Source organism: Stenotrophomonas sp. RG-453 (assembly GCF_033843685.1).
Lineage (GTDB): Bacteria > Pseudomonadota > Gammaproteobacteria > Xanthomonadales > Xanthomonadaceae > Stenotrophomonas > Stenotrophomonas bentonitica_A.
The window spans coordinates 110,266-167,936 of sequence record NZ_JAMYED010000010.1; the positions used below are offsets into that span (position 1 = coordinate 110,266).

Annotated in this window: 47 protein-coding genes (2 of these 47 only partly in view); 36 read left to right on the forward strand and 11 right to left on the reverse strand. The window is 67.8% G+C overall.

Annotation, left to right across the window (positions count from 1 at the left end; translation table 11 throughout):
• A protein-coding gene (locus NJD74_RS17995) for a M1 family metallopeptidase (protein WP_019186050.1) crosses the window boundary here: on the forward strand, nt 1-1,809 show its 3' portion. The gene continues 132 nt to the left of window position 1, outside the view; only the last 1,809 of its 1,941 coding nucleotides appear in the window; its start codon lies beyond the left edge, outside the window; it ends in the stop codon at nt 1,807-1,809.
• A 71-nt stretch (nt 1,810-1,880) separates the two neighbouring features.
• On the opposite strand, the gene NJD74_RS18000 is transcribed toward NJD74_RS17995, so the two are convergent.
• The gene (locus NJD74_RS18000) at nt 1,881-2,501 is read right to left on the reverse strand and encodes a TetR/AcrR family transcriptional regulator (protein WP_319624708.1); all 621 of its coding nucleotides are present in this window, start codon (nt 2,499-2,501) and stop codon (nt 1,881-1,883) included.
• A gap of 131 nt (nt 2,502-2,632) precedes the next feature.
• Between NJD74_RS18000 and NJD74_RS18005 the strand changes: the two genes are divergently transcribed.
• The 3 genes from NJD74_RS18005 (at nt 2,633) to NJD74_RS18015 (ending at nt 5,113) form a co-directional block, all read left to right on the forward strand.
• The gene (locus tag NJD74_RS18005; RefSeq protein WP_319624709.1) at nt 2,633-3,679 is read left to right on the forward strand and encodes an MBL fold metallo-hydrolase; all 1,047 of its coding nucleotides are present in this window, start codon (nt 2,633-2,635) and stop codon (nt 3,677-3,679) included.
• Between the two features lie 94 nt (nt 3,680-3,773).
• Complete coding sequence (locus NJD74_RS18010) at nt 3,774-4,505, forward strand: hypothetical protein (protein WP_070471939.1); 732 nt, start codon at nt 3,774-3,776, stop codon at nt 4,503-4,505.
• A gap of 35 nt (nt 4,506-4,540) precedes the next feature.
• Nucleotides 4,541-5,113, forward strand: coding sequence for an HAD-IA family hydrolase (locus tag NJD74_RS18015; RefSeq protein WP_083298764.1), 573 nt, complete (start codon nt 4,541-4,543; stop codon nt 5,111-5,113).
• Nucleotides 5,114-5,195: 82 nt separating this feature from the next.
• Here the strand turns inward: NJD74_RS18015 and NJD74_RS18020 are convergent, their stop codons facing one another.
• Nucleotides 5,196-6,134, reverse strand: coding sequence for a carbohydrate kinase family protein (locus tag NJD74_RS18020; protein ID WP_019186045.1), 939 nt, complete (start codon nt 6,132-6,134; stop codon nt 5,196-5,198).
• Between the two features lie 275 nt (nt 6,135-6,409).
• Between NJD74_RS18020 and NJD74_RS18025 the strand changes: the two genes are divergently transcribed.
• The 9 genes from NJD74_RS18025 (at nt 6,410) to NJD74_RS18065 (ending at nt 18,037) form a co-directional block, all read left to right on the forward strand.
• Entirely contained in the window at nt 6,410-7,456 is a 1,047-nt protein-coding gene (locus tag NJD74_RS18025) for a rod shape-determining protein (RefSeq protein ID WP_019186044.1), read from the forward strand.
• 153 nt (nt 7,457-7,609) lie between these two features.
• Nucleotides 7,610-8,737: a rod shape-determining protein MreC gene (mreC, locus tag NJD74_RS18030; RefSeq protein WP_019186043.1), complete on the forward strand. Its 1,128-nt coding sequence runs from the start codon at nt 7,610-7,612 to the stop codon at nt 8,735-8,737.
• Nucleotides 8,734-9,219 carry a rod shape-determining protein MreD gene (mreD, locus tag NJD74_RS18035; protein WP_019186042.1) on the forward strand — a complete coding sequence of 162 codons (486 nt, stop codon included), beginning with the start codon at nt 8,734-8,736 and terminating at the stop codon, nt 9,217-9,219. The genes mreC and mreD overlap by 4 nt, the downstream gene beginning before the upstream one ends.
• A gap of 1 nt (nt 9,220) precedes the next feature.
• Nucleotides 9,221-11,281 (forward strand): penicillin-binding protein 2, encoded by a 2,061-nt coding sequence (gene mrdA / locus NJD74_RS18040; RefSeq protein ID WP_070471943.1) that lies wholly within the window; start codon nt 9,221-9,223, stop codon nt 11,279-11,281.
• A complete protein-coding gene (gene rodA / locus NJD74_RS18045; protein WP_319624710.1) occupies nt 11,278-12,390 on the forward strand; it encodes a rod shape-determining protein RodA in 1,113 nt (370 codons plus the stop codon). Before mrdA ends, rodA (NJD74_RS18045) begins: the two co-directional genes overlap by 4 nt.
• Nucleotides 12,391-12,556: 166 nt before the next feature.
• On the forward strand, nt 12,557-13,657 hold the full coding sequence (gene rodA / locus NJD74_RS18050; RefSeq protein ID WP_319624711.1) for a rod shape-determining protein RodA: 1,101 nt from the start codon (nt 12,557-12,559) through the stop codon (nt 13,655-13,657).
• A gap of 597 nt (nt 13,658-14,254) precedes the next feature.
• On the forward strand, nt 14,255-15,400 hold the full coding sequence (gene mltB / locus NJD74_RS18055) for a lytic murein transglycosylase B (protein WP_261997309.1): 1,146 nt from the start codon (nt 14,255-14,257) through the stop codon (nt 15,398-15,400).
• Nucleotides 15,397-16,713 carry a septal ring lytic transglycosylase RlpA family protein gene (locus NJD74_RS18060; RefSeq protein WP_019186037.1) on the forward strand — a complete coding sequence of 439 codons (1,317 nt, stop codon included), beginning with the start codon at nt 15,397-15,399 and terminating at the stop codon, nt 16,711-16,713. Before mltB ends, NJD74_RS18060 begins: the two co-directional genes overlap by 4 nt.
• Nucleotides 16,714-16,819: 106 nt before the next feature.
• Nucleotides 16,820-18,037, forward strand: a complete 1,218-nt coding sequence (locus tag NJD74_RS18065) for a D-alanyl-D-alanine carboxypeptidase family protein (RefSeq protein ID WP_070471949.1) — start codon at nt 16,820-16,822, stop codon at nt 18,035-18,037.
• A 109-nt stretch (nt 18,038-18,146) separates the two neighbouring features.
• Here NJD74_RS18065 and NJD74_RS18070 read toward each other — a convergent pair whose 3' ends face one another.
• On the reverse strand, nt 18,147-19,211 hold the full coding sequence (locus NJD74_RS18070) for a lipid A deacylase LpxR family protein (protein ID WP_019186035.1): 1,065 nt from the start codon (nt 19,209-19,211) through the stop codon (nt 18,147-18,149).
• A gap of 193 nt (nt 19,212-19,404) precedes the next feature.
• Here NJD74_RS18070 and NJD74_RS18075 point away from each other — a divergent pair, with 193 nt between their 5' ends.
• From NJD74_RS18075 to gnd, 7 genes are all read left to right on the forward strand, one after another.
• Nucleotides 19,405-19,683 (forward strand): DUF493 family protein, encoded by a 279-nt coding sequence (locus NJD74_RS18075; protein ID WP_019186034.1) that lies wholly within the window; start codon nt 19,405-19,407, stop codon nt 19,681-19,683.
• Nucleotides 19,671-20,378, forward strand: a complete 708-nt coding sequence (gene lipB, locus NJD74_RS18080) for a lipoyl(octanoyl) transferase LipB (RefSeq protein WP_046274256.1) — start codon at nt 19,671-19,673, stop codon at nt 20,376-20,378. The genes NJD74_RS18075 and lipB overlap by 13 nt, the downstream gene beginning before the upstream one ends.
• A gap of 18 nt (nt 20,379-20,396) precedes the next feature.
• Nucleotides 20,397-21,410, forward strand: coding sequence for a lipoyl synthase (gene lipA, locus NJD74_RS18085; protein WP_070471954.1), 1,014 nt, complete (start codon nt 20,397-20,399; stop codon nt 21,408-21,410).
• Nucleotides 21,411-21,648: 238 nt separating this feature from the next.
• On the forward strand, nt 21,649-23,826 hold the full coding sequence (locus NJD74_RS18090; protein WP_019186031.1) for a carboxy terminal-processing peptidase: 2,178 nt from the start codon (nt 21,649-21,651) through the stop codon (nt 23,824-23,826).
• A gap of 128 nt (nt 23,827-23,954) precedes the next feature.
• Nucleotides 23,955-24,581: a DUF2242 domain-containing protein gene (locus NJD74_RS18095; protein ID WP_070425951.1), complete on the forward strand. Its 627-nt coding sequence runs from the start codon at nt 23,955-23,957 to the stop codon at nt 24,579-24,581.
• 22 nt (nt 24,582-24,603) lie between these two features.
• Nucleotides 24,604-25,887: a hypothetical protein gene (locus NJD74_RS18100; protein ID WP_319624712.1), complete on the forward strand. Its 1,284-nt coding sequence runs from the start codon at nt 24,604-24,606 to the stop codon at nt 25,885-25,887.
• A 3-nt stretch (nt 25,888-25,890) separates the two neighbouring features.
• Nucleotides 25,891-26,793, forward strand: a complete 903-nt coding sequence (gnd, locus tag NJD74_RS18105; RefSeq protein ID WP_319624713.1) for a phosphogluconate dehydrogenase (NAD(+)-dependent, decarboxylating) — start codon at nt 25,891-25,893, stop codon at nt 26,791-26,793.
• A gap of 93 nt (nt 26,794-26,886) precedes the next feature.
• Here gnd and NJD74_RS18110 read toward each other — a convergent pair whose 3' ends face one another.
• Nucleotides 26,887-27,927, reverse strand: coding sequence for an oxidoreductase (locus NJD74_RS18110; protein WP_319624714.1), 1,041 nt, complete (start codon nt 27,925-27,927; stop codon nt 26,887-26,889).
• Nucleotides 27,928-28,097: 170 nt separating this feature from the next.
• Between NJD74_RS18110 and NJD74_RS18115 the strand changes: the two genes are divergently transcribed.
• The 4 genes from NJD74_RS18115 (at nt 28,098) to NJD74_RS18130 (ending at nt 32,459) form a co-directional block, all read left to right on the forward strand.
• Nucleotides 28,098-28,475, forward strand: coding sequence for a BON domain-containing protein (locus tag NJD74_RS18115; RefSeq protein WP_019186026.1), 378 nt, complete (start codon nt 28,098-28,100; stop codon nt 28,473-28,475).
• Between the two features lie 207 nt (nt 28,476-28,682).
• Entirely contained in the window at nt 28,683-30,503 is a 1,821-nt protein-coding gene (locus tag NJD74_RS18120; protein ID WP_319624715.1) for an ATP-binding protein, read from the forward strand.
• Entirely contained in the window at nt 30,500-30,940 is a 441-nt protein-coding gene (locus tag NJD74_RS18125; RefSeq protein WP_019186024.1) for a response regulator, read from the forward strand. Before NJD74_RS18120 ends, NJD74_RS18125 begins: the two co-directional genes overlap by 4 nt.
• A 4-nt stretch (nt 30,941-30,944) precedes the next feature.
• A complete protein-coding gene (locus NJD74_RS18130) occupies nt 30,945-32,459 on the forward strand; it encodes an ATP-binding protein (RefSeq protein ID WP_019186023.1) in 1,515 nt (504 codons plus the stop codon).
• Here NJD74_RS18130 and NJD74_RS18135 read toward each other — a convergent pair whose 3' ends face one another.
• Nucleotides 32,460-33,194: a 20S proteasome subunits A/B gene (locus tag NJD74_RS18135; RefSeq protein ID WP_046274261.1), complete on the reverse strand. Its 735-nt coding sequence runs from the start codon at nt 33,192-33,194 to the stop codon at nt 32,460-32,462.
• An 84-nt stretch (nt 33,195-33,278) separates the two neighbouring features.
• On the opposite strand from NJD74_RS18135, the gene folK reads away from it, so the two are divergent.
• A complete protein-coding gene (gene folK, locus NJD74_RS18140; RefSeq protein ID WP_046274262.1) occupies nt 33,279-33,770 on the forward strand; it encodes a 2-amino-4-hydroxy-6-hydroxymethyldihydropteridine diphosphokinase in 492 nt (163 codons plus the stop codon).
• Between the two features lie 146 nt (nt 33,771-33,916).
• Here folK and NJD74_RS18145 read toward each other — a convergent pair whose 3' ends face one another.
• Entirely contained in the window at nt 33,917-34,654 is a 738-nt protein-coding gene (locus NJD74_RS18145) for a pteridine reductase (RefSeq protein WP_070471968.1), read from the reverse strand.
• A gap of 56 nt (nt 34,655-34,710) precedes the next feature.
• On the opposite strand from NJD74_RS18145, the gene NJD74_RS18150 reads away from it, so the two are divergent.
• Together NJD74_RS18150 and NJD74_RS18155 are read left to right on the forward strand one after the other, a co-directional pair.
• Nucleotides 34,711-35,895: a class I SAM-dependent methyltransferase gene (locus NJD74_RS18150; RefSeq protein ID WP_102789430.1), complete on the forward strand. Its 1,185-nt coding sequence runs from the start codon at nt 34,711-34,713 to the stop codon at nt 35,893-35,895.
• 1 nt (nt 35,896) lies between these two features.
• Nucleotides 35,897-36,286, forward strand: a complete 390-nt coding sequence (locus tag NJD74_RS18155; protein WP_102789397.1) for a hypothetical protein — start codon at nt 35,897-35,899, stop codon at nt 36,284-36,286.
• 126 nt (nt 36,287-36,412) lie between these two features.
• Here NJD74_RS18155 and NJD74_RS18160 read toward each other — a convergent pair whose 3' ends face one another.
• The 3 genes from NJD74_RS18160 to NJD74_RS18170 form a co-directional block, all read right to left on the reverse strand.
• Nucleotides 36,413-38,749 carry a family 20 glycosylhydrolase gene (locus NJD74_RS18160; protein WP_319624716.1) on the reverse strand — a complete coding sequence of 779 codons (2,337 nt, stop codon included), beginning with the start codon at nt 38,747-38,749 and terminating at the stop codon, nt 36,413-36,415.
• A 93-nt stretch (nt 38,750-38,842) separates the two neighbouring features.
• Nucleotides 38,843-41,548, reverse strand: coding sequence for a TonB-dependent receptor (locus NJD74_RS18165; RefSeq protein WP_019186016.1), 2,706 nt, complete (start codon nt 41,546-41,548; stop codon nt 38,843-38,845).
• 155 nt (nt 41,549-41,703) lie between these two features.
• On the reverse strand, nt 41,704-42,723 hold the full coding sequence (locus tag NJD74_RS18170; protein WP_319624717.1) for a glucokinase family protein: 1,020 nt from the start codon (nt 42,721-42,723) through the stop codon (nt 41,704-41,706).
• A 366-nt stretch (nt 42,724-43,089) separates the two neighbouring features.
• On the opposite strand from NJD74_RS18170, the gene NJD74_RS18175 reads away from it, so the two are divergent.
• From NJD74_RS18175 to NJD74_RS18215, 9 genes are all read left to right on the forward strand, one after another.
• Nucleotides 43,090-44,382: a sugar MFS transporter gene (locus NJD74_RS18175; protein ID WP_319624718.1), complete on the forward strand. Its 1,293-nt coding sequence runs from the start codon at nt 43,090-43,092 to the stop codon at nt 44,380-44,382.
• Between the two features lie 42 nt (nt 44,383-44,424).
• Nucleotides 44,425-45,492, forward strand: coding sequence for a LacI family DNA-binding transcriptional regulator (locus NJD74_RS18180; protein ID WP_313211617.1), 1,068 nt, complete (start codon nt 44,425-44,427; stop codon nt 45,490-45,492).
• A gap of 6 nt (nt 45,493-45,498) precedes the next feature.
• Nucleotides 45,499-46,527: an SIS domain-containing protein gene (locus NJD74_RS18185; RefSeq protein ID WP_137190371.1), complete on the forward strand. Its 1,029-nt coding sequence runs from the start codon at nt 45,499-45,501 to the stop codon at nt 46,525-46,527.
• Nucleotides 46,527-47,675 carry an N-acetylglucosamine-6-phosphate deacetylase gene (nagA, locus tag NJD74_RS18190; protein ID WP_313219582.1) on the forward strand — a complete coding sequence of 383 codons (1,149 nt, stop codon included), beginning with the start codon at nt 46,527-46,529 and terminating at the stop codon, nt 47,673-47,675. The genes NJD74_RS18185 and nagA overlap by 1 nt, the downstream gene beginning before the upstream one ends.
• Entirely contained in the window at nt 47,672-48,739 is a 1,068-nt protein-coding gene (locus NJD74_RS18195) for a heparan-alpha-glucosaminide N-acetyltransferase domain-containing protein (RefSeq protein WP_102789402.1), read from the forward strand. Before nagA ends, NJD74_RS18195 begins: the two co-directional genes overlap by 4 nt.
• A gap of 118 nt (nt 48,740-48,857) precedes the next feature.
• Nucleotides 48,858-51,851: an autotransporter domain-containing protein gene (locus NJD74_RS18200; protein WP_319624719.1), complete on the forward strand. Its 2,994-nt coding sequence runs from the start codon at nt 48,858-48,860 to the stop codon at nt 51,849-51,851.
• Between the two features lie 159 nt (nt 51,852-52,010).
• Nucleotides 52,011-53,033, forward strand: a complete 1,023-nt coding sequence (locus NJD74_RS18205; RefSeq protein WP_102789403.1) for a S41 family peptidase — start codon at nt 52,011-52,013, stop codon at nt 53,031-53,033.
• Between the two features lie 70 nt (nt 53,034-53,103).
• Nucleotides 53,104-53,823 carry a helix-turn-helix domain-containing protein gene (locus NJD74_RS18210; RefSeq protein WP_319624720.1) on the forward strand — a complete coding sequence of 240 codons (720 nt, stop codon included), beginning with the start codon at nt 53,104-53,106 and terminating at the stop codon, nt 53,821-53,823.
• Nucleotides 53,824-53,919: 96 nt separating this feature from the next.
• Nucleotides 53,920-55,242, forward strand: a complete 1,323-nt coding sequence (locus NJD74_RS18215; RefSeq protein ID WP_102789405.1) for an MFS transporter — start codon at nt 53,920-53,922, stop codon at nt 55,240-55,242.
• Nucleotides 55,243-55,814: 572 nt separating this feature from the next.
• Here NJD74_RS18215 and NJD74_RS18220 read toward each other — a convergent pair.
• Both NJD74_RS18220 and NJD74_RS18225 read right to left on the reverse strand, forming a co-directional pair.
• The gene (locus NJD74_RS18220) at nt 55,815-56,984 is read right to left on the reverse strand and encodes a mandelate racemase/muconate lactonizing enzyme family protein (protein ID WP_102789406.1); all 1,170 of its coding nucleotides are present in this window, start codon (nt 56,982-56,984) and stop codon (nt 55,815-55,817) included.
• On the reverse strand, nt 56,981-57,671 hold the 3' portion of the coding sequence (locus NJD74_RS18225; RefSeq protein WP_102789407.1) for a dihydrodipicolinate synthase family protein. 242 nt of this gene lie beyond the right edge of the window; the window shows 691 of its 933 coding nt (coding positions 243-933); its start codon lies off the right edge, out of view; the stop codon is at nt 56,981-56,983. Before NJD74_RS18225 ends, NJD74_RS18220 begins: the two co-directional genes overlap by 4 nt.

Consider the following 57,671-nt stretch of genomic DNA (forward strand, 5'->3'; position numbering starts at 1 on the left):
AGCCACGATGAAAGCTCCTACGCCGAGCCGGACAAGGTCGTCGTCAAGGACATCGCGCTGGACCTGAAGCTGGACTTCGACAGCAAGCAGATCGGCGGCACCGCGACCTACACGCTGGAGTGGAAGGACAAGGCGGCCAAGCAGCTGGTGCTGGACACCCGCGAGCTGACCGTGGAGAAGGTCGAGGCGATCGCCGCCGATGGCAAGACCGCGCCGCTGCCGTTCGTGCTGGCGCCGGCCGACAAGGTGTTCGGCAGCAAGCTGAGCATCGAGACGCCGGACCAGCCGGCCAAGGTCGTGATCACGTATCACACCGCGCCGACCGCCTCGGGCCTGCAGTGGCTGGAGCCGTCGATGACCGAGGGCAAGAAGCTGCCCTTCATGTTCAGCCAGTCGCAGGCGATCCACGCCCGTTCCTGGGTGCCGCTGCAGGACACCCCGAGCGTGCGCTTCACCTACAGCGCGCACGTGGCCTCGCGTCCGGACGTGATGGTGCTGATGAGCGCCGACAACGATCCCAAGGCTGCGCGTGACGGTGATTACACCTTCAAGATGCCGCAGCCTATCCCGTCCTACCTGCTGGCCATCGCCGCCGGCGACCTGGTGTTCGAGCCGATCTCCGGCCGCTCCGGCGTGTGGGCCGAACCGACCATGGTCGGCAAGGCCGCCAAGGAGTTCGAAGACACCGAGAAGATGATCGGCGCCGCCGAGAAGCTCTACGGTGAGTACCGCTGGGGCCGGTACGACATGCTGGTGCTGCCGCCGTCGTTCCCGTTCGGTGGCATGGAAAACCCGCGCCTGACCTTCGCCACCCCGACCGTGATCGTCGGCGACAAGTCGCTGGTTTCGCTGGTCGCCCATGAACTGGCACACAGCTGGTCGGGCAACCTGGTGACCAACGCCAGCTGGAAGGACATCTGGCTCAACGAAGGCTTCACCACCTACGTGCAGGGCCGCATCACCGAGGCGCTGTATGGCCAGGAGATGGCCGAGATGGAGCGCGAGATCGACCAGAACGATCTGCTCGCCGAAGTGAAGGACATGAGCCCGGCCGACCAGGCCCTGGCGCTGCCGCCGCTGAGCGAGCGTGACCCGGACGAGGCGTTGAGCCAGGTCGCCTACGTCAAGGGTGCGTGGTTCCTGCAGTTCCTGGAACAGCGCTTCGGCCGCGAGACCTTCGACCCGTTCCTGCGTGGCTGGTTCGATGACCACGCCTTCCAGAGCGCGAACACCGACCAGTTCATCGAATACCTGAAGAAAAACCTGCTGTCCAAGAAGCCCGGCGCCGTCACCGATGCCGAGCTGAAGGCGTGGCTGGACGAGCCGGGCATTCCGTCGTTCGCGACCAAGGCCCGCTCGCGCAACTTCTCCATCGTCGATACCGCCCGCATCGCCTGGCAGGGCAGCAACACGCTGCCGAACGCGCAGATCACCGGCGAGTGGGGCACCCAGGAATGGGTGCACTTCATCGACGGCCTGGGCAAGACCCTGCCGGTGGAGAAGCTCGCCGCGCTGGACAAGGCGTACCACTTCACCGGCACCGCCAACGGTGAAATCGCGATGCGCTGGTACCCGCTGACGATCCGCAGTGGCTACAGCGAGGCGAATGAAGCCGCCGGTGCGTTCATCGAGCGCGTCGGTCGCCGCAAGCTGATCATGCCGATCTACGCCGAACTGGTGAAGACGCCGGAAGGCCTGGCCTTCGCCAAGGCGGCCTTCGCCAAGGCCAAGCCTGGCTACCACCCGATCACCACCGGTTCGGTCCAGGACATGCTGGACAAGGCCGAGGCGGGCGCGGCCAAGCCGTAGTCGCCACACGTATCGGTTGAACGAAAAACGGCGGGGAAACCCGCCGTTTTTTCATGCCTGGGCGGCAGTGCTCACAGCGCGCGCACCGCCAGGAACATGTCCACACAGTCGTGCATCACCTGCTGCTGCTGCGCCGGTGAGAGCGGTGGCTGGCCGAAGGTGATCTGCGGCCAGAAGGCAAAAGCCTTGAGCATCGCCTGCAACTGTTGCGCGGCCTCGGCTGGTGGCATCCCCTCGCGCAGCCGGCCATCGGCCTGCGCGGCGCGGATCCAGCCGGTCAGGCCTTCTTCCTTCTCGGCCAGCTTGTCCATCATCGCGCGGGCCCGTTCGGGCGTGTGCACCAGTTCGGCCATCGCCACCCGGGACAGATCGATGAAGCCGGGGTCGTCGAGCAGGCGCATCTTCCGGGCCGCGAAGACCAGCAACTGATCGCGCAGCGGCCGTGCCGGATCGTAGGGCACGATATCCAGCGCCTGGCTGGCCTCGAACAGCTGCCACAGGATCGCGGTGAACAGCTCGTCCTTGCTGGCGAAGTGGTTGTAGACGGTGCGCTTGGAGACCTCGGCCGTGGCCGCGATGCGGTCCATGCTGGTGCCGGCGAAACCGAACGCGCGGAACTCGGCCACCGCTGCCTCCAGGATGGCCGCACGCTTGCGGTCGGTCAGGCGGGTGGGGCGGTCGGAGGGGCTCATGCGGCCATTTTACACCGTTCAGTTTACTTTTCGAAAAAGGCAAGTAAACTCGCCGGTGTACTTTTCTGGGCACGCCCCGCATGAAACGTCGCCTGCCTCGCATCCTCCTCCTTCTGACGGTGTTGATCGCCATGTCCATTGGCCTGTTGACCTGCGGTGCCCGCCCGGCGGCCGCCTATGACCAGTCGCCCCAGTTCGGCGACGGGCGCTTCCACAACCCCACCGGCAAGACCGATCTCGGCTTCTTCCGCACGGCCGGGGTGATGTGGCGCTTCCTGTTCAACAAGCCGGCCGACGCCAGCCCGTTGGCGCCGATCCCGGTGCAGGCCCTGACCCGCCAGGCCCTGCTCGATGCGCCGGACGACAGCCTGTGGCGGCTGGGGCATTCGACGATGCTGATGAAGCTGGACGGCCACTTCTGGCTGACCGACCCGGTATTTTCCGAGCGTGCCTCGCCGATGTCGTTCATGGGCCCCAAGCGCTTCCATGCGCCGCCGCTCACGATCGACGAACTGCCGCCGATCACCGGCGTGATCATCTCGCATGACCATTACGACCATCTCGACCACGACGCGATCCAGGCGCTGGCACCCAAGGTGCAGCACTTCGTCACGGCGCTGGGCGTGGGCGACCGCCTGATCGCATGGGGCGTGCCGGCGGCGAAGGTCGTGCAGCTGGACTGGTGGCAGGACACCCGCGTGGAAGGCCTGAAGATCGTCGCGACGCCGGCCCAGCACTTCTCCGGACGCACCCTGGCCGACGGCAACCGCACGCTGTGGGCCTCGTGGGTGATCGATACGGGGCAGACCCGGATCTTCTTCAGCGGCGACACCGGCTACTTCGATGGCTTTGCCCGGATCGGCGAACGTTACGGCCCGTTCGACCTGACCATGATTGAAACCGGTGCCTACGGCGCGGATTGGCCGGACGTGCACATGCAGCCCGAACAGAGCCTGCAGGCGCATCTGGATGTGCGTGGCAAGGTGCTGATGCCGATCCACAACGGCACCTTCGACCTCGCGCTGCACCCGTGGACCGAACCCTTCGAGCGCATCACCGCGCTGGCGCAGGCGCAGGGCGTGCCGCTGACCGCGCCACACATGGGAGAACGCCTGGATATCCGCGCACCGGCACCGTCCACCCATTGGTGGCGCGAAGGACAGCCGACCGCAAAGTAAGGCAGGCCGCCATCGCGGCGACGCCGGCATGCACCGCTTGGCGATAAAGTAGGCGCAGGCGCCTTGTGCGCCATCGACCAACACGGAGCACGCGATGAAACGACTGATCCTGGTAGCAGCCTGCGCCTTCGCGCTGGCCGCCTGCAGCAACCCCGAAGCCGAACGCCAGGCGCAGCAGGCCGCCGCGGCCGCCGCCAAGGCGCAGCAGGAAGAAAAGGCCGAAGGCGTGGCCAAGCAGTACGACATGGCCGTCGCCGCGCAGGATTGGGAGCGTGCCCGCATCCACGGTGGCTCGTTGCTGGACCAGTACAAGGACACCGATGTCGCCGCGCGGATCGAACCGGGCTACGCCGAGGTCAAGGCCAAGGCCGAGGCCGCGCGCGAAACGCGCCGCCTGCAGGCCCTGTGGCAGTACAACCAGATCCCGGTCGGTACCAAGGGCATCCAGTCCTCTGCGCAGATCTACAGCAAGGAACGCGTGGACGTGGATGGCAGCGGCGCCAAGCCGGTGCAGCTGGTATTCCGCGATCATCCCGAGTGGAAGCGGCATGCCTACCTGGTGCTGCAGGCCGGCGATTTCCGCTGCCCGAAATGCCAGGTCAAGGTGACCGTCGATGACGGCAAGCCGGTCTCGATGGCCGCCTGGCGCCCGGACACCGATGAGGCGATCGCGATGTTCATCACCGACCAGAAAGCGCTGTGGAACCTGGCGCGCAAGGCCAAGGTGATCAGCATCGAGTTCCCGGTCAAGGCCGGTGGCACGCGCACGGCCGTGTTCGAAACCGGTGGCTTGGATACGAGCAGGATGCCGCAGTGGTGGAAGTGAGCGGGCTTGCGGCGATCCGTCACTGGGTGTTCGACATGGACGGCACGCTGACCATCGCGGTGCATGATTTCCAGCGCATCAAACGCGAGCTCGCGATTCCAGCGGACGACGACATCCTGACCCACCTCGCCGCGTTGCCGCCGCAGGAGGCTGCGGCCAAGCATGCCTGGCTGCTCGCACACGAACGCGCGCTGGCCGGGCAGGCGCAGGCCGCCCCCGGCGCCGTCGCGCTGGTCCGCGCGCTGCACGCTGCGGGCTGCCGGCTGGGCATCCTCACCCGCAACGCGCGCGAACTCGCCGACGTGACCCTGCAGGCGATCGGTATCGGCGACGTCTTTGCCCGCGAGGACATCATCGGCCGCGACGAAGCCGAGCCCAAGCCGTCGCCGGTCGGGCTGCAGTACTTCGTTGAGCGCTGGCAGGCCGTTCCATCCCAGGTGGTGATGGTCGGCGACCATCGCTTCGACCTGGAATGCGGCCGCGCCGCCGGCACCCGCACCTTGCTGGTCAACACCCCGGACAACCCCTGGCCGGGCATGGCCTGCTGGCAGCTGGCCGACTGCGGGCAGGTGCTGGCGGCGTGGGAAGGAAAGCGGGTTTCGGTCTGATCGCGCCGGACAAGTGCCTGCCGCATGATCGGCAGGCGGTGGACCTCTAGAGCAGCCAGGCATGGCCTGGCTCTACCCTTGATCAAACGTTCAACGCGTAGCCGAACTGCTGTTTGAACTGCTCATTGAACTCATCGAAGGTGAAGCGCTGGTTCTGGGTGCCCGGGTGCTCGACCTTCAGCGCGCCCATCAGGTTGCCCATGCGGCCGATGGTCAGCCAGTCATAGCCCTTCTCGATGCCGTAGATCAGCCCGGCGCGGAACGCATCGCCACAGCCGGTCGGGTCCACCACGCGGCGCTCGTGCGCCGGCGGGATGTCATAGGTCTTTTCCGGGGTGTGGATGACCGCGCCCTTCGGCCCGCGGGTGGTGATGTAGGCCTTGACCCGGCTCACGATCTCCTTTTCATCCCAGCCGGTGCGCTCCTGCAGCAGGTTGGACTCGTAGTCGTTGACCACGACATAGTCGGCCTGCTCGATGAAGGTGCGCAGCTCCGGGCCGTTGAACAGCGGCATGGCCTGGCCCGGGTCGAAGATGAACGGCACGCCGCCGTCGAAGAACTCCTGCGAATTCTGGATCATGCCCTCGCGCCCGTCCGGGCCGACCAGGCCCAGGGTCACGCCCGGCACATCCTTCACGTGGTTCTCGTAGGAGCGCATCATCGCGCCCGGGTGGAAGGCGGTGATCTGGTTGTTGTCGTGGTCGGTGGTGATGAACGCCTGCGGGGTGAACAGCTCATCGATCACCTTGACCCGGCTCAGGTCGATGCCCAGGCCCTGGAAGTACTCGCGGTACGGGCCGAAGTCCGAGCCCACGGTGCCCATCGGGATCGGTTCGCCGCCCAGCAGGTACAGGTTGTAGGCGATGTTGCCGGCGCAACCGCCGAATTCACGACGCATGCGCGGCACCAGGAACGACACATTCAGGATGTGCACCTTGTCCGGCAGGATGTGATTCTTGAACTGGTCCGGAAACACCATGATGGTGTCGAAGGCAAGAGAACCACAGATCAAAGCGGACATCGAGTAAGGCCTATGCGGAAGGGGGTTTGAGGCCCGTCGGGCGGGCAACGAAACGGCGCCCTGCGGCGCCCTGCGGCGCAAAGGTTAACGGGTGAGGCGGCTTTGGGCCAGAACCCGGGCTGTCCGGATTGGCCTGAATGGCCGTGAAGGCTGGCTTTCGGCCAGATTTGTCCTTGCTCGCGCACAGGGGGATTGCTAGGCTTGTCGGCCTCGAATTCTGCCCATTTTTTCGCCATCCCGCGTTGGGCGCGACACCCCTCAGGATCAACTCCCAGATGTTCAAGAAACTGCGTGGCATGTTCTCCAATGACCTGTCCATCGACCTGGGCACGGCCAACACCCTCATCTACGTGCGTGGGCAGGGGATCGTGCTGAACGAGCCGTCGGTCGTGGCCGTGCGCCAGGACCGGGCCATCGGTGGTACCCGTTCCGTGGCTGCCGTAGGCGCCGAAGCCAAGCAGATGCTCGGCCGTACCCCGGGCCATATCACCACCATCCGCCCGATGAAGGACGGCGTCATCGCCGACTTCACCTACACCGAGGCGATGCTCAAGCACTTCATCAAGAAGGTCCACAAGTCGCGCTTCCTGCGCCCGAGCCCGCGCGTGCTGGTCTGCGTGCCGGCCGGCTCGACCCAGGTCGAGCGCCGCGCCATCAAGGAATCGGCCGAGGAGGCCGGTGCGCGTGATGTGTTCCTGATCGAAGAGCCCATGGCTGCCGCGATCGGCGCCGGCATGCCGGTCACCGAGGCGCGTGGCTCGATGGTCATCGACATCGGCGGCGGCACCACCGAAGTGGCGGTCATCTCGCTCAACGGCATCGTCTACTCGGCCTCCGTGCGCATCGGTGGCGACCGGTTCGATGAGTCGATCACCAACTACGTGCGCCGCAACCACGGCATGCTGATCGGTGAAGCCACCGCCGAACGGATCAAGGTCGAGCTGGGCTGCGCCTACCCGCAGGCGGAAGTGATCGAGATGGAAATCTCCGGCCGCAACCTCGCCGAGGGCGTGCCGAAGATGATCAAGATCAACTCCAACGAGGTGCTGGAAGCCCTGCACGAGCCGCTGTCGGGCATCGTCAGCGCAGTCAAGCTGGCGCTGGAGCAGACCCCGCCGGAACTGTGTGCCGACGTCGCCGAGCGCGGCATCGTGCTGACCGGTGGTGGCGCCCTGCTGCGCGACATGGACCGCCTGATCTCCGAAGAGACCGGCCTGCACGTGCAGGTGGCCGATGACCCGCTCACCTGCGTGGCCCGCGGTGGCGGTCGTGCGCTGGAGCTGGTGGACATGCACGGCAACGAGTTCTTTGCGCCGGAGTAAGCCGTACCGGCCGTGTATCGTGGACGCGCCTCTGCGGCGTGATGCCGGTGAGCCCCGCTCACCGGGCATCGCCTCGCCGGGGCGTTCTCGCATGCTGTTCCCGCTGCGCTGTGCTGCAACGCGCTTCACCCACACTTTTCCCAGTCGACGCCTGTGCCGCCTTACGCCGGTCCTCCCGTAGCCTCCCGCCAGGGCGATGCCGCCAGTCCGCTGCGCCTGCTCGCTTACCTGGCCCTGGCCATCACCCTGATCGTGCTCGATGACCAGGCCGGCTGGCTGTCGCGCCTGCGCGCGCAGGCCAACGTGCTGGTGCAGCCGGTGTGGGCGCTGGCCGGCCTGCCGGGCCGGCTCGGTACCCAGGTCAAGGACAATGCGGCCAGCCACGGCCAGCTGGTCAGCGAGAACCGCGAGCTGCGCAACCAGCTGCTCATCGCCAACGCGCGCCTGACCCGGCTGCAGACCGCCGCGCTGGACAACGCCCAGCTGCGCGAACTGCTCAACGTGGCCGAGCGCAGTGGCCTGGATGTGCAGCTCGCGCCGATCCTGGATATCGACCTGGACCCGGTGCGCCAGCGCCTGGTGTTGGCGGCCGGCACCCGCGATGGCGTGCATGTCGGCCAGGCGGTGATCGACGCCGGCGGCCTGATGGGCCAGGTGATCGCCACCACCGGCAACAGCGCGACCGTGCTGCTGCTCACCGACCCCGACCATGCCGTGCCGGTGACCGTGGCCCGCAACGGCGTGCGGCTGATCGTCTACGGCCGCGGCGACAAGCTGGAACTGCGTGACATCCCGCTCAGTGCCGGGGTGGAAGTCGGCGATGAGATCGTCACCTCCGGGCTGGGCGGTCGTTTCCCGGCCGGCTTCCCGGTCGGCAGCATCACCGCCCTGCGTCCGGACGACACCCATGCCTTCCTGGTCGGCGAACTGAAGCCGGCCGCCCAGCTCGACCGTGGCCGCGACGTGCTGCTGCTGCGCCCGGGTGAAGCAATCCACCTGCCGCCGAACCTGCGCCGCGATGCCGGGGAAGCCGGTGGCCCGGCCGCCGCGCCGTTGCAGGAGGGCACGCCGGCCGGCACCGCCGCGCCGGCCAGTACCACCCCGGCGGGTTCATCCCCGGCCACGACGGCACCTGCGGCGGCGCCCGCCAATGCACCACAGGCCAACCGGCCCGGTCCGGCCGCACCGGTACCGGTGACCGTTCCGCGCCGTGCCGCAGCCGAATCCACGGTAGTGCCGAGCCATGCTCGGCAGGCCGAACCCGTGGAGAACCGGCCATGAGCCGCCTGCGCGATAAACCCTGGGTGCTGCCGGTCAGTCTGGTGGTGGCGCTGCTGCTCGGCCTGCTGCCGTTGCCGGCCCTGCTGCAGCCGCTGCGGCCGTACTGGCTGGCGCTGGTGCTGGCCTACTGGGTGATTGAAACGCCGGACCGGGTCGGGCTGGGCATCGCCTTCGCCAGCGGCGTGATCGCCGATCTGCTGTATGGCGGCGTGCTGGGCGAGCAGGCGCTGCGGCTGGTGATCCTGACCTTCATCCTGCAGCGCTTCCGCGCGCGGATCCGCTTCTTCCCGATGTCCCAGCAGATCCTGGCGATCGGCGGGCTGCTGTTCAACGACCGCATCGTCAGCGCGGTGGTGCACATCGTGGTGGGCGAGCCGACCCTGCCGTGGTCGTACTGGTGGGCGCCGCTGCTGGGCATGGCGCTGTGGCCGCTGGTGTTCGTGCTGCTGGACGCGCTGCGCTTCGGGCGACGCGGGCGCTGACATGTACATGCGCCGCCAGGCCAAGAATCCGCATGCCGAGGCAGAACAGTTCCGGCGCCGCGCCGCGCTGGGCTTCCTCGGCGTACTGGTATGCCTGATCGGGCTGGGCGGCTGGTACTTCAAGCTGCAGGTGATGGACCACGACATCTACGCCACGCGCTCGGAGGCCAACCGGATCAAGCCGCGGCCGGTGGTGCCCGGGCGCGGGATGATCTACGACCGCAACGGTCGGCTGCTGGCCGAGAACGTGCCGGCGTTCCGCCTGGACATCACCCCGGACAAGGTCAAGGACATGGACGCCACCCTGGCCGGCCTGTCCAGGATCCTCGCGCTCAGCCCGGAAGACATCGAGACCTTCAACAAGTCGCGCAAGGCGCGCCGTAGTTTCCTGCCGGTCACGCTCAAGCTGCGTGTCACCGATGAGGAGATGGCGCGCTTTGCGGTGGACCGCTGGCGCTTCCCCGGCGTGGAGCTGGAGCCGTACCTGACCCGCCGCTATCCCTATGGCGATCTGTTCGCGCACATCATCGGCTACGTCGGCCGGGTGGATGACAAAGACCTGGAGATGCTGGGCGAGGGCAATGCCGCGCTGACCCACATCGGCAAGTCCGGGCTGGAGCGCTATTACGAGCAGCAGCTGCGCGGCAAGGTCGGTTACGAGCAGGTCGAGACCAACGTGCAGGGCCGCGCGATCCGCACCATCGGCCGGGTCGCGGCGCAGTCCGGCAGCGATCTGCGGCTGTCCATCGACGCCGATCTGCAGCGCGCGATGGTCGCCGCCTTCGGCGAGTTCGAAGGCGCAGCGGTGGCGATGGACCCGCGCACCGGCGAGGTGCTGGCGATGGTCAGCCTGCCCTCGTACGACCCCAACCTGTTCGTCAACGGCATCTCGCACGCCGATTTCAAGGCGCTCAACGACAACCCGTCGCGGCCGCAGTTCAACCGCCTGGTGCTGGGCGGCGTCGCGCCGGGCTCCACGATCAAGCCGTTGATCGGCCTGGCCGGGCTGGACAGTGGCGTGCGCCGGCCGGAGGACAAGATCCTCTCCACCGGCATGTTCTATCTGCCGGGCACCTCGCGCGGCTGGGGCGATGCCAACCGTGGCGGGCATGGCTGGACCGATCTGCGCAAGTCGATCACCCAGTCGGTCAACACGTACTACTACAAGCTCGCGCTGGATCTGGGCATCGAACGCTTTGACCACTACATGGGTTATTACGGGTTCGGTGCGCCGACCGGCATCGACCTGACCGGCGAGATCGGCGGCATCCTGCCTTCGCCGGCGGCCAAGTACAAATCGAGAAAAGAACGCTGGTATCCCGGCGACACGGTCAACGTCAGCATCGGCCAGGGCGACTGGAAGGTCACTCCGCTGCAGCTGGTGCATGGCGTGGCCGGGATCGCCGATGGCCACCTGCGCCAGCCGCACCTGGTGATGCAGCAGCGGGCCGGCTTCGACGCGGACTGGACCGCAACGCCGCCGGGTGAAAGCAAGCCGATCAGCCCCACGCCGAGCAATCTGCAGGCGGTGCGCGAGGGCATGATGGGCACCATGCAGCCGGGCGGCAGTGGCGCGCGTGCGGCTGCGGGCGCGCCGTACGTGATGGCCGGCAAGACCGGTACCGCGCAGGTGATCAGCCGCCGTGGCACGGCCGCGGTCAACCCGCGCAGCCTGCCGCTGCACCTGCGCCACCGCGCACTGTTCGTGGGCTTCGCGCCGGCCGACAACCCGGTCATCGCGGTGGCGATCGCGGTCGAGGGCGGTGGTTACGGCGGCTCGGCGGCGGCACCGATCGCACGCAAGATTTTCGATGCCTGGCTGCTCGGCAAGATGCCCGACGGCCTGGAACCGCTGGACAGCGAGCGCGGCACGACCGCGATCGGCATCACCGCCTTCGATGGTGGTGATGGCGCGGCCCGCGAGGCCGGCGATGCCGCCGTCGCTGCGCTGGAGCTGCTGCCGGTCGTGGTGGGCGTGCCGGCGCCTGCGCCTGTGCCGGAACCCGGCGCGCCCGTGCCCAGTGCCACCGCGCCCCCGACCGCACCGGAGCGGCCACGATGAAGGTCTTCCTGCGCTGGGCGGTCGATATGGCCGTCCGTTTCAGCAGCTCGCTGGACTGGGTGCTTTGCCTGGCATTGGGCGCGCTGATGCTGATCGGCCTGGCGGTGCTCAAGAGCGCCGGTGGCGACGGCTTGGTGTTCGCGCAGGGCGCGCGTTTCGCGGTCGGCCTGGCCGCGATGTGGGCGATTTCGCGGGTCTCGATCCTGCGCATCCGCTCGGCCACGCCCCTGATCTACGCGGTATCGATGATTCCGCTGCTGGCCGTGTTCGTGCTGGGCACCGGCAAGTACGGCCGGCAGTGGCTGGATCTGAAGCTGTTCTACCTGCAGCCGGCCGAGCTGCTCAAGGTCAGCCTGCCGATGATGGTGGCCTGGTACCTGCATCGCATGCCACTGCCGCCACGTTTCCCCACGGTGCTGACCAGTGCGGTGATCATCGGCGTGCCGACCGGGCTGGTGATGCTGCAGCCGGATTTCGGCACCGGCGTGCTGATCGCCGCCAGTGGCGCGTTCGTGCTGCTGCTGGCCGGGCTGCCGTGGTGGTGGGTGGGCGTGGCGGTCGGCGGGGTCGCCGCGGCCGCGCCGGTGGCCTGGTTCTGGCTGCTGCGCCCGTACCAGAAGGACCGCATCATGATGTTCATGGACCCGGAGAGCGATGCGCTCGGTGCGGGCTGGAACATCATCCAGTCCAAGATCGCGATCGGCTCGGGCGGCTTCGATGGCAAGGGCTGGGGCCAGGGCTCGCAGTCGCACCTGAACTTCATTCCCGAACAGACCACCGACTTCGCCTTCTCCGTGCTCAGTGAAGAGTTCGGCTGGATCGGCGTGGCCATCGTGCTCGCCCTGTACCTGGTGGTGATCGGGCGCTGCCTGTGGATCGCCTCGCAATCGCGCGATACCTATTCACGGCTGCTGGCCGGCGCGACCGGGCTGGCGTTCTTCGTCTATGTGCTGGTCAACGGCGGCATGATTTCCGGTTTGTTGCCGGTGGTGGGCGTGCCGATGCCCTTGATCAGTTACGGCGGCACCTCGGCGGTATCGCTGCTGGCCGGCTTCGGCCTGGTGATGGCCGTGCGTCGCCACAATCCGGTGCACGGCGGCTACGGCTGAGTGCGCGCGATGCGTACGCCGCGCACCGGCGGTACGTGTCGGCTAAGGATTGGGGTGCCCACGCGTGTTACGGTCCTGCGCTCGCGCCGGCCCGCATCGCGGGTCCGCTTTCTGTTCGCCGTGTCGCCTCCTGCTGTGCGTCGCGTCATCCACAGGAGTCGTCCGCATGGTCGAACTACTGCAGCGCGCACGCGCCGTGTTCCATTTCTTCTTCCGCACGCTGGATCTGCCGCTGCTGGGCGCCTTGTGCCTGCTGATGGTGGCCGGCCTGGCCGTGCTGCACAGCGTGGACGGGCCCGTGCATGCGCAGGCGATGCGCTACGGCGCCGGGCTTGCCGCCCTGTGGGGGCTGTCGCGGCTGCCGGTGGTGGAACTACGCGCGTGGTCGCCGTGGATCTACACCCTGTCCCTGCTGCCGCTGCTGGCGGTGTATGTGGTGGGCACCGGCAAATACGGCCAGCGCTGGTTGAACCTGGGCGTGTTCTATCTGCAGCCCTCCGAGCTGCTCAAGCTGAGCCTGCCGATGATGATGGCCTGGTACCTGCACAAGCAGCCGTTGCCGCCGCGGCCGCGTGCGGTACTCACCGCCGCGATGCTGATCGGTGGCCCCGCCGTGCTGATCCTGCTGCAGCCCAACCTCGGCACCGCCACGCTGGTGACCGCCAGCGGGGTGTTCGCGCTGCTGTTGGCGGGCCTGCGCTGGTGGTGGATGGCCGTGGCCCTGGGCGGGCTGTCGGTCGCTGCGCCGCTGGCCTGGTTCGGGCTGCTGCGCCAGTACCAGAAGGATCGCGTGCTGACCTTCCTGTACCCGGAGAACGATCCGCTGGGCACCGGCTGGAACATCATCCAGTCCAAGATCGCGATCGGCTCGGGCGGCATGCACGGCAAAGGCTGGGGGCAGGGGACCCAGGCCACGCTGGATTTCCTGCCCGAGTACACCACCGACTTCGCCTTCTCGGTGCTGGCCGAGGAGTTCGGCTGGGTCGGCGTGGTAGTGGTGCTCAGCCTGTTCCTGTTCGTTACCGCGCGCTGCCTGTGGATCGCCAGCCAATCGCGCTGTGGCTACTCGCGCCTGTTGGTGGGCACCACCGGCCTGGTGTTCTTCGTCTATGTGCTGGTCAACGGCGGCATGATCTCCGGCCTGCTGCCGGTGGTGGGCGTGCCGATGCCGCTGATCAGCTATGGCGGCACCTCGGCGGTCTCGCTGCTGGCCAGTTTCGGGCTGGTCATGGCCGCACGACAGCACCAGCCGGTGCATGCCACATGAGCGACGTTTGCGCAGCTGCTGCGCGGGCACCCATGGGGAAACGGTTTCAGGTGCACACGTTGTCAACGCGCGCGGGCAAAAGTGAGAAGTGGCGCACAGATATGAAGTGACTTGATCTCGATCAATGGACTTGTCGTAAACGGCCTGCACAATGGCGGCCCGCCAACAACGACGCGCTGAGCCAAGCATCGCGGAGGGGGAGTCTGGCGGGGAGTAGTTGACCTCACAGGCAGAGGGGCGAAGCGCGCGCTGGGGAGATGCGCGCCGCGCCGCTGCCGATCAGGTCCGGTTTGGCCGGTTGCGTCTGCGGGGATGGGGACGCAACCGGCGAACCTCTTGTGCCGTCCCTACCAACTTCCAAAAGTGAGACGTGCATTGCGTGGCCGCCCTTGCTGGGCTGCCCCGGCCGCTTGGTGGCGGGCCGTGCCGCACACCGGTACCGCCGCGATCATGGCGCCCCTGCAGCAATACATGAATGGGCGCCGGTCATGCGCCTGTCTACACACGGCCTTAACGGCAGTGGAGAAACTCGGGCAATCCGTTGAGATTCATGGTCTTAGGGGTTTTAATTCATCCATGACCTGCTAACCTGCCGCGATGATTCGACGCTCCCTGGCCTGCATGCTCACGCTCGGTTTGGTCGCTTGTGCGACCCAGCCGCAGACTCCTTCACCGACGCCGCAGGCCTCGGGTGTTCCCGTCACGCCGGCCCCCGGCAGCAAGGGTCCGGCCGAAGCTGCCCCGGAGGCAGCTGGGGCCAACGCCGCCCCGGTGGATCTGACCCCGGTGCCCTTCGAGGTGGCCCGCGCCAACTTCGTGCGCGATACCGCCGCCCGTTACGGCATTCCGGCCGCGCAGATCGAGGCGACACTTGCCCAGGCGCAGATCCGTGATCCGATCATCGCCGCGATGTCGCGCCCGGCCGAGCGGGTCAAACCGTGGAACGAGTACCGGCCGATGTTCATCAGCCAGGCGCGGATCGAGGGCGGAAAGAAATTCCTCGCCCAGCACCGCGATGAGTTGATGCGCGTGCAGCAGCGCACCGGCGTCCCGGCCGAGGTGATCGTGGCGATCATCGGCGTGGAAACCAGCTACGGCGGCAATACCGGCAACTACCGCGTGCTCGATGCGCTGTACACACTGGCCTTCAAGTACCCGCGCAGCGGCGACCCGGCCAAGCTTGAACGTGAAGTGCGCCGCGAGCTGTTCTTCCGCGACGAGCTGTCGCGCCTGTTCGCGCTGACCCGCGATGAAAAGCTGGACATCACCGCGATCAAGGGCAGCTACGCCGGCGCGATGGGCATGGGCCAGTTCATGCCCTCCAGCTATCTGGACTATGCGGTGGACGGCAACGGCGATGGCCGCCGCGATCTGTTCAACAGCTACGACGACGTGTTCTCGTCGATCGCCAATTACTTCGTCAAGAAGGGCGGTTGGGTCCGGGGTGGCCCGGTGGCCGTGCCGGCCACGCTGCAGGCCGGTCGCGAGGAATTCAATCCGACCGAATGGGCGCCGACCTGGACGCTGTCGCAGCTGGCCCAGCGCGGGTACCAGCCCAGCGTGCCGGTCGCCGCGGGCCTGACCGCCACCCCGATCACCCTGGAAGGCAGCACCGGCAAGCAGTACTGGCTGGGCTTCCAGAACTACTACGCCATTACCCGCTACAACCTCTCGAAAATGTATGCGATGGCCGTGTACCAGCTGTCCCAGGCCATTGCTGGACAGGAGTTGCCGCCGGCATGAACACGATCGCACGCTCCAGATGGCTGATCCCGGGTCTGTTGATACTGGCACTGGCCGCCTGCAGCAGTGCGCCGAAGAAACCCGGTGCCAGCAGCGCCGGCAGCAGCAAGCCGTCCGCCGCGGTGGTGCAGGGCAAGGGCGGGCGTCCGGCGCATTGTCCGGAAGGCTCTCCCTACAAGGCGGCTGCTGAAGATCCCAGCACGCGCGGCGATTACCGCGCCGGCGGTCTGTACAAGCCGGGCGTGAATGACAGCACCCCCACCTACATCCCGAACGTGGCCTGCATCCCCGAGCCGGAAGTGGTCGATCTGCCGCGCTCGCCGATCGGCAACAAATCGCCGTACGTCGTGCTGGGCAAGCAGTACCAGGTGATGGACAAGACCCGCGGCTATGCCGAGAAGGGCACTGCTTCCTACTATGGCGCCAAGTTCCACGGCCGCCTGACTTCCAACCGCGAGGTGTACGACATGTACGCCTTCACCGCCGCGCACAAGACCCTGCCGCTGCCGAGCTTTGCCCGGGTGACCAACCTGGACAACGGCGAATCGGTGATCGTGCGCGTCAACGATCGCGGCCCGTTCCACGATGGGCGCGTGGTCGATCTCAGTTATGCCGCCGCCGTGCGCCTGGGCATCACCCAGCGCGGCACCGGCAACGTGGAGGTGCGTGCGCTGGCACCGGGGGATGACAACCTGATGGTCGACAAGCCCAGCCGCCGCGAGCGCCGCGAGGTCGCCGCCGCTGCGGCTGCCGCCGCCTCCGCGCCCGCCGCTGCCGTGCGCAGTGCCAGCGAGATGGATGCGCTGGTCGGCAAGCTGCCGGCCGCCACGGCGACCGCTGCCGCCAAACCGGCCGGCGAGAAGTACCGCTACCGCGTGGCCGATTCGGCCAAGCCGGGCAACGCCGACAACTTCGATCACTGGATGCGCGACAACGGTGTGCGCGTTGCCACCGGCAAGCCCGCCACCACCCAGGCTGCCAGCGTCAACAGTGCGCCGGTGGCGGTGGCCGCATTGCCCGCCGCCGCACCCGCGGCACGTCCGGCACCGGCCCCCGGTGCAACGCTTTCCCAGCAGGTGCTCGGCAGCGTGCTGCTGCAGGTCGCCAGCTTCGCCAGCCGTGACAACGCCACCCGCGCGCTCGGCCAGCTGTCCTCGGCGGGCATCGCCGGGGCCAGCATCAGCGACATCGTCAGTGGCGGGCGCACCCTGTGGCGCCTGCGCGTGCCGGCCCCCGACCATGCCAGCGCCTCGGAACTTGCCGGCCGGATTGCCGGTCTGGGCTTCGGGGCGCCGCAGATCGTGAAGGACTGAGCCTTCCACTGCCCGCGGCACGCCAGCGCGTGCCGCCGCTCCTTGGGCCTACAATGCCCGTTATCCCTCATCCACCCCTTGGCGCCCTCCAGGAGCTTGCTGTCCGATGAAATTCCGCTTTGCCGCCGCTGCCATGGCCACGACCCTGTTCGTGGGCATGGTTTCCGCCCAGACCCCTGCGCCGACCCCGGCACCGGCGCCTGCTCCCGCCGCCGCCGCTCCGGCCACCGTGGCGACCCCGCCGGCCCCCAAGCCCAGCGTCTCCAAGGCCTGGATCCTGATGGATTACGCCACCGGGCAGGTCCTGGCCGGTGAAAACGTGCACGAACAACTGGCCCCGGCCAGCATCACCAAGGTGATGACGTCGTATGTCGTGGCCGCCGAGGTCAAGAACGGCAAGGTCCGCACCGATGACCAGGTGATGATGAGCGAGCGCGCCTGGCGCGAGGGCGGCGCCGGCACCGACGGCAGCTACAGCGGCTTCCCGGTCAACCAGACCGCACGCCTGGAAGACATGGAAAAGGGCATGGCGATCCAGTCCGGCAACGATGCCGCGATCGCCCTGGCCGAACACGTGGCCGGCAGCGAAGAGGCCTTCGCCTCGCTGATGAACAGCTACGCGGCCAAGATCGGCATGAAGGATTCCCACTTCGTCAACGCCCATGGCCTGAGCGCCCCGGGCCACCACACCACCGCGTACGACCTGGCCCTGCTGGGCCGCGCGATGGTGCGTGACTATCCGGAAACCTACGCCTACAACAAGGTGAAGGAATTCACCGTCGGCAACATCACCCAGCCCAACCGCAACCTGCTGCTGTGGCGCGACCAGAGCGTGGACGGCATCAAGACCGGCCATACTTCCGAAGCCGGCTACTGCCTGATGAGCTCGGCCCAGCGGGGTGACCAGCGCCTGGTCGCCGTGGTGCTCGGTGGCGGCTCGGAAAAGCAGCGCGCCGATGACAGCCTGGCGCTGCTCAACTGGGGCTTCCGCTTCTTCGAAACCCACCGCATGTACGAGCCGGGCAAGGTCGTGGCCGAGCACAAGGTGTGGAAGGGCAAGACCGACAAGCTGCAGCTGGGCGTGGCCCAGCCGATGCTGGTCAGCGTCCCGCGCGGCCGCTACAACGATCTCAAGCCGAGCATCGATGTGCCCAAGACCCTCGAAGCGCCGTTCACCGCCGGCCAGCAGGTCGGCACCCTGAAGGTGATGCTGGACAACCAGGTCGTCGCCCAGGCCCCGCTGGTGGCCGTGGCCGCCGTGGAAGAAGCCGGCTTCTTCAAGCGCCTGTGGGACAGCTTCTGGATGTGGTGGGAATCGGAGTAATCCGGTTCGACCGCACTGAAAAAAGACCGGCGAAAGCCGGTCTTTTTTTGGGGTGGGCGATGAGCCGACCAACGGTCGGCAGCTACCCGCTTCACCATCAGTCGCTCGCTTACAGCGACCGGCTGATCGTGAAGCTGCCGAACACCGGCGCCTCACGCTGCCCATCGAACTCGCGCGTGCTGTGGTAACGGGCCAGCGCGAACTTCCAGCGACCGCGCATCACCGCCAGCCCGTAACCGGCCGTCCCCACCACGTGGCGCTTGTCCACGCTGTGGCTGTTGCGGAAGGTATTGCCGTCCAGCGTGATATCGCGGATCACCCACGCCGCATCCGTGGTGGCGAACAGATGCCACGACCAGCCGCTCGGCTTGCCGCCGCGCGTCGGCGCAGTGTTCTCACCGGCCGGGCGCAGCGGCGTGCTGCCGAAATCATCCGGCAACTTCCAACCAAAGCGCACCTCGCCACCGGCATTGAGGTGCGTGGCCAGATTGCCTACCGCGCCACCGTAGTGGCTGATCGCATCCCAGCCCCAGCCGCCCAGGTTCTCACTGGCGTCGGCCGGCCACCGGCGCATCCGCTCGTGCGTGAGCATGATCACCGGCTCGTTGTGCAGCTGGTTGTCCCAACCCTGGAACTTCTCATCGCCCAGCAGCTCGTGCACCGCGTTCTGGACTTCCTCGCCCTGGGCCCACGGCCCCACCACGCCCAACGCCAGCTGCGTGGTCTGCAACCGGTCGCCGCGACGCGCGTTGTAACCGAAGCTGCCGATCAGCACGCCCGCATACGGCCGGTCGTCCTCGATCAGGTCCTTCCGGGTGAAATCGGTGGGGGTGAAGATGCCCTGGGCCAGGCTGAAGATCATGTTCTGCTGTTCGTACTCGCCCGGATGCAGCCGCTCCAGGTGGCTGTTGACCCAGCGCGCCAGGCGCGGCAGGCACGGGTCATCGGTGTAATCGACCAGGTTCGGCGAGACGAAGGTGATCTGGGCGCCGTTGGTATAGCCCTGGTCCTGGTCCTTGCCACCGAAGAGGTCGTTGTCGACGCGGAAATTGACCTGCGGCGGGTGCTCGCGCATCGCATCGGGCCCGCATTGAGTGGCGGCGTGGGCGGCAGGCGCGGCCAGGGCCAGGACACCGGCGAGTGCGGCCGGCAGCGCAAAGGGCTTCAGAGACATGGGATACCAGGCGGGGATTTATTCTTTCTTAAGCCGGTACAGCGTAATCAGAGCGTGATGTCGTGAACAGCACTGCGCACGCACTGCTGCGTATCAGTGGCGATACAGGCGTTTTCACGGGCCGTTCGGCGCCGCTGTGCGCACGATCAAGCAGCGCTTGGGTTCGGGCGCAGGCATCCCCATAATCCCGGTCATGGAGATCAAGTCTGACAACCCCGACCACGGCTTCCAGTTTCCCGGCCAGTTCGAACTCAGCGCCATGGGCGCAGCCGGCAAGGACCTGGAACGCGAACTGCCGCGCCTGCTCGAGCTGGCCGGCGTGGATGTGCTGAGCGAGCGCATCAGCTGGAAACACTCGTCCAACGGCAAGTATGTGTCGGTGCGACTGGTGTTCAAGGCGGATAACCGCGACCAGTACGACGCCGCCCACAACGCCCTGCGCGACCACCCGGAAGTGAAGTGGACGCTGTAACCAGCTGCGCCACCGCTGCGGCCCCGGGTGACCGGGCGCCGCAACCGGCCATTGTGCGCGACCTCGGCCGCCAGCCCTATGCCCCGGTCTGGCACGCGATGCAGCGCTTCACCGATGCCCGCACCGAGGACACCCCCGACGAGCTGTGGGTGGTCGAGCACGACCCGGTGTTCACCCTGGGCCAGGCCGGCAAGGACGAGCACGTGCTCGCCCCCGGCGATATTCCCGTTCTGCATGTCGACCGCGGCGGCCAGGTGACCTACCACGGCCCCGGCCAGCTGGTGATCTACCCGCTGCTGCAGCTGCGTCGGCTGGGGATCGGCGTGCGCGACTACGTCTGCCGCATCGAGCAGGCCATCATCGACACCCTCGGCGACTGGAACATCGGCGCCGAGCGGCTGGAGGGCGCGCCCGGGGTCTACGTGGGCGGGGCGAAGGTCGCCGCCCTGGGCATCCGCGTCCGCCGTGGCTGCACCTTCCATGGCCTGTCCTTCAATGTGGCCATGGACCTGGAACCGTTCCGCCGGATCAACCCCTGTGGCTATCAAGGGCTGCAGGTGACCTCGGTGGTAGACTTGGGGGGACCGTCCGGCATGGCAGCCGTCACGCCGGTGCTGCTGGGCCATCTTGCCCGCCAGTTCGGCCTGGCCCTCGAGCCGGCCGCTGAATTACCCGATTTGACTGACGCGGCGTGAACGCCGCCGACCAAGGCCATGACTGAAACCACCGCTCGCCTCATTCCCCTGCAGGTTGTGCAGGGCGACACGCCGTCCGCCGCCCCGTTGCAGACGGGCGTCAAACAGATCGGCGGTGACAAGATCGGCCGCTCCCCGGTGCAGTTCGCCGACGTGCCGGTGCTGCGCAAGCCGTCGTGGATCCGCGTGCGGATTCCCTCCGGCAATGCCGTGCAGAACCTCAAGGCCAAGCTGCGCGAAAACCGCCTGGTCACGGTCTGCGAGGAAGCCAGCTGCCCCAACATCCACGAGTGCTTCAGCCACGGCACCGCGACCTTCATGATCCTCGGCGAGGTCTGCACCCGCCGCTGCTCGTTCTGCGACGTCGCCCACGGCCGGCCCAAGCCGCCGGATGCCAACGAGCCGGCCAGCCTGTCCCAGACGGTGGCGGACATGGGGCTGAAGTATGTCGTGGTGACCAGCGTGGACCGCGATGACCTGCGCGACGGCGGTGCCCAGCACTTCGCCGACTGCATCGGTGCCATCCGCGCCAGGTCGCCCAACACCAAGATCGAAGTGCTGACCCCGGATTTCCGTGGCAAGGGCCGCATGGAGCGCGCGCTGGAGATCCTGGCGACCAACCCGCCAGACGTGTTCAACCACAACATCGAAACCGTGCCGGACCTGTACCGCAATGTGCGCCCGGGCGCGGACTACCAGTGGTCGCTGACCCTGCTCAAGAAGTTCAAGGCCCAGCACCCGGAGATCGCCACCAAGTCAGGCATCATGCTCGGCCTCGGCGAGACCCTGGAGCAGGTCCAGGCCACGCTGCGCGACCTGCGCGAGCATGATGTGGACATGATCACGATCGGCCAGTACCTGCAGCCGACCGCGCATCACCACCCGGTGCTGCGTTACTGGACCCCCGAGGAGTACAAGGCGCTGGAGGAGTACGGCAATGCGCTGGGCTTCAGCCACGTCGCCTCCGGTCCGATGGTGCGCTCGTCCTACCATGCCGACCGCCAGGCGGCCGACGCCGGCGTCGCCGGTTGATCCAGCGGGCCCTTCGGGGCCCGTTCTGCCAATCCACTCCGTCTTTCCCCGGCCGCGGCCCTGAACCGCGGATGGCCGCAGGCCTGTGCCTGCCTGCCGATCCCGCCGGTATTCACAAATTTCTCCAACGGCCTCGGTAGGCTGAAGGCCCCGGTGACAAACGCGGCAACTTTCGGCACTGTCGTGGTGTCTGTAATGCACGCAGTCTCTCCCTTGGCAAGGTGCCACGAGCTAGTCCATGAAATTCAAAGCCCCCGCATTCCTGATGGCCCTGGCGCTCACCGCGCCGATGGCACTGGCCGCCTACGCCGATTCGCCCGCGCTGCCTTCGGCGGCAACACCCGACCAGGTGACCACCTCCAAGCTGGTCTACGGGCTGCTGTCGGACAGCCGATACGCCTACCGGCCGCGCGCACTGGATGCCGCGACCTCCAAGGACGTCTTCAAGCGCTATCTGGAATCGCTCGATAGCAGCAAGCAGTTCTTCACCCAGGCCGACATCACCCGCTTCGCCCCGTTCGAGGCCAACATCGCCACCGCCATCCGCGGCGGCGAGCTGGAGCCGGCGTTCCAGGTGTTCGCGGTCTACAAGCAGCGCGTGGGCGAGCGCGTCGGGTATGCGCGCAAGCTGCTCAAGCAGGACTTCGATTTCAGCACCGACGAAAAGTTCGAGTACGACCGCAAGGACGTGCCGTGGGCCGCGAGCAGCGCCGAACTGGACGATCTGTGGCGCAAGTCGGTCAAGAATGATTGGCTGCGCCTGAAGCTGGCCGGCAAGCAGCCGGCCGAGATCCGCAAGACGCTGGACAAGCGCTACGCGACGCTGGAAAAGTCGGTCAATGAGTTGAAGGGCGAGGACGTGTTCCAGTTCTTCCTCAACGCCTACACCAGCGCCGTGGACCCGCACACGGATTACTTCACCCCGCGCACCGCCGAGAACTTCAACCAGGCGATGTCGCTGTCGCTGGAAGGCATCGGCGCGCAGCTGCAGCGCCAGGACGACATGGTGGTGATCCGCGAGGTCATCGCCGGCGGTCCGGCCGCGGTCAATGGCACGCTCAAGCCGGGCGACCGCATCGTCGGCGTCGGCCAGGGCAAGTCCGGTCCGCTGGAAGACGTGATCGGCTGGCGCATCGATGACGTGGTGGCCAAGATCCGTGGCAAGAGCGATACCCAGGTCCGCCTGGAGTTCATCCCGGCCGAAGAAGGCGTGGACGGCAAGCACCACACCCTGGTGCTGACCCGCCAGAAGGTGCGTCTGGCCGAACAGGCCGCCAAGGGCGAGACCCTGACCATTCCGGCCAAGGATGGAGAGCCCGAGCGCAAGGTGGGCGTGATCAAGCTGCCCACCTTCTACCAGGACTTTGAAGGCCGCCGCCGCAATGCCGCGGACTACGCGTCGGCGACGCGCGACGTGGCCAAGCTGTTGGCCGGCTTCAAGGCCGACAAGCTCGACGGCGTGGTGCTGGACCTGCGCAACAACGGCGGTGGTTCGCTGGATGAAGCGATCGAACTGACCGGTCTGTTCATCGAACAGGGCCCGGTGGTCCAGGTCCGCGAATCCGGTGGCCGCGTCACCGTCAACAGCGACCGCAGCGAAGTGGTCGCGTGGGATGGCCCGCTGGCCGTGCTGATCAACCGCGGTTCGGCCTCGGCCTCGGAGATCTTCGCCGGCGCCATCCAGGATTACGGCCGTGGCCTGGTGATCGGTGAGACCACCTTCGGCAAGGGCACCGTGCAGAACATCGTCGATCTGGACCGGTGGCCGAGTGGCGAGACCCAGCGCTTCGGCCAGGTCAAGCTGACCATCGCCCAGTTCTTCCGCGTTAGCGGCAGCAGCACCCAGCACAAGGGCGTGGTGCCCGATCTGGCCTTCCCGGCCAGCGTGGACGCCAGCGAGTACGGCGAAAGCACCTACGACAACGCGCTGCCGTGGACCCGCATCGCCGCGGTGCCGCACACCCAGTACGGCAACTTCGGCCCGCTGCTGCCCAAGCTGGAAAGCCGCCACGACACGCGTATCGCCGCCGACAAGGAGTTCCAGTGGTGGAACGAGGATGTCGAGCAGTTCCGGGCGGAGAAGGCCAAGAAGTACATCTCGCTCAACGAGGCCGAGCGCCGCGCCGAGCGCGAGAAGCAGGACAAGCAGCGCACCGATCGCCAGGCGATCCGCAAGCAGCTGGGCCTGGATCTGGACCCGCTGGCCGACGACAGCAATGACGACGGCCTGACCGGCAACGAACGCGACATCGTCAAGGATGCCGCCCGCGAGAAGGCCGCCGAAAAGCGCCCGGATCCGCTGCTGCGCGAGTCGGCGGCGATCCTGGCCGATGCGGTGAACCTGCTCGAGGCCGACCGCCCGCTGTCGGCCCAGGTCCTGCCACAGTCGACTGCCGCGGGCCGCTGGGCGGACTGACCACCGGCCGCCACCAGCTGAACAGGTGACAACTCCACAGGCCGCCCTTCGGGGCGGCCTGTGCGTATCCACCTCCTGCCAACGCGCACGGGTCTATCCTTGGAGGCTGGATTTCCGCAGGAGCGGCCATGCGCTTTCGTCGTGTACGTTCGATCCCGCTGCTGGCGGTGTTCGCCGCCTTGACCGCCTGTGGCGGCCGCGCCGCCGACAGCACCCTGATCCGTGAGTCGTTCGACTCCGGCGATACCTATTCGCGCACGGTGCCCGGCCCGCCTGCCCAGGCCTGCGAGGCCGCCCGCCGCACCCTGCTCAGCCAGGGCTATGCGATCGCCCGCGCCGGCGATGATGCCGTGGAAGGCAACAAGAACTTCCAGCCCAGGGATGAAGAGCACGAGCAGCTGGTGCTGCGTATTTCGTGCGCGCCGCGCGGTGACCAGGCGCTGGTGTTCGTCAGCGCGGTGCAGGACCGCTACGCGTTGAAGAAAAGCCCGACCTCGGCCAGCGTCGGCGTCGGCGCGCTGGGCTCGGTCTCGCTGCCGTTCGGCAGCAATGACGACTCGCTGGTGAAAGTGGCCAGCAGTACCGTGCAGGACGCCACCTTCTATCGCCGCTTCTTCGAGCGCCTGCAGCAGTACCTGCCGGCAGCGGCCGTGCCCGAGCCCAGCCCGGCTGCCGCGCCGGCGACCGCCCCCGCTGCGGCGGTGGAGCCGACGCCAGCCACGGTGGTGAGCGATACCCCGGCCTCCCTGCGCTGAGCGGGCGGGGGTGCGGCGCGCCATGGCAGCAGGATCGCGGCGCTGGCGCCGCTGTGCGCTCGCGGTGCTGCTGGGGCTGATCCCGGCGGCCAGTGCGTGGAGCGCGGCGTCGTGCGCGCAGGGCGTGCTGGAAGCGCTGGGCTGGCAGTTCAGTGAGGCGGACGTCGCTGCGCCGGTGGTCCATGCCGGACCGGTGTGCGAGCGCGCCGACCTGCGCCAGGCGCAGGCCGCAGGTGACCTGCGCGTACGGCTGCCGCGGCAGTGGTCGGCGCAGCAGCGCCAGGCCTGGCTGCCGACCCTGTTCGATGACCCGGGCACGGTCTGTGCGTATGCATTCAAGCTGGGCGCGGCCACGCGCCGGGCCACCACCGCCCTGCAGAACAACGACGGCTTCCGCTTCTCGGCCTTGCAGCTGGGCTGGATCGGTTTCGGTGCAGGCGGCGCGCAGGCCAAGGGCTGGGAGCGCTTCCGCAGCTTCGGTCGCGGCTATCAGCCGGCCGAGGCCAACAGCGCGGCACTGCAGACCTTCTACGAGGGCCGCGTACGGGCCGAATGCGGGGTCGGCCGCCAGGTCGCGCAGTTGGCGACCCAGCGCGAGCTGTACGGCGATGCCGCGTTCGATCGCGAGTTCTCGGCCGATGAGCTCTCCATCGGCACCTTCCTGACCCTGCACGAGACCGACAGCATCCTGCTGGGCCGGCACGCCGGTGAGTTCCTGGCCGATGGCAAGGCGAAGCAGACCGCCCTGCGCGGGCGGCAGGCCTTCGTCGGCACGCCCGGTTTCATCGAGCACGTGTTCGAGCGGAAGTACCTGGACGACATCAACAACCAGGCCGAGAACTTCGTGGTGGTCGATGTCAGCGATGCCGCGGCACGCGCGCTGCGCGAGCACGACGGCTTCGCCCATTACGACCAGGTCAACCGGCGTATCTGGTCACTGGCCCAGCGCATGCCGGGCCCGGGGCCGCGCCGGTTCGAGCGGCTGCTGATCGAGCGCGATCCGATCTGGCGGCGCGAGGTACCGGCCGAGCAGCAACCGCTGCTGAAGGAACTGGATGCGTTGCTGGACGATCCGTTCTACCAGGGGTTCCTGATTTACGTGCATCCTCGCGGTATACGTCCTATCGGATATCACATCGCGCGCCTGCTCGATCGCAATCCGCGCACGCCGTTCGCGATCGAGCTGGGGCTGCACAATCTGCACACCACGTTGTACCGGCGCTGGATCCAGGCGCAGCTGCGGCAATGCGCGGCAGCGCCGGTACCTCCTGTTACACAACCGCATTCGCAAGCTGAGCAAAGGTGAGTCATGGATATTGCAATGATTGGGCTGGGCCGCATGGGCGCCAACATGGCCGAGCGCCTGCATCACGGCGGACACCACGTGATCGGTGTCGATCCCGGTGAGGCCGCGCGTACCGCGGCCGCCGAGCGCGGTTTCGAGGTCAGTGCCTCGATCGCCGAGACGCTTGCGGCGCTGCCGGTGCCGCGCGTGGTGTGGCTGATGGTGCCGGCCGGCGTGGTTGACCAGACCCTGGCGTCGCTCTCGCCGCATCTGTCCGAAGGCGACGTGGTGATCGACGGCGGCAACTCGTATTACAAGGATTCCATGCGCCGCAGCGAGCAGCTGCAGGGCGAGGACGTGACCTACATCGACTGCGGCACCAGTGGCGGGGTGTGGGGCCTGCAGGAGGGCTACAGCCTGATGATCGGCGGCGACAAGGCCGCGGTCGAGCGGATCGGGGCGATCTTCCGCACGCTGGCACCGGCCGAGGACCGTGGCTGGGCGCACGTCGGCCCGAGCGGGGCAGGGCACTTCTGCAAGATGGTCCACAACGGCATCGAGTACGGAATGATGCAGGCCTACGCCGAAGGCTTCGCGCTGATGCAGCACAAGACCGACTTCAATCTCGATCTGGCGCAGGTGGCCAAGGCCTGGCAGCACGGCAGCGTGGTGCGCTCGTGGCTGCTCGACCTCAGTGCCGATGCCCTGGGCCGCAACCCGCAGCTGGAGGGCATCGCGCCGTATGTCGAAGACTCCGGCGAGGGCCGCTGGACCGTAGCCGAGGCGATCGATCTGGACGTGCCGGCGCCGGTGATCACGCTGTCCCTGCTCGAACGCCTGCGCTCGCGCGAGAAGAATTCCTTCAGCGACCGCCTGCTGGCGGCGATGCGTAATGAGTTCGGTGGTCACGCGATCAAGACCACGTAAGCCGGACCAATGCGGGCCGGCGAAGGTGATCGTCCGGCCCGTGGCCGCCAGCGCTGGATCCCCCGGCCAGAGTGAGTGAGCCAGGGCGTTGCCTCAGAGCGTTATCCGTCGCCCGCTGCGCGCACTTTCCGCACCGGCCTCCAGCAGGCGCATCAGCTGCAGCGCCTGCGCGGTGCTGACCGGTGCCTCTGCCACGCCCAGCATCGCATCGCGGAACTGCGCATAGAACGCACGGTAATCACCGGGCACGTTGTCCACGGTGCTGCGCTGGGTGTGACCCTCGGCGTCGACCCGCACCAGATGCCCGTGCTGCGGGTCCAGGCCCCAGCCCGGCGCACCCGGTGCGATACCGCGGCGCAGCTGGTCTTCCTGCACGTCCAGCCCGTCTTTCAGATAGCTGCCGGCATCGCCATGCACGATGAAGCGCGGGCCGGAGGCGGCCACCAGCGAGCCGGCGTGCAGGATCGCGCGGTGCCGCGGGTAGTGCAGCACCGCGTGGAAATAGTCGTTGCCCAGCGCGTGCTCACGCTGCGCCATCAGGTCCACGCTGATCGCGCCGGGCCAGCCAAACAACTGCAGCATCTGATCCAGCAGATGGGGGCCCAGATCCATCCACAGGCCGCTGCCGGGCGCATCGCTTTCGCGCCAGCGCTCGCGCACCTGCGGGCGGAAGCGGTCGAAGTGGGAATGGCATTCGGCGACGCGACCGATCCGGCCCTCGTCGATCACCTGCTTGAGGGTGAGGAAGTCGGTGTCATGGCGGCGGTTCTGGAAGACGGTGACCACGCGTTCGGCCGCCTGCGCCGCCCGCACCACCGATTCGGCCTCCGCAACGGACAGCGCGAACGGCTTGTCGACCAGTACATGCTTGCCCGCCGCGAGTGCAGCGCGCGCCAGAGGGGCATGCGCATCGTTCGGCGTGGCGATCACCACCGCATCCACCGCCGGGTCGTCGAACAGCTGCTGCGGGTCCGCGCAGATGCGCACATCGGTGAAGCTGCGCAGCAACCGGTCGCGCTGCGAGCTGACGATGCTGTGCAACGCCAGGCCCGGCGTGTGCAGGATCAACGGCGCATGGAAGACGCTGCCGGCCAAGCCATAACCGATCAATCCCACCTGCAGTACGGCGGCCATGGTGCGCTCCAACATAACGGGGCAGGACAGCGTAACGGCTGGGCGTGCGCGGCGGAAATCTGAACGGTTTGGCCGCAAGCTGAGTGGTTCACGGCAGCGTTATGCGGCGCCCACGTCCCGTCCACGGCCCGGCACGGACACTGGCTGCACATCCGCAAAGGAATTCGAACATGACCAACACGACCCGTAATCTGCTTGCTGCTTCGCTGGCCCTGGGCATGGTGCTGGGCACCTCTTCCGCCATGGCCAAGGATCCGCCGAAGACCACCGATCATGCCGCGATGACCCACGCCGATACCCACGATTCGGCTGAGCCGGTCACCGACAGCTGGATCACCACCAAGGTCAAGACCGACCTGCTGACCAGCAAAAACGTCCCGGGTACCGAAGTGAAGGTGGAGACCGTCAATGGCGTGGTCACCCTCACCGGCACCGTGGCCAGCCAGGCCGAGCATGACAAGGCCGTCCGTGTGACCCAGCAGATCAAGGGCGTCAAGCGTGTCGACGCCGCTGGCCTGAAGGTCGCCGCGACCGCCGCCAAGCGCTGAGTCCTGCTGCACCGTTGAACAGAGCGCGCCTTCGGGCGCGCTTTTTTGTGCGCGCTTGCCGAGCCCGCGCGCGGTTCAGTCAGGTGAGGGGCCGCGTATTCACAAAGGGGTGGAGTATATTCAGCGCTTCGCCATCGCCGTGCGGTGCGCATGCCGGCTGTACGCGCATGGGCAGGACCGGGTGTGGCACCGAGCTGAAGAGGGACTATGGCGCTGGTGTTCAGTGATCAAATCTGGGACCGCTGGCGATTGCCGGCACTGGCCCTGGCGGCGGTAGCCATCATCGTGGTGCCGTGGCTCACCCTGCGCAAGTTGGCTGATGACAACATCGATGCGATGAACTGGGTCACCCACACCCAGGATGTCGGCGTGGCCGTATACCAATTGCAGGCCGACGTGCGCGATGTCGAATCGGCCGCGTTGACCATGTCCAAGGGCATCGATGCGCCTGGCCTGCGCGAACGCCTGGCCCAGGCCGACGATATCCCCGGGCGGCTGGCCCGGCTGGCCGAGCTGACCCGTGACAATCCCGATCAGCTGATCCGCATCGGTCGCATCCAGTCCATGCTCGAACGCCGCATGGAGCTGGCCAAGCAGCTGGCTCGCTCGGCGCCCGATGCCGACCAGCGGCAGCTGGTGGCCGACCTGACCACCCGCTACCCCATCCGCAACCTGGTCGAAGAACTGCAGGCCACCGAAGAGCAGCTGCTCGCCAAGCGCTCGGCGCTGTTCGCGGCCCAGCAGCGCCAGGGCGAGTTCATTTCCTGGTCGGCGCTGGTGGTGCAGCTGCTGCTGCTCGGCCTGGTGCTGTGGCTGCTGCAACGTCAGATCCGCCATCGTCTCAGCGCCGAACGCGCCTCGCTGCGCGCGGCCGGACGTGCCGCGTCGGTGCTGCACACGGTGCGCGAGCCGATCGTGCTGCTGGACCGCAGCCTGCGCGTGCAGATGCACAATCCCGCGTTCGCCGAACTGTACGGGCTGGACGAGGAGACCTCGGCCGAAGGCCTGCCGCTGGACAGCATCGGCGACGGGGCCTGGGCCGATGCAGTGGTCCGCCAGCGGCTGACCGACGTGCTGCTGCGCGGCCGCGAGCTGTGGGATTACGAACACGAACAGCGCACCGCCGATGACGTGGTGCGGATCATGCTGATCAACGCGCGGCGCATGCCGCTGCCGGACAAGGACGATGAAGTGGTGCTGATGACGGTCAGCGATGTCACCGTGCAGCGCGCCGTACAGCTGCGGGTGGAGGAACTGAACCGCCAGCTTGAAGGCAAGGTCGAGCAGGTCTCGGAGGTGAATCGCGAACTGGAAGCCTTCAGTTACTCGGTCTCGCACGATCTGCGCGCGCCGTTGCGCCACGTGGCCGGCTTCTCCGACAAGCTCACCCGCCACCTGGGCGACGAGGCCGACGAGAAGTCCCTGCATTACCTGGGCGTGATTTCCAATTCCGCCCGGCGCATGGCCGCGCTGATCGACGATCTGCTGGTCTATTCGCGCCTGGGCCGGGCGGCGATGCGGCTGCAGGCGGTGGACATGCAGTCGCTGGTCGCCGATACCCGCGCCATGCTCGATGCCAACCAGCAGAGCGAGGCCGAGAGCAGCGGCGTGCCGCACAATGTCGACTGGAAGATCGCGCCGCTGCCGATCATCGTTTCCGATGAAAACATGATGCGCCAGGTCTGGCTGAATCTGCTCGGCAACGCGATCAAGTATTCTTCCAACCGCGAGCCGGCCCGGATCGAGGTCGACTACAAGCTGCAGCCTGACGGCAGCCATCTGTTCACGGTGCGCGACAACGGCGCCGGGTTCGACATGGCCTATGCCGGCAAGCTGTTCGGGGTGTTCCAGCGGCTGCACAAGGCCAGCGACTACCCGGGCACGGGCATCGGCCTGGCCAGTGTCCGCCGGGTGCTGACCCGCCACGGCGGCCGCATCTGGGCCGAATCGGCGGTCGATCAAGGCGCCACGTTCCACTTCGTTCTTCCACCCGCGCTCGACGCAATCAACAAGGGCTCCGCCGCATGACCGCTCTCCGTACCATCCTCCTTGCCGAGGACAGCCCCGCCGACGCCGAGATGGCCATCGACGCCTTGAAGGAGGCCCGCCTGGCCAACCCGATCGTGCACGTCGAAGACGGCGTGGAAGCGATGGACTACCTGCTGCGCCGTGGCGCCTTCGCCAACCGCGACGAAGGCCTGCCGGCGGTGCTGCTGCTGGACATCAAGATGCCGCGCATGGACGGCCTGGAAGTGCTCAAGGAAATCCGCAACACCGAGGAGCTCAAGCGGCTGCCGGTGGTGATCCTGTCCTCCTCGCGCGAAGAAAGCGATCTGGCGCGCAGCTGGGACATGGGCGTGAACGCGTACGTGGTCAAGCCGGTGGACGTGGACCAGTTCTTCGGCGCCGTGCAGACCCTGGGCAAGTTCTGGGGCCTGATCAACCAGGCACCGGAGATCGAGTAAGCCCATGCCGCTGACCGGCCCTGCGTTGGGTGCCCTGCGGATCCTGCTGATCGAGGATTCGCCGGAAGACGCCGAACTGATGTGCGAACAGATGCTCGACGCTGGCCTGGAAGCCAGCTTCGAGCGGGTGGAGAGCGCGCAGGAACTGCGTGAGGCGCTCGAGCGCGCCGCGCCGGACATCGTGCTCTCCGACCTGAGCATGCCCGGCTTCTCCGGCAACGAGGCGCTGCAGATCGTGCGCGCTGCCTTGCCCGAGGTGCCCTTCATCTTCGTGTCCGGCACGATGGGTGAGGAAAACGCCGTGGCGGCCCTGCACCAGGGCGCCAACGACTACATCATCAAACACCAGCCGGCGCGCCTGCCCTCGGCGGTGGCCCGTGCGGTGCGCGAAGCGCGCAGCGCGATCGACCGCCAGCGCGTGGAAGCCGAGCTGATGCGTGCCCAGCGGCTGGAAAGCCTGTCGCTGCTGGCGGCCGGGCTCAGCCACGACCTGCGCAACATCCTGCAGCCGCTGCTGATCATGCCCGACCTGATGAAGGCGCGGACCGAAGACCCGCAGCTGCACCACCTGGCCGACATCATCGCCGAGTGCGGCCGGCGTGGTCATGAGATGGCCGAGTCGATGCTGTCCTTCGTGCGCGGGTCGCGCAAGCCCAGCGAACACATCTGCCTGGTCCACCTGTTCGAAGGCGTGGAGCTGCTCCTGCGCAGCAACCTGCCGGCCAAGGTCACCCTGCACCTGGAGGTGGCCGACGGCCTGGCGGTGGATGCCAACTACACCGAGCTGCAGCAGGTACTGCTCAACCTGTCCCTTAATGCCATCCAGGCCATGCCCAATGGCGGCCGTCTGACCCTGCGTGCCGCCCCTGCGGCCGATACCCATGGCGACGACTGGCTGCGCATCTCGGTGACCGACGAGGGCATCGGCATGGATGCGGACACGCTCTCGCACCTGTTCAATCCCTTCTTCACCACCAAGGCGACCGGCACCGGCCTGGGCCTGATCTCGTGCAAGCGCATCATCGAGGGCGCGCACGGCAGCATCCACGTCGACAGCCAGCCCGGTGTGGGCACGCGCTTCGATCTGCTGCTGCCGATGCGCGAGATCACCGACACCGCCGACGCCGTGGATGGGCCGATCGCCGCCGGTGCCGGCCAGTCGATCCTGGTCGTGGATGGTGAGGCGACGCGCCTGTCGCTGCTGGGCAACGCGCTCTCCAGCCAGGGTTACCACCTGCAGCTGGCCTCCGATGGCGCGGCCGCGCTGCGCTGGATGCAGCAGGAAAGCATGCCCGCGCTGGTGATCGCCGATGCCGGTTCCAAGCTGCTCTCGGCCAGCCACCTGCTGGGCGAGATGGCCACGCTGGGCTATCGCGGTCCGGCGCTGGTGCTGGAAGAAGCCGATGTCACCGTGCCGCTGGCGGTGTTCCCGCCCGGCATCAACGTGCACGTACTGCGCAAGCCGCTGGAAATGCAGCAGGTATTCCGTTCGGTGGCCGAGGCGCTGGAAACCGCCTGATCAGCCTTCCCACGGAAAGCGTGGGAGGCTGGCCACGGCCTGTTCGAGTTTGTACGACCAGTTGCCGTGGATCTCGGCATACAGCGGGCTGTCGCCGGCCAGGCGCATGCGCTGGGTGATGCGCAGGTCATCCTTGCGGATCAGCACCAGATCCACCGGCAAGCCCACCGAGAGATTGGACCGGATCGTGGAGTCCAGCGAGACGATGGCGGTGCGCGCGGCATCTTCCAGGCGGGTCTGAGGGCGCAGGATCCTGTCCAAAATCGGCTTGCCGTACTTGGATTCGCCGATCTGCAGGAACGGGGTTTCCGGCGAGGCCGCGATGGCATTGCCGAGCGGATAGATCATGTACAGCCCGGGGTGCTCGCCGCCGATCTGGCCACCGAGGATCAGCGTCGCCTGGGTCACGATGCCGTCCTGGCCCGCCTCATGCGTGCTGGATTTGACCTGGCTGTCGAGCAGGACCCGGCCCACGTACTCGGCCACTTCGAACAGATGCCGGTAGGCGCGCAGGTTTTCCGGCCGCTGCTCTTCCACGTCACGGCGCAGCCGCGAGATCAGCAGCTGGGTGGTCGCCAGGTTGCCGGCGGCCATGATCACGAAGGCCGCCTCCCCGGGGAACTCGAACTCGTGCAGCTTGCGGTGCACGCGCACGTCGTCCAGCGACGCGTTGGTACGGGTATCGGCGGCGAAGACCAGGCCTTCGTCCACCTCGATGCCGACGCAATAGGTCATGTCGGTGTCCTATGATGTGCACCCCGATTCTATGCGCTGGCCCTGTTGGCCCGGTGTGGAATCGCCCCACGTACGCTGAATACCATGACCACTGCGCTCCTGAGCCTGGGCAGCAACCTGCAGCCGCAACAGCACCTTCACGCCGCGGTGGAGGCCCTGCGCGCGCGCTTCGGCACGATCGCGGTCTCGCCGGCCTACCGCACCGCCGCGGTGGGCTTCGATGGCCCGGATTTCCTCAACAATGCGGTGGCGATCGAGACCGACCTGCCATTGCAGACGCTGGATGATTGGCTGCATGCGCTGGAAGACGCCCACGGGCGCGACCGCAGCGGCCCGCGCTTCAGCGACCGCACCCTGGACATCGATGTGGTGTTCTACGGCGACCTGATCGTGGAGGGCCCCGGCCATCTGCGCATTCCGCGCCCCGAACTCAAGCATGCTTTCGTGCTCAAGCCGCTGGCCGATATCGCGCCGGCGTTCCGCGATCCGGTCAGCGGGTTGACCCTGGAGGCGCTGTGGCGTGCCCACCGGCAGTTCGGCGAGCCGTTCGACACGATGGACCTGTTGCCCGCGTAATCATGCACCGGGCAGTGCCGGCCGCTGGCCGGCACTGCGACAACACCTGATTCATGCGGAGCCGGCCAGCGGCCTGTACTGCGGCCACGTCGGGTTCACGAGGAGCCGGCCAGCGGCCGGCACTACCGGGGCGGTCCAACGGGTGTTCAGGACAACGTCCGCCCGCCATCCACGCGCAGGGTGTGCCCGGTCACGAACGCCGCATCCGTGGCCAGCCAGTACACCGCCTCGGCGATCTCCTCCACGGTGCCGGTGCGGGCCAGCGGGGTACGCGCCAGCAGCGCCTGCTGGGCGAAATCATCCTTGCCCTGTTCCGGCCACAGGATCGCCCCGGGCGCGACCGCGTTGACCCGTACCTTGGGCGCCAGTTCCAGCGCCAGCGAGCGGGTCACCATTTCCAGCGCCGCCTTGGCGGCCGCGTACACCGGGTGGTCGCGCATCGGCTGGGTACCATGCAGATCGGTCAGGTTGACGATGCTGCCCTGCTGGCGGCGCAGGTGCGGCGCGGCGGCCTGGGCCAGCAGCAGCGGGGCACGCGCATTGACCGCGAACAGGTCATCCCACTGGGCGGCGGTGATCTGGCCAAGCAGGGTGGGGTAGAAGTTGGAGGCATTGTTGACCAGCGTGTCCAGCCGGCCGAACTGGGCCACGGTCTGGTCGATCAGATCGGGCAGGGCCTCGGCATCGCGCAGGTCGGCCTGCAGCGCCAGCACGCTGCCCGGGCGCAGCATGTCCATGTCGAAGGCCATCTGCTGCAGCTCGTTGGTGGAGGTGTGGGCGTGCAGCACCACCGACCAGCCACAGGCGTGGAACTGGCGGGCGATGGCCGCGCCGATCCGGCGCGCGCTGCCGGTGATCAGCGCCACGGGCGCGGTATCGGTCATCGGGGGTACTCCCTGCTCAGGCTATGCTGTGCATTGTCACCGCAATCGCCCGCGCCATGCATTCCCCACTGCCCCTCCCCGAATCCGACGCCCTGGCCCACAGCGACGAGCTGGCTGCGGCGCTGCGCGCTGAAATCCTTGCCAACGGCGGCGCGATGCCGTTCTCCCGCTTCATGGAGCTGAGCCTGTACGCGCCCGGTTGGGGCTACTACAGCGCCGGTGCCAGCAAGTTCGGGGCCGCCGGCGATTTCACCACCTCGCCGGAAATCGGCGCGCTGTTCGCCGCCACGCTGGCCAATGCGATCGCCCCGGTGATGCAGCAGCTCGGGCCGCAGGCGCGCTTCATGGAGGTCGGTGGCGGCAGCGGCGCGTTTGCCGAAGTGATGCTCAAGCGCATGCTGGAACTGGACGCGCTGCCCGAGCGCTACGCGATCCTGGAACCCAGCGCGGACCTGCGGCAGCGCCAGCGCGAGCGCCTGGAAAAGGCGTTGATTCCACCGGTGTTCGCCCTGGTGGAATGGCTGAACGGCCCGTTCGATGATGACTGGGATGGCATGGTCTTCGCCAACGAAGTGATCGACGCGCTGCCGACGCCGCGCTTCCTGGCGCGCGACGGCATGGTCTATGAAGAGACCGTCGAACTGGATGCCGACGGCGCCTTCGTGCGTGGCGCGCAGCCGGCCGATGCGATGCTCAGTGCCGCGGTCCGCCACGTCGAGCATTACCGCGAAAAGCCCTTCGCCGACGGCTACCGTTCCGAACTGCTGCCGCAACTGCCGTACTGGATCCAGGCCATTGCCGGCGGCTTGAAGCGCGGCGCGATGCTGTTCGTCGATTACGGCTACCCGCGCAACGAGTATTACCAGGACGACCGCGACGACGGCACCGTGCGCGCGTTCTACCGCCACCACGTGCACAACGACCTGTATCGCTGGCCGGGCCTTCAGGACCTCACCGCCTCGGTGGACTTCACCGCGCTGGCCGAAGCCGGCACGGGCGCCGGTTTCGAGCTGGCCGGTTACTGCACCCAGGCCAGTTTCCTGCTCGGCAACGGGCTGGATGCGCTGTTGCAAAAAGCCGATGCGCGCACCGACGAGATCGGCCGTGTGCGGCTGCGCGACCAGGTGAAAAAGCTGACGTTGCCGACCGGGATGGGCGAGCGCTTCCAGGTCATGGGCTTCCAGCGCGATGTCGATTTCGAACCGGCGTTCGCGCTCGGCGATCTGACCTGGCGCCTGTAACGTGGCCGCCACGAACCTGTTGAAGCCGCTGCGCTGGCCGCGGTTCTGGCTGGCGCTGTGGTGGGGGGCGGTGTTGGGCACGATCGTGGTCTGTCTGATCCCGCCGCCGCCGCTCACGTTGCCGGAGAACAGCGACAAGATCGAACACTTCCTCGCGTACTTCCTGCTGGCCTCGTCGGCAGTGCAGATCTACCAGCGACGCGCGGCCCTGATCTGGGCCGCGGTCGGCCTGGTCGCGCTGGGTATTGGCATCGAATTCGCGCAGGGCGCCTTGACCGTCAACCGCATGGCCGACCCGATGGATGCGCTCGCCAACAGCGTTGGCGTGCTGGCCGGCATGGCGATCGTGTTGACCCCGTTGCGCGATCTGCTGGTACGCCTGCGCGGGTAATGCGGCAGCGGTACTGCCGCCCGTACGACGCATGACGGGTAGTGCCGGCCGCTGGCCGGCAACCTGGCGATGCCGGATTCATGAAGTGCCGGCCAGCGGCCGGCACGACCGCCTGCGGCTGCGGCGTCACCGCGGCAGCAAGGTCATCTCATCCAGCACCCACATCGTCGGCCGGGTATCGCCGGTGAAGCGCACGCACAGGTTCTGCGTGCCCTTCAGCGACCGCGGCAATGCAGCCTCCAGGGTGATGAAGCCATCGGCGCCCGGGGCGGCCGGCAGCGTCACGCTGGCCAGCGGCTTGCCATCGCACTGCCCGCCGAGGATGTCCATCTCCCCGTGTGCGCTGCGCTTGGGCGCGAAGCGGCGGTTCGGCTCATCGTGGGCCAGCTGGAAGTAGTACGGAATCTGTCCGGCACGCACGCGCAGCTTGGCGATGCCGTCCACGTCCGCATCCTTCCACAGCCAGCACGGGTTGAAGATGTCCACGTTGAAGATCGCCCGCTTGCCCTCGGCCGGGCCGTCGTCTTCCAGGCGCAGCAGCAGGTGGCCTTCGCCCGGGCACTGCGCGAGCTGCTCGTCGGTGCGCGACAGCAGCGAGGTAGCGGTGATGTCGAAGCGGCTGGCCGCCTTGGCCAGTGCCTGGCCATTGAAGAACGTGGCCGCCTGCAGCGCCACCGGCAGCGGCTGCTGCAGCGGGGCGGTGTAGCGCGGTGAGCGGGCGGTGACCGCGCTGCCGTCCACGCTGTAGTGGATGTCGTAGCCGAGGGGGCTGCGCAGGGCCAGCGTCGCGGTGCCGGCGCTACGGTCATCGCGGTTGTCCAGCTCCACCTGGAACGGGGTCTGTGCGTACGCAATGCCCATGGCCTGGTATCGCTGCAGCTGCGCCGGCAGGCGCGCCAGGAAATCGGCGTAGTCGCGTCGTTCGCGCGGCGACCAGCCGGTCTCGGCCACGGCGGCCAGGCGCGGGAACAGGTTGTGCTGCAGGCGGGCGTAGCTGCGGGTGTGCTCGGTGAACATGTTGGCCTGCAGGCCGAGGATGTGGTGCTGCTTGTCCTTGGCCAGTGCATCGGGCACCGGCTCGAAACCGTACACGCGCGCCAGCGGAATCGTCGCCGGGCGGCCCGGCGGCTCGTTCGGCGAGTTGGTCTGCAGGTAATCCATGTACATGTCCGTCACCGGCGACATCACCACGTCATGGCCCTCGCTGGCCGCCTTGAGGCCGCCTTCGGTGCCGCGCCAGGACATCACCGTGGCCTCCGGCGGCAGGCCGCCCTCGAGGATCTCGTCCCAGCCGATCAGCCGCCTGTCGTGCTTTTCCAGGAAGATCTCCAGGCGTTTGATGATGTGGCTCTGCATTTCCATCTCATCACCGGCGCCCAGCTCGCGCATGCGCGCCTGCACCCGCGCGGAGGCTTCCCACTGGTCCTTGACCGCTTCGTCGCCGCCCACGTGTACGTACTTGGCCGGGAACAGCGCGATGACCTCTTCCAGCACGTTCTCGAGAAACGCGAAGGTGCTGTCTTCGGTGTTGAACAGGTTCGGGAACACGCCCCATTCGCTCAACGGCCTGAGCGGCGTGTCGAGGGTGCCAAGCTCGGGATAGGCCGCGATCGCCGCGGTCGCGTGGCCCGGGACGTCGATCTCCGGAATGACCTGGATGTGGCGTGCAGCCGCATACGCGATCACCTCGCGGATCTGGTCCTGCGTATAGAAGCCGCAGTACGGGCGCTCGGCGCCGGTGACCGGATCGCGGCCGCCATCGCCGGCCGGAATGCGGCAGCTGCCGACGCCGGTCAGTTTCGGGTAGCGCTTGATCTCCATGCGCCAGCCCTGGTCATCGGTGAGATGCCAATGGAAGGTGTTGAGCTTCTGCTCGGCCATCGCATCGAGGACCTGCTTGATCTCATCCAGGCTCTGGAAGTGGCGGGCCGAATCGAGCATCAGGCCGCGCCAGCTGAAACGGGGGGCATCGTCGATGCGCAGCGCCGGGAGTTGCCCCTGGCTGCCACCGGTGAGCAGCTGCGAGAGCGTGGCCGCACCGTAGAACAGTCCGGCTTCGGTTGCGGCCTGCACTGTTGCGCCGCGCGCGTCCGAACGCAGCTGGTAGCCCTCGGCGCCGGTCTTGAGCGTGGCGTCGAGTACGAAGCGGATGCCGTCCTTGCCGCGTCCTTCGCTGACCGTCACCGCCGGGCCACCGCTGTTGCGCAGCAGGGTGGCGAACTGGGCAGCAACGCGGCCGGCGGCCTGGCCCTGCGCATGCACCGGGGTGGCCGCGCTCACCGTATAGCCGGCGCCGTCGAGGCGGTCGACCCTGGCCGGTGCGGGAATCAGCATCAGCGAGCCGGGCAGGGCCTGCGGGCCGTTCGGTGCCTGTGCGTCGGTGGCCTGGGCCAGCGGGGCGAGGGAAAGTGCCAGTGCGAAGGACAGCAGCGACAGCGAGGTACGACGGGTGCGGGTGTGCATCGGGTCATTCCTTTGTAGCGAATCGGGTTCCACCTGCGAAACGGGCCCGGAAATCCGGGCCCGTTTCAGGTGTGCAGCGTGTTACCGCGGCGATCAGTACTTGAAGCGGAAGTTCAGATAGTACTGGCGGCCGTTGGAGTAGAACGAGGTCGGAATCAACGCGCTCTGGTAGTACTTGTAGGTCGGGTTGTTGAGGTTCAGGCCATCCAGGCTGATGCTCAGCCAGTCCGTCGCCTTGTAGCTGAGCGACGCCGACAGCGTGCCGAAGTCATCCTGGTAGTACGGGTTGGTACCGGACAGGCTGATCAGGAACGAAGAGCGGCGGGTGTAGCTGACGCGGGCGCCGAAGCGCTCGTTCTCGAAGTAGGCACCCACGTTGTAGGTGTTCTTCGACGTGCCCAGCAGGTTGTTGGTGCCATCGGCCCAGGTGTGGTCGGTCTTGCCGTTGGCGTAGGTGTAGTTGGCATTGACGCCGAAGTACTCGCCGATCGGCTGCTCGTAAGCCACTTCCACGCCGGTGACCTGCCCGTCGGCATTGATCGGGGTGGAGATGTCGTAGGTTTCAAGCTGGTTGGTCAGTTCGCTGAACAGCTGGCGCTGGACCACGTCGAAGGCGATGTAGTCCTTCAGGCGCATATGGTACGCGCCCACCGACACCAGGCCGCGCGGCATGAAGTACCACTCCAGGTTGGCGTCCAGGTTGCTGGACAGGGTCGGCTTCAGGTCGGGGTTGCCGCCACCGCCGGTCTTGTTCAGATCCGAACCCCACGAGGACGCACCCAGTGCCGAGTAGTCCGGCAGCGTCTGGGTCTGCGATGCGGCCACGCGCAGCACGAGGTCGTCGTCCAGGTCGAACTTGATGTTGGCGCTCGGCAGCACGCGGTCGTGCTTGTTCTCGAAGGCCTGGCGCTGCCACATGCCGAACAGGCTGCGCACGTCGGCGCGGGCCGGGTCGCTGACGGCCAGGTAGGTATCGATGTCCTGCTTGATGTTGACGTAGCGCAGGCCGAGGTTGCCGCTCCACCAGTCACCGGCGAAGTTGGCCTGCACGTAACCGGCGAAGTTCTTTTCCTTCACCTTCCACTCGGCGCCGTAGTTGTGGCGGCCGTCGGGACCGTCATTGCCGGCCAGCCAGGTCGAGTTGTTGATGATGGCGTTCTTCAGCGCATCCGGGGTGTAGTACCAGATGTTGCGCGGGAAGGTGCCGCCCACGCCGCTGGCGAAGTTGCCCGGGTACTGCCCGGTGGCGCTGCCGCGCAGCGCCGACCAGATGTCGCCCGGGGAGGCGCCTTCCGGCGACAGGGCCTCACGTTCGTGGTCGGCGAAACGCAGGCCGAAGTCGATCGAGCTCAGCGCGCCACCGTCGCTGAAGTACTGATTGAAATCCACCGACGCCCAGTCTTCCTTGTCTTCGGCCTTGACCAGCTGGTTGCCCCAGGTGCCGAAGCTGGTGACGCCTGCTTCGCTCAGGTCGCCGCCGATGTTCCAGTCGACCGGGGAGCCGGCGCCGTGGCTGGCGTAGGACGCGCCGCCACCCTGGCCGACGGTGACTTCGGCGATGAACTGGCGCGGGGTTTCGCCGGTGCCCTTGGTGGTGCCGGCCTGGAACTTTGCGTTCAGGTTGTCGTTGATCTGCCAGTCCGCGTCGAAGGTGACGTAGCTGCTCTTGGCGGTGGCCTCGCGGTAGATCATGTCGTACACGCCGTAGTTCGTACCGGGAACGCCGGTGTACGTCGCGTTGGTGATCACGCCATCGACCACGGTGTAACCCGGATCCGGGGCCTGGCTCCGGCCGAAGCCGCTGCCGAACATCATGAAGTTGCGGTTGTAGTTGTTCGCTTCCAGTTCGGAGGTGAAGCCGCTCAGGCCCAGGGTCAGCGTGTCGATCGGCTTCCACTGCAGGGTGACCATGCCACCCTTGCGCTTGCGGGTCTGCTCGAACAGGGTCGAACCCAGCAGGCCGGGAATGGACAGGCCTTCCAGGTCCGGGCGCGGCGCCTGCAGGAACTGGCCCGGATTGGCCGGGTCGGGGATGCCGGCCACGACCGGATCGGTTGCCTTGAGTGCGAAGAAGCCGCCGGGGATTTCCTGCGCTTCACGGCGCAGTTCGCGCTCCTGGTAGAAGCCCTGCACCAGCACACCGAACGTGTTGGCGTCATTCTTGTAGTTGAACAGCGCCGAGTACTGCGGATCGGTCGAGTCGGCCTGGTCCGAACGCACGGCGCCCACCGATGCCTCGGCCGTGAACTGCTTGGCGAACTGCAGCGGGGTACGGGTAATGATGTTGACGGTGCCGGTGGTACCGCCGTCCTGCAGCTTGGCCTGCGAGGACTTGTTTACTTCCACCGAGCTGACCAGCTCGGACGGCAGCAACGAATAGCTCACGCTGCGGCCGACGTTGTTGCCCTGGCTGAGCACGAACCAGTCGGCCGAGCCGACGCTGTGGCCGTTGATGAGGGTCTGGGTCAGGCTCGGGCTGGTGCCGCGCAGGCTGACACGGTCGGCTTCATCGAAGCCGCCTTCGTCGGCGCTGGACGAGCTGATGTTCACACCGGGCAGGCGCTGCAGGGTGTCGGCGACGTTGTGTGCGGGCAGCTTGCCCACGTCTTCGGCGGTGACCACTTCCAGGCGCGCATTGGCATCGCGCTTGGTATCCAGCGACTTTTCCATCGAGCCACGGATGCCGGTGACCTGCACGGTGTCCAGATCGGTGGCGGTGGGGGCGGCTTGCTGCGCGTGGGCGCTGAAGGCCAGGCAGCTGACGATGGCTGCGGAAAGCAGGGTCTTGCGGGTGTTCATGATGTCTCTCCTCATCACTCGATGGTCGCCGGCGACGGCGTCGGTTTGCTTGCGTCTGGTACGACTGTGCCGCGCGCCTGTTGTCCGGGTGCGCCTTGGGTGCTACGTACTGCGTGGTGCGGTGTCCGCAGCGCCGATTCCGGCGCCGTGGCAGGTCAGGTTTCCGAGCGGCCGAGGTACCAGCTGGCGGCGCCGATGACGCCCAGCTGCCCGTGCTCGACCACTTTCACGGGAATACGTTCCAGTGCCTCGCGCATCGGCCCCTTGTTGAGGTACCGCTCGACGAAGGTGCTGTTCAACAGGAAGTCGCGGATCTGCGGCAGGATGCCGCCGGCCAGGTAGACACCGCCGGTGACGCCGTACTGCAGCGCCATGTCGCCGATCGTGCTGCCGAGCAGGCCGCAGAACACATCCAGGCTCTGCCGTGCGAGCGGATCCTGGTCGGCCATCGCAGCAGCGGTGATCGCATCCGGGGTGGTCAGCGCGGGGGTCTGGCCGTTCAATGCGCACAGCGCGCGGTACAGGTTCATCAGGCCGGGGCCGGACAGCGCCTGCTCGACCGAGACGTGCGAGCGATCGCGCAGCATCTGCCGCACGATCGCCATCTCCAGTTCGGTGGTGGTGGCCAGGGTCGGCTGGCCGGCTTCGGTCGCCAGGACCACGGCGCCGTGGGCGGTCGGGATCCACACGGCCGCGCCGAGGCCGGTACCGGGGCCGACCACCAGGGTCGGGCCGCGCGGTGCGGTGGCCGGGCCGGTCAGCTGCAGCACGCCGCTGGCATCGACCTGCGCGGCGGCGTAGGCCACGGCCTCGAAGTCGTTGACGATATAGACCTGGTCCAGGCCGACATCACGTTCGATCTGACGTGCCGACAGTGGCCAGGGCAGGTTGGCGGTGATCACCGTGCCGTCTTCGCGGGCATAGCCGGCGGTGGCGACCACGCAATGCGTCGGGCGCGGGCCGTCGGCCAGGAAGTCGGACAGGATCGCGCTGAGGCCGGCGTAATCCGCATTGCGGAACTTGCGGTAGTCCAGCAGCTCCACCGGATGGGCCGGATCGGCGCTGGCCTGGACCCGGCCAACCCGGACATGCGTGCCACCCACGTCGGCGGCCAGGAACGGCGGCGTCGCGGCGGGCGGGGCATGGGCCGGTACAGCGTGGGCGGCGTTGGTCACACGGACTCCATCGGTTGGGCACGGCCAGGGCTGACCCGGCGATTGAGGCGGAGTCTGTAATCGTTCTGACAACGATGTCAACGATAACCTCACACTTTCGATGCTGCGCCGCAACGTGGGTTTGCGCGGGAAAACGTTTTCATCACACTGCCGTCATGTTTTCGCAAACTACCGTGAATACGGACTCTGCTCCCCCCGCGCCGAGCGCTGCCGCCAGATTGCGCAGGTGCAGCAAAGGACAATGCGCGGCGCTGGCGTGAACCAGTTGTTGACAAACCTGGCGGCTCCAACGAATAAATGTGACAACGTTGTTCCCAGCCACTCTTCCGATGCCGCCCCGGCGCCGTCGATGCAGGAGCCTCCTTGATGTCTGCCGTGCCTGCTGCCTCCGCGCGTTCGAGCGTGCTTACCTCGATCCTGATCATCGGCGTGCTGTTCTTCCTGATCGGCTTCTTCACCTGGCTCAACGGCCCGTTGATCACCTTCGTCAAGCTCGCCTTCGAGCTGGACGAGGTCGGCGCCTTCCTGGTGCTGATGGTCTTCTACCTGTCGTATTTCTTCCTGGCGCTGCCGGCCTCGTGGATCCTCAAGCGCACCGGCATGAAGAAGGGCCTGAGCCTGAGCCTGCTGGTGATGGCGGCCGGTGCGGTGGTCTTCGCGCACTTCGCCCAGCAGCGCTGGTACCCGGGCGCGCTCAGCGGCCTGTTCGTCATCGGCAGTGGCCTGGCCCTGCTGCAGACGGCGGTCAACCCGTACATCAGCATCCTGGGCCCGATCGAGACGGCGGCCCGGCGCATTGCGCTGATGGGCATCTGCAACAAGATCGCCGGCATGCTGGCCCCGGTGCTGATCGGCACGCTGGTGCTGCATGGCATCGGCGATCTGGACGCCCAGGTGAAGGTCGCCGATGCGGCCGCCAAGACGGTGCTGCTCAATGACTTCGCCGCCAAGATCCAGCTGCCGTACATGGCCATGGCCGGGCTGCTGGTGGTGCTGGCAGTGGGCGTGCTGTTCTCGCCGCTGCCCGAGCTGAAGACCGCTGAAGCCAATGCCACGCCGGCCCGCGCGCCCGGGGTGGCCGAGCGCACCAGCATCTTCCAGTTCCCGCACCTGTGGCTGGGCGTGCTGTGCCTGTTCGTGTACGTCGGCGTGGAAGTGATGGCCGGCGATGCGATCGGCACTTACGGCCACGGCTTCGACCTGCCGCTGGACCAGACCAAGATGTTCACCTCGATCACCCTGGGCGCGATGCTGATCGGCTACCTGGCCGGCCTGGCGCTGATCCCGCACCTGGTCTCGCAGTCGCGCTACCTGAGCATATCGGCGGTGCTGGGCGTGCTGTTCTGCATCGGCGCGCTGCTGACCCACGGCTATGTCTCGGTGGGCTTCGTGGCGGCCCTGGGCTTTGCCAACGCGATGATGTGGCCGGCGATCTTCCCGCTGGCGATCCGCGGCCTGGGCCGCTTCACCGAGACCGGCTCGGCCCTGCTGGTGATGGCCATCGCCGGTGGCGCGATCATTCCCCAGCTGTTTGCCGTGCTCAAGCAGCACTTCGATTTCCAGTGGGTGTTCGCCGGCCTGATGGTGCCCTGCTACCTGTACATCCTGTTCTATTCGGTGCGCGGCCACCGCGTCGGGCTGTCCCGCGACGGGCAGTGATCGGCGATCATGGACGCTCAACCGGTCAGCCAGGAAAAGACGATGCGTAGAGCGACCATCAAGGATGTCGCCGAACGGGCCAAGGTATCGCTGAAGACGGTCTCGCGGGTCATCAACAACGAGCCCTCGGTGATGCAGGCCACCCGTGCACGGGTGCTGCGTGCGATCGCCGAGCTGGACTACGAGCCCGATCCGGCCGCGCGCAACCTGCGCACCGGCACCACGCTGGTGGTCGGGCTGGTCTACGACAACCCCAACCCGTACCACATCATCGGCGTGCAGAACGGCGTGCTCGCCGCCTGTCGCGAAACCGGCTTCGGGCTGCAGATCCACCCCTGCGATTCCAGCTCGCCGATGCTCGCCGAAGAACTGGCCGACTGGGTGCAGCGTTCGCGCCTGGCCGGGCTGGTGCTGACCGCGCCGATGTCCGAGCGCAAGGATCTGGTGGCCGCGCTCACTGCCCGCGGCATCAAGCTGGTGCGCATCATCGCCGCCACCGCCGATCCCGAAGACGGCGCGTGCGTGTTCGTCGATGACCGCGAAGCGGCCTATGAAATCACCGAGCACCTGATCCAGCTGGGCCACCAGCGGATCGGCTTCCTGTGGGGCGGCACCTCGCACCGCTCCAGCGGCGAACGCTATGCCGGCTACGAAGCGGCGCTGCGCGATTACGGCATGAGCATCGACAAGCACCTGGTGGTGCAGGGCGATTACACCTTCGATGATGGTTTCCGCGGCGCACGACGGTTGCTGGCGCTGCGCGAACCGCCCACCGCGATCTTCGGCTCCAACGATGAAATCGCCGCCGGCGTGCTGGCGGCAGCCAAGTCCACCGGCATGAACGTGCCCTACGACCTGTCCATTGCCGGTTTCGAGGACAGCCCGTTCTCGCGCCAGTCCTGGCCGCCGTTGACCACCGCCAAGCAGGCCACCGAAGACATCGCCCGGCATGCCGCGCGCCTGCTGATCGCGCAGCTGCGCAGCGATGCCTACGACGACGCACCACTGCAGCTGCAGAACCAGGGCTTCGTGCCGCAGCTGGTGGTGCGTGGCTCCACCGCGCCGATGCGCCCGCAGGGTGCACGGCTTCCTTCTCCTGAAACGACCTGAGTCCCCATGTCCCTGCCTGCTCCCCACGACACCCTGATGTACCGCGAAGCCGCCGAGGCTGCCGATGTGATCGCCGCGCAGTTCGCGCGCAACCAGGTGGCCGTGGAGACGCTGGCCGCCAGCCTGCGCGCGGCGCCGCCGCCGTTCGTGGTGACCTGCGCGCGGGGCAGCTCGGACCATGCCGCCACCTACGCCAAGTACCTGCTGGAAACGCGCCTCGGGCTGGTGACTGCCTCGGCGTCGCCGTCGGTGGGCTCGGTGTACGAAGCGCCGCTGAAACTGCGGGGCGCGCTGTACATCGTCATTTCGCAGTCGGGCAAGAGCCCGGACCTGCTGCGCAACGCGGAGGCCGCGCGTGCGGCCGGTGCGCGCGTGGTCGCGTTGGTGAACGTGGAGGATTCACCGCTGGCGCAGCTGGCCGAAACGGTGATCCCGCTGGGGGCCGGTGCCGAGCGCAGCGTGGCGGCGACCAAGAGCTACCTGGCCTCGTTGTCGGCGATCCTGCAGCTGGTGGCCTACTGGAGCCAGGACGCGGCACTGATCGCCGCGCTGCGGGCGCTGCCCGATGCATTGCGCCAGGCCTGGAACAGCGACTGGTCGGCGCTGACTGAGGGCCTGGTGCCGGCGCACAACCTGTTCGTGCTTGGCCGCGGCCTGGGCCTGGGCGCGGCCCAGGAAGCCGCGCTGAAGTTCAAGGAGACCTGCGGCCTGCATGCCGAGGCCTATAGCTCGGCCGAAGTGAAGCATGGCCCGATGGCGCTGGTGGGCCCGGGCTTCCCGGTGCTGGCGTTTGCCCAGCCCGATGAAACCGGCGCGGGCACCCGCGCGGTGCTGCAGGAGTTCGGCGCGCGCGACGCGCAGGTGTGGCTGGCCGACGTCGATGGCGACCTGGCGCTGCCGGTTGCGCCGCACCCGGCCTGCGCACCGCTGCTCACCGTGCAGGCCTTCTATCGCGCCATCAACGCACTGGCGCTGCGCCGCGGGCACAACCCGGACCTGCCGCCGCATCTGAACAAGGTGACGGAAACTGTCTGATGAAAACCGTCCTGCGCAATGCCCGGATCCTGGCCGGCGATGAGTTCCGCGACGACCTGGCAGTGGTGATCGAAGACGGCCGCATCACCGCGCTGGTCTCCGACGCGGCCCCGCAACTGGGCAGCGCCGACGAACAGGTGGACCTGGGCGGTGGCTGGCTGCTGCCGGGCTTCATCGACGCGCAGGTCAACGGTGGCGGCGGCGTGCTGTTCAACAACACGCCCGACGTGGAGAGCCTGCGCACGCTGGCTGCCGCGCACCGCCGCTTCGGCACCACCGGGCTGCTGCCCACGCTGATCAGCGACGATGTGCAGGTGATGCGCCGCGCGATCGACGCCACCCGCGCGGCCATCGCGCAGGGCGTGCCCGGCGTGCTCGGCATCCACCTGGAAGGCCCGTACATCGCGCCGGCGCGCAAGGGCACCCATGACGCCAACAAATTCCGCGTGCCCGACGCTGACGAGATCGCGATGGCGGCCTCGCTCGACAACGGCGTGACCCTGTTGACCCTGGCCCCCGAACGGGTGCCGCTGGAGAGCATCCGCGCGCTGGTCGAACGCGGCGTGATCGTGGCCGCCGGGCATACCGCCGCCAGTTACGAAGAAGCGCGCGCCGGTCTGGACGCCGGCATCCGCGGTTTCACCCATCTCTACAACGCGATGTCGCCGTTGACCGGGCGCGAGCCAGGTGCGGTGGGCGCGGCGCTGGAAGACCGCGACAGCTGGATCGGCATCATCGCCGACGGCGTGCACGTGCACCCGGCCAGCCTGCGCGTGGCGCTGGCGGCCAAGCCGCGCGGCAAGGTGATGCTGGTCACCGACGCGATGCCGCCGGTGGGTGCCGACAGCCCCAGCTATGAGCTGTATGGCGAAGTGATCACGGCCGTGGACGGCGTGGTGCGCAATGCCGCCGGTTCGCTGGCGGGCTCGGCGCTGGACATGGCCACGGCGGTGCGCAACGCGGTGCACCTGCTCGGCCTGCCGCTGGACGAGGCCGCACGCATGGCCTCGCGTTACCCGGCGCAGTTCCTCAACCTGGACGACCGCCTGGGCGAGATCGCCGAGGGCTACCAGGCCGACCTGGTGCTGCTCGACGACGCACTGCAGGTGCGCGCCACCTGGATTGCCGGCGAGCGCGAGGACGCATGACCGCCTCCCCATCGCCGCGCATGGGCTCGATCGATGCCCTGCGCGGGCTGACCGTGGCGGCGATGCTGCTGGTCAACAACCCCGGCGACTGGGGCCATGTGTATGCACCGCTGCTGCATGCGGACTGGCACGGCTTCACGCCCACCGACCTGATCTTCCCGCTGTTCCTGTTCATTGCCGGCGTGTCGATGGCCTTCAGCCTGTCGCCGCGCGCGGGCGAGCCTGCGTTGCGCCCGGCCCTGCGCAGTGGCCTGCTGCAGCGTGCGCTGCGCATCGCGGTGGCCGGCGCGGTGCTGCACCTGCTGGCGTGGTGGCTGATGGACCTGCCGGCCTACCGGCTGTGGGGCGTGCTGCAACGGATCGCGCTGTGCGTGGCGGTGGTCGGGCTGCTGGCGATCCAGACGCGCGCGCGCACGCAATGGGCGGTGCTGGTCGCGCTGCTGCTGGCGTACGCGGCGATCCTGCTGGGGGCCGGTTCGCTGGCACCGTGGGTCAACCCGGCCAGCCGCCTGGATACCGGGTTGTTCGCGCCGCTGCTCTACAAGTACGACCCGCTGACCGGGCTCGGCCACGACCCGGAAGGGCTGCTGAGCAGCCTGGGCGCGCTCGCCAGCACGCTGCTGGGGCTGCGTGCGGGCGCGTGGCTGCGGGTGGGGCAGGTGGGTGGGCTGGCGGCGCTGGCAACTGCATGCCTGCTCCTGGGCGGCGTGGCCGCGTTGTGGCTGCCCCTCAACAAGCAGCTGTGGACCCCCAGTTTCGTGCTGTGGACGGGCGGGATGTCGGTGGCGGCCTTGCTGCTGGCCCACCTGCTGGTGGATCGCTGGGGTGCGCCGGCGCTGGGCCGACGCTTTGGCGTCAACGCCATTGCCGCCTACCTCGGCTCGTCAGCGATGGCGCTGCTGCTGATGGCCAGCGGCGCGTGGGGATGGCTGTATCAAGCCCTATCGACGCTGCTGCCGACGGCCCCCGCACTGGCCTCGCTGCTGTGTGCGCTCGGCTTCGTGGCGGTGTGGTGGGGCGTGGTGTGGGCGCTGGACGCGCGGCGCATCTACCTCAAAATTTAGGATGGGCATCACGTACGTTTACCCCCCCATCACGGCACGGCGGTAAAAGTACTGACGCCGGTCTGCGTAGAAGCACTGGGCCGTTGCCGTACCCCCTCTTGTAGAACAGGAAAGGCGTATGCGCTCGATGCCCGTTTCGCCGGCACGCACCGTGCTGGCAGACCGTATTTCACATTGGCTGCGTCGGGGCTGCGGGGGCGCGCTGGGCACGGTCCTGCTGGCCGGTACCGCGCCGGCCTGGGCCGGCTGCGACAACCCCGCGCCCGGGCAGGACCAGACGGTGACCTGCTCGACCGCAGCGCCCAATCCGGATCCGGTGGCGATCGTCACCGCTGGTGTCGCGTCCAACACCACCATCAACGTGCTGGCCAACGCGCAGATCGGTATCGCCAGCGGCAACGCCATCACCGTGCAGGCCGGCACCGGGCATGTCATCAACAACGATGGCAGCATCATCGCCAACGCCGGCCGCGCGCTGCAGCTCAACGGGGCCACCTACCTGACCAACCGCGGCACCATTGCCGGCAGTACCGGCGGCGTCGTGTCAGGTGCCGGCAACGACCGCATCGACATGCTCGGCGGCAGCATCCAGGGCGGTGTGCTGCAGGGCGCGGGCAACGACACCCTGGTGATCCGCGACGGCGTAATCGACAGCGTCGACCAGGGCGATGGCGAGGACAGCCTGGAGATCAGTGGCGGCAGCGTGACCGGCACGGTGCAGCAGGGGTCGGGCATCGACACCTTCCTGATGACCGGCGGCAGCATCGGTGCCCTGCTGCAGGGCGATGCGCTGGACCGTTTCCGCATGACCGGCGGCCGCATCGTCGGCGCGTTCGACGATGGCGACTACGCCGAAATGACCGGCGGCCGCATCGGCCGGGTCAACATGAAGCTGGACGACAACACCTTCCTGATGTCCGGCGGCACCATCGATGGCAACCTGGTGACCGGCTTCGGCCGCGACACCATCGTGCTGTCCGACGGCTACATCGGCGGCAACATCAGCGTCAGTGGCGGCGATGACGCGGTGACCATCACCGGCGGCACCGTGCGCGGCGAAATCCGGCTGAGCTTCGGCAACGACAGCCTGACCTGGAACGGCGGTGGCGTGGTGCACGGCGCCATCGATTTCGGCGAAGGCGATGACGTCGCGCAGCTGACCAACCTCAGTACCGCCCACCTGGGCGCGCTGCCGGTGTTCGACGGTGGGCTGGGCAACGACGTGCTCGGCTTCGACAACGTCAAGACCGGGGGCGTGGCGCGCTTTGCCAACTGGGAACAGGTGGCGCTGCGCGACGACACCCAGCTGGCCTTCGACGGCACCCTGGTGCTGGGCGACAGCGCCAGCGGCACCGGCCGCCTGGACATCGATGCCACCAGCGCGGTGTTCGGCGGTGGCAGCAACGGCGGCGTCGCCCCGTTCACGGCCGGGCAGCTGGCCACGCTCACCAACGCCGGTCGTATCGATCTGAGCAACGGCGGCGGCGCGGGCGACACCTTCACCGTGGTCGGCAATTACGTTGGCAATGGCGGCGCGCTGTATCTCAACACGGTGCTGGGCGACGACAGTTCGGCGTCGGACAAGCTGGTGATCTCCACCGGCAGCGCCAGCGGCACCACCGGCGTGGGCATCCTCAACGCTGGCGGTGCCGGTGCGTCCACCGTGGCCGACGGCATCCTGGTGGTGCAGGCGATCAACGGCGCCACCACCGCGCCCACCGCGTTCGCGCTGTACAACCCGGTCGCGGCCGGTGCGTACGAGTACTTCCTGTTCAAGGGCGGGGTCAGCGGCGGCACGGCCGAGAACTGGTACCTGCGCTCGACCCTGGTGGCCAGCGTCACCCCCGCACCCGCGCCGCCTCCGGGCGGGGGCACCACGTTGCCACCGCCGCCGCCGGACAGCACCGGCACGCCGCCGGTTGACCTGCCGCCTGCACCGCCGCCGCCGCCGGACGTCAATCCGCCGGATGATCCGAACCCGGCCGCGCCCGAGCCGGCCCCGCCGCCGGAGCCGGCCGATCCCGCCGACGTCGCGCCGCCCAGCATCGATACGCCGCCGCCGGTGCCCACCGACGTGGCGGCGGTGCCCGGGCCGCTGGCGGTGCCGCCCACGCCCGGTGCGCGCCCCGCGCAGGGCGACATCATTCCGCTGTACCGCTTCGAGACCGGCCTGTACTCGGTGGTGCCGCCGCTGCTGCGCGAAACCAGCCTGGCCAGCGTGGGCACCTTCCACGAACGCCAGGGCGAGCAGCGTCTGCTGGCCGGGCAGGGCGGCGTGCGTGCGGCCTGGGCGAGGCTGGTGGGGCAGAGCCACGAACAGCAGTGGGACGGCGACGCGCAGCCCGGCTTCGATGGCGATATCCAGGGCATCCAGGCCGGCCTGGACCTGTACGCCAACGCGGGCGATAGCCATCGCGACCAGTTCGGCGTGTTTGTCGGGCGCACCCGTGCGCAGGGTAACGTGACCGGTTTTGCGATCGGCTGGGAAAACGTTGCGGTGGGCCGCACGCGGCTGGATGACAAACACGTGGGCGTGTACTGGACCCGCGCCGGCAGCGCCGGTGGCTACCTGGACGCGGTGGTGATGCAGAGCCGCTACGACGGCGACGCAACCTCCTCGCGCGGGCTGGGCATCGACGTGCGTGGCGATGGCACTACCGCCTCGCTGGAAGTGGGCAAGCCGCTGCTGCGCTTCGGGCAGAGTGCGTGGTGGCTGGAGCCCCAGCTGCAGGTGATCTGGCAGCGCACGTCGGTGGATGATGCCGGCGACGCGGTGTCCGCGTTGCGCTTTGACAACGACAACGCCTGGACCGGACGCGTCGGCCTGCGCCTGGCTGCCGACTACGACATCGCCGGCAACGGCTGGCAGCCGTACATCAAGCTCAACTACTGGCAGACTCTGGACGGCGAAGACCGCATCGATTTCGACAGTAACCGCATCCTCAACCAGCAGGATGCGCGTGCGCTGGAAGTGGGCGTGGGCGTGGTGGCGCGTTTCAACAGCAACGTCAGTGCGTTTGCGGTGGCCGATTACACACATGACCTGGAAAGCAGCGCACGCAAGGAACGCAAGGTGATCGAAGGGAATATCGGGCTGCGGCTGGACTGGTAGGGCGACGGCAGGCAGGAATCCGCGGCGGCACGCCGGACGGAATCGGCGATGCCGGCTGCGTTGCAGTGTCACGCGTCGCTGGTGATGTGAACGGTGCACTGTGCCAATGACCGCGTGCAGCGCTAAGCTGCGGCCTCTTCACTACAGGGATGTAGCACGATGATCGCAGGACGTGGTTGGCTGTTGATGGTGGCGCTTGCAACGGCAAGTGGCGCTGCACATGCACAGGAGGTGCCCAGCGCCGAGGCACAGGCGCGGATCCTGGATCTGCTGCAGCAGCAGTCGCTGTATCGCGACCGCGTGGACTGGTCCAAGGCCCGCGCGGAGTTGGCGGCTGCGCGTGACCCGGCGCAGACGCGGCGGCTGCTGGACGATGTGATCCAGCGCAGCAGTGGCGGGCACGGGCGTTGGATATCGGCCAGCCAGTTGCGCACGGAGTCGAAACGCGCACCGGCCACGCAGGCAGCGATGGGCGCTGCGCCCCTTCAGACAGAGGACGCCAGCACGGGACCGACAGCGCGGCTGGGGTGGATCAACGTCGGCGCCTACATGGACGACCAGACCCAGCCCCAGGAAGTGCAGTACCAGGCCCGCAAGCAGGCGGCCATTGCGCTGCAGGCGCGCATCCAGGCGCAGGACGATGGCAACCGCTGTGGCTGGGTGGTCGACCTGCGCGGCAACAGTGGCGGCAATATGTGGCCCATGTTGCTGGGCCTGGGCCCGTTGCTGGGCGATGCCAAGGGAAGTGATCCGGTCGGCATGTCCCTTCGCGCGGACAAACAGCAGCCGTGGGCGTATCGCGATGGCGCGATCTGGTCGGACGGGAACGGGATGTTGGGATCGAGCAACACGCGGTACACGCTGCGCCACCCGGGCGCGCCGGTGGCCGTCCTGTTCGGGCCGCGCACTGCCAGTTCCGGCGAGGCATCGGTGCTGGCCTTCCGCGGCCGGGCAGCCTCGCGCAGCTTCGGCCAGCCCAGTGCCGGCTATTCCACCTCCAATACCCCGCAGCGTCTGCCCGATGGCAGCCTGCTGCTGTTGACCGGCAGCGTGATGGCCGACCGCAACGGCGTAGGCGATGGCAACCGCCTGCAGCCCGACGTGATTGTGGCCGAGGGGCAGGATGCAACGACGGCCGCGCAGGCGTGGCTGTTGGCGCAACCGGCCTGCAAGCTGCCCTGAAAGGTCGTCGCCCCGGTCTGGCGTGTTGCTATTGGTGGCATTACCCGCGGGGGGGAAGTACGCTTTCCCGATGCGAACCAAGCCCAATGCACAGCCCAACCAGAGCCTGATCGACGGCATCGCCACGCTGCAGGCGCTGGCCTCTTCCCCCGAGCCGGTCGGTTGCCGTGAACTGGCCCGGCAGCTGGACGCCAACCCGACCCGGGTCAACCGGCTGCTCAAGACCCTGGCCTACCTCGGCATTGCGCGGCAGACCGCCGATCGCAAGTACACCGCGGGCCCGGGCATGCACGTGCTTGCCGCGCAGAGCCTGTTTGCCTCCGGGTTGATCCGGCGCGCGCTGCCGGTGCTGGAACACCTGCGCCGGTTCGGCCACACGGTGGCGCTGGGGGTGCTCTGGAACGACAGCGTGAGCTACCTGTTCCATGCCCCGCCGGGCATCGAGGCGGCACGCGGGCTGGGTCGCATCGGGCTGCTGCCGGCCACCACCAGCGGCATCGGCATCGCGCTGCTGGCCCAGCTGGGCGACGAGGACGTGCGCGAGCTGTATGCCGACCGGCCGATTCCCATGTTCCCCGAGGGCATCGAGCAACTGCTGGGCACCCTGGCCATTACCCGTGCGCAGGGCCACGCGCGCGTGCATGTGGCCGACGAACGTGACCACCACATCGTGGCCATCGCGATGGGCGATCCGGTGCATGCCGGCATTGCCGTGTCCGGCTGGATCCCGGAAGCGGCCACCGAGGAACTGGTGGCGGCGCTGCGCGCGGCGGCGGCGGAAATCGGCTGAGCGATTGCCGCAGTGCGGTTTGACATGTTGCTACAATAGCAATACGTTGCAGCCTTCCGATGGGGAGGCATCAGCGATGTCCAAGCGTGCAGGCGCGTGAGCGGGACCGGGAAAACCAAGTGGGTGCTGCTGGCGCTGCTGTTCTTCTCGACCGTCATCAACTACCTGGACCGGCAGGCGCTGTCGATCCTGGCGACGACCATCCAGGCCGACCTGAAGATGACCGACCTGGAATATGCGCGCGTAGTGCAGGTGTTCCTGTTCGCCTACGCGGCCGCCTATGTCATGGCGGGGCGGGTCACCGACTGGCTTGGCGCGCGCGTGGCACTGCTGCTGTTCGTGGGCTGGTGGTCGCTGGCCAACATCGCCACCGGGTTCGTGCGCAGTGCGGTGGAGCTGGGCGCGGCCCGCTTCGCGCTGGGCCTGGGCGAGCCGGGCAACTACACGGTGGGCACCAAGGTGGTGTCCGAGCAGTTTCCCGCACCGCAACGCGGCCTGGCACTGGGGCTGTACACGGCTGGCGCGATGATCGGCGCCACGCTGGCGCCGCCGCTGATTGGCGGCATCGCCCTGACCTACGGCTGGCGCAGTGCGTTCTGGATCACCGGCGTGGCCGGACTGCTGTGGATGCTGGCGTGGTGGTGGGCCTATCCGCGCAAGGCGCAGGTGCCGGCTGCAACGCCGCAGACCGAGGCCGTCGCTGCAGCCGAGGCCAGCGCGACGCCGGCACTGGAAACGCCGGTGCCGGTTGCGCCGCCCACCTCGATGAAAGGCGTGTGGGGGCGGCTGGCGCGCGACCGTACCGTGTGGGCACTGGTGGCGTCGCGCGCGGTTGCCGATCCGGTCTGGTACTTCTACCTGTTCTGGTTCCCCAAATATCTGGGGGACGCACGCGGCATGAGCCTGGCGATGATCGCGTCGGTGGCGTGGATCGTGTACGTGGCCGCTGATATCGGCAGCGTGGGCGGCGGGCTGATTTCCGGCCGGCTGGTGAAGCGCGGCATGCACCCGGTGCGTGCGCGCCTGACCACCATGATGGGCGCGGCGTGCCTGGCACCGGTCGGGCTGTTCGTGGCGATGCATCCGCCGATTCCGCTGCTGCTGGCGCTGGCCTGCGTGGTGACCTTCGCCCACCTTACCTACCAGATCAACCTGACCACGATGACCGTGGACCTGTTCCCGTCGCGCTATATCGCCTCGGTCGCCGGCCTGGTCGGCTGCGGCAGCGCGCTGGGCGGCATGGTGTCGGCGCAGGTGGTGGGGCACCTGGTGGCCGACGGCAACTTCGATCGCGCCTTCGTGCTGATGGCCTTCCTGCATCCCATCGCGGTGCTGTTGGCGTGGACCGCGTTGAAGCAGGCGCGCCGCTCGAAGATGACCTTGATCGGCCCGCAGGCTGCGGCGGTTGCGGCCGGCTGAGAAACGCCGCGCGTCTCGCCAATGAACCGCGCGCGGATCATGCCGCGTCGCCACGCGACCAGCAAACGAAACGCCATCGCACGTAGCGCCGGGCTCTGCCCGGCTGCCTTCATCAGCCCATGCCAGAAAAAAGGTTCTTCGCGCATACGCGGGGCAAGCAGAAGCGTGCTTTGACGCTTTCCAGGTGCAGCCGTCGGTGGCTCGGGCGCTGGGCCCCCATGCCCTTTTCGGCGAATGTCCTCCGGCGTCGGCCTGCGGCCGCCCCCTCCCCCTTTATTTCGTCTCCAAGGGCATGGGGGCCCTCACGCTCGCGACCGCCCCGATCGGAGACGCCAGCCGATCCAAACGGCGCTTGCACATCCGGCCATCCGCGTAGCGTCGTGCGCACTCTGCGACGGCCGTTGGAACAATACGCTCCCCTCAAAGGGGCGAAGAACCAAAAAGGAGCGCCTGCGAACAGTAGCCGGGCAGAGCCCGGCGCTACGTGCAATGGCATCTTGTTTACTGGGCGCGTGGCGACGCGTTCGTCATCCGCTTGCCGTAGGGACACCGGGGCGCGGCAGAGCCCGGCACTACGCTACCGCTTCGGTGTGGTCCCAGAAACGGGCGTTCGGCACCGCGCCCAGGCCGGGGCCGCTGGGCAGGCGATAGCCGTCGTGCGCGTAGGCCATGTCGGTGTCCAGCATCTCCACCGAACGCGAGAAGATCGAGTGCTGCCACTCGTGCCGCCACAGCCCGTCGATCACCGCCGATGCATGCAGGCTGGCGGCCATGAAGATGCCGCCGCCAATGGTCGCGTGCGGTGCAACCTGCACGCCACGGCGCGCTGCCAGCCTGGCGATGCGCAGGAACTGGGTGATGCCGGTGTGGCCCATCTCCGGTTGCACGTACGCCAGCGTGCCGCCGTCCAGCCGCAGGCGTGCCACGTAGTCGGTGGGCCACTCTTCGCCTGCCGCCACCGGGATCGGACTGTCTGCCCCGAGGGCGATCAGACCCGCCACGTCCTCCGGCTTCAACGGCGCTTCGATGAAGGTCAGTCGACTGGGCAGAAGCTCGTGCGCCAGTGCGAGGGCCTGGGCATGGTCGAACTTCCAGTGCAGGTCGACCATCAGCTGCACCTGCTCGCCCAGCGCGGCACGCAGCGCGGCCATTTCCTCGGCGATGCCGTCGTGGCTGACCACGGCATGCACCTTGAACGCGTCATGCCCCTGTGCGGCAAACGTGCGGGCCATGGCCACCTTCTCGTCCACGGTGGCCGCCGGCAGGCCGGACACATAGCCGGCAATGCTGTCGCGTTGGCGCGTGCCGAGCAGCGCCCACAGCGGTTGCCCCGCCGCACGTGCGCGCAGGTCCCAGAGGGCGATGTCCAGCGCAGCCAGCGCGTCGGTATGGAAACCGCTGCCGCAGCCGCGCACGCGCATCAACCCGTACAGGTCATCCCAGATCGTTTCCACGTCCTGCGGATCGCGACCCACCAGTTCCGGGGCCAGCAGGTCATTGATGATCTCGCAGGTGGCACGCGGTGCGCAGATGCCATAGGTTTCGCCCCAGCCCACCGCGCCATCGGCGGTGGTGACCCGTACCAGCACCGAGCGGTCCACGGTGGGGTACAGCGTGCCGTTGCCGCGGCGTACCAGATAGCCCCGCGCGTTGACCCGTTCGCCCGCGCCGAGCGGACCCAGGTACGGCGTGGTGCGTGGCACGGTGAGGATGAAGGTCTCGACCTTGCTGACAACGCTCATGCGGAATGTCTCGTGGCCTGGCCGGGAACGGTATCCATCGGCAGCAGGTCGCCGATGCGGTCCAGCAGGATAGTCAGTTCCTGCTGGTCATGCCGGTCCAGCGACGGGCCCGGCGCGCGCACGTGGTCGCTGCCGATCAGGCCACGCCGCAGCAGGATCGCCTTGGTCAGGCGCCAGCGGAACACCGCCTGCATGCTCAGCAGGGGCAGGGTGCGTTCGAACAGGTCGCGCGCGCGGTCGCGGTCGCCGTCGGCCCAGGCGGCCAACATCGCCACATGCACTTCAGTGATCTCACAGGCCGGCATCGTGCCCACCGCGCCGCGTGCCAGTTCGTCCAGCACGTAGCGTGCTCCGGCACCGCCGAACACCGCTTGCACGCTGTCGCCGGCACGTTCGGACAATGCGGTGATGCGATGGCCCGACGGCATGGTTTCCTCCTTGACGTAGGCGATGGCCGGCACCTGCGCGGTCAGTGCCACCACCTCGTCCACGCCCAGCCCCACGCCCATCGGGGCGGGCGCGTTCTGCAACATCACCGCCACGCCCGACTCGCTGCCCAGCCGGGCAAAGAACGCCGCCATCGCCGCGGCATCGCCGGCCAGCGCATGCGGGGTCAACACCATCGCCGCCTCGGCCCCGGCCTCGCCACCGGCACGCGCCAGCCGTACCGCATCCTCCAGCGTCTTC

What these genes read in the sequence shown, in the direction of transcription:
- NJD74_RS18095 (WP_070425951.1), top strand. Translation starts at nt 23,955, where the DNA reads ATGCGCTTTCGTCGTGTACGTTCGATCCCGCTGCTGGCGGTGTTCGCC.
- NJD74_RS18125 (WP_019186024.1), top strand. Translation starts at nt 30,500, where the DNA reads ATGACCGCTCTCCGTACCATCCTCCTTGCCGAGGACAGCCCCGCCGAC.
- NJD74_RS18160 (WP_319624716.1), bottom strand. Translation starts at nt 38,749, where the DNA reads ATGCACACCCGCACCCGTCGTACCTCGCTGTCGCTGCTGTCCTTCGCA.
- NJD74_RS18205 (WP_102789403.1), top strand. Translation starts at nt 52,011, where the DNA reads ATGATCGCAGGACGTGGTTGGCTGTTGATGGTGGCGCTTGCAACGGCA.
- mltB (WP_261997309.1), top strand. Translation starts at nt 14,255, where the DNA reads ATGATTCGACGCTCCCTGGCCTGCATGCTCACGCTCGGTTTGGTCGCT.
- NJD74_RS18025 (WP_019186044.1), top strand. Translation starts at nt 6,410, where the DNA reads ATGTTCAAGAAACTGCGTGGCATGTTCTCCAATGACCTGTCCATCGAC.
- mrdA (WP_070471943.1), top strand. Translation starts at nt 9,221, where the DNA reads ATGTACATGCGCCGCCAGGCCAAGAATCCGCATGCCGAGGCAGAACAG.
- gnd (WP_319624713.1), top strand. Translation starts at nt 25,891, where the DNA reads ATGGATATTGCAATGATTGGGCTGGGCCGCATGGGCGCCAACATGGCC.
- NJD74_RS18135 (WP_046274261.1), bottom strand. Translation starts at nt 33,194, where the DNA reads ATGACCTATTGCGTCGGCATCGAGGTGGACGAAGGCCTGGTCTTCGCC.
- NJD74_RS18005 (WP_319624709.1), top strand. Translation starts at nt 2,633, where the DNA reads ATGTCCATTGGCCTGTTGACCTGCGGTGCCCGCCCGGCGGCCGCCTAT.
- NJD74_RS18180 (WP_313211617.1), top strand. Translation starts at nt 44,425, where the DNA reads ATGCGTAGAGCGACCATCAAGGATGTCGCCGAACGGGCCAAGGTATCG.
- rodA (WP_319624710.1), top strand. Translation starts at nt 11,278, where the DNA reads ATGAAGGTCTTCCTGCGCTGGGCGGTCGATATGGCCGTCCGTTTCAGC.
- NJD74_RS18075 (WP_019186034.1), top strand. Translation starts at nt 19,405, where the DNA reads ATGGAGATCAAGTCTGACAACCCCGACCACGGCTTCCAGTTTCCCGGC.
- NJD74_RS18130 (WP_019186023.1), top strand. Translation starts at nt 30,945, where the DNA reads ATGCCGCTGACCGGCCCTGCGTTGGGTGCCCTGCGGATCCTGCTGATC.
- NJD74_RS18175 (WP_319624718.1), top strand. Translation starts at nt 43,090, where the DNA reads ATGTCTGCCGTGCCTGCTGCCTCCGCGCGTTCGAGCGTGCTTACCTCG.
- rodA (WP_319624711.1), top strand. Translation starts at nt 12,557, where the DNA reads ATGGTCGAACTACTGCAGCGCGCACGCGCCGTGTTCCATTTCTTCTTC.
- NJD74_RS18065 (WP_070471949.1), top strand. Translation starts at nt 16,820, where the DNA reads ATGAAATTCCGCTTTGCCGCCGCTGCCATGGCCACGACCCTGTTCGTG.
- NJD74_RS18100 (WP_319624712.1), top strand. Translation starts at nt 24,604, where the DNA reads ATGGCAGCAGGATCGCGGCGCTGGCGCCGCTGTGCGCTCGCGGTGCTG.
- NJD74_RS18220 (WP_102789406.1), bottom strand. Translation starts at nt 56,984, where the DNA reads ATGAGCGTTGTCAGCAAGGTCGAGACCTTCATCCTCACCGTGCCACGC.
- nagA (WP_313219582.1), top strand. Translation starts at nt 46,527, where the DNA reads ATGAAAACCGTCCTGCGCAATGCCCGGATCCTGGCCGGCGATGAGTTC.
- NJD74_RS18110 (WP_319624714.1), bottom strand. Translation starts at nt 27,927, where the DNA reads ATGGCCGCCGTACTGCAGGTGGGATTGATCGGTTATGGCTTGGCCGGC.
- NJD74_RS18150 (WP_102789430.1), top strand. Translation starts at nt 34,711, where the DNA reads ATGCATTCCCCACTGCCCCTCCCCGAATCCGACGCCCTGGCCCACAGC.
- NJD74_RS18185 (WP_137190371.1), top strand. Translation starts at nt 45,499, where the DNA reads ATGTCCCTGCCTGCTCCCCACGACACCCTGATGTACCGCGAAGCCGCC.
- NJD74_RS18210 (WP_319624720.1), top strand. Translation starts at nt 53,104, where the DNA reads ATGCGAACCAAGCCCAATGCACAGCCCAACCAGAGCCTGATCGACGGC.
- folK (WP_046274262.1), top strand. Translation starts at nt 33,279, where the DNA reads ATGACCACTGCGCTCCTGAGCCTGGGCAGCAACCTGCAGCCGCAACAG.
- NJD74_RS18195 (WP_102789402.1), top strand. Translation starts at nt 47,672, where the DNA reads ATGACCGCCTCCCCATCGCCGCGCATGGGCTCGATCGATGCCCTGCGC.
- NJD74_RS18145 (WP_070471968.1), bottom strand. Translation starts at nt 34,654, where the DNA reads ATGACCGATACCGCGCCCGTGGCGCTGATCACCGGCAGCGCGCGCCGG.
- NJD74_RS18010 (WP_070471939.1), top strand. Translation starts at nt 3,774, where the DNA reads ATGAAACGACTGATCCTGGTAGCAGCCTGCGCCTTCGCGCTGGCCGCC.
- NJD74_RS18165 (WP_019186016.1), bottom strand. Translation starts at nt 41,548, where the DNA reads ATGAACACCCGCAAGACCCTGCTTTCCGCAGCCATCGTCAGCTGCCTG.
- lipA (WP_070471954.1), top strand. Translation starts at nt 20,397, where the DNA reads ATGACTGAAACCACCGCTCGCCTCATTCCCCTGCAGGTTGTGCAGGGC.
- NJD74_RS18090 (WP_019186031.1), top strand. Translation starts at nt 21,649, where the DNA reads ATGAAATTCAAAGCCCCCGCATTCCTGATGGCCCTGGCGCTCACCGCG.
- NJD74_RS18200 (WP_319624719.1), top strand. Translation starts at nt 48,858, where the DNA reads ATGCGCTCGATGCCCGTTTCGCCGGCACGCACCGTGCTGGCAGACCGT.
- NJD74_RS18070 (WP_019186035.1), bottom strand. Translation starts at nt 19,211, where the DNA reads ATGTCTCTGAAGCCCTTTGCGCTGCCGGCCGCACTCGCCGGTGTCCTG.
- NJD74_RS18115 (WP_019186026.1), top strand. Translation starts at nt 28,098, where the DNA reads ATGACCAACACGACCCGTAATCTGCTTGCTGCTTCGCTGGCCCTGGGC.
- NJD74_RS18015 (WP_083298764.1), top strand. Translation starts at nt 4,541, where the DNA reads ATGGACGGCACGCTGACCATCGCGGTGCATGATTTCCAGCGCATCAAA.
- mreD (WP_019186042.1), top strand. Translation starts at nt 8,734, where the DNA reads ATGAGCCGCCTGCGCGATAAACCCTGGGTGCTGCCGGTCAGTCTGGTG.
- NJD74_RS18120 (WP_319624715.1), top strand. Translation starts at nt 28,683, where the DNA reads ATGGCGCTGGTGTTCAGTGATCAAATCTGGGACCGCTGGCGATTGCCG.
- NJD74_RS18060 (WP_019186037.1), top strand. Translation starts at nt 15,397, where the DNA reads ATGAACACGATCGCACGCTCCAGATGGCTGATCCCGGGTCTGTTGATA.
- NJD74_RS18000 (WP_319624708.1), bottom strand. Translation starts at nt 2,501, where the DNA reads ATGAGCCCCTCCGACCGCCCCACCCGCCTGACCGACCGCAAGCGTGCG.
- NJD74_RS18020 (WP_019186045.1), bottom strand. Translation starts at nt 6,134, where the DNA reads ATGTCCGCTTTGATCTGTGGTTCTCTTGCCTTCGACACCATCATGGTG.